The following is a 49,381-nucleotide window of genomic DNA, read 5'->3' as shown; positions in this document are numbered from 1 at the left end:
GGGAAGCCTCTATCGCCTCAGCAGAGGCATGGATGTTCATAGCATCCATCAGGCGAATGACACGCCGTATCGCAAAGCTTGAATTTTGAGTCGGGCACTAAGACACTCTCAGGCTTAGCACACAAGGCCGTAATGCACGCTCATTTACTCTTGGTTATAAGGGCTAAATGCCATGAATTGATCTTCCTACAAATACGACTTGTGACGCTGACAATCTTTATCTGAAGGCTAAGCGGGAGGCATTCGAAGATGCAACCCGCCTCTGATTGAGGTTTCACAGGCAGCGTTAGACAGAGTTTTTTTGATAAATAATCACGTCTCCGTCCTCTTTGGTGAAAGACGAAACCGGATGCTCCAATATGTCAAGAACACGCTCTGATGGACGGCAAAGTTTGGTGCCCAATGGCGTTTCCACGATTGGTCGATTGATAAGGATGGGATGCTCCATCATGAAATCGATCAGCGCATCATCCGTCCACTTCAGATCGGACAAACCCAACTCCGCATAAGGCGTGCCTTTTTCTCGAAGCAGTTGTCGTGGCGTCATCTGCATCGACCTTAACAGCTCGATCAGTCGTTCACGCGATGGCGGATTTAACAGATAGTCAATCACGACAGGCTCTTCACCACTGGCACGGATCATTGCCAGAGTATTGCGCGATGTGCCACACTTCGGATTGTGATAGATTAATACGGTCATTCGAATTTTCCTGTTTCGTTGGCGGGCTTTTGATTGGTGCCACGCTCGTACCAGCCTTTGGAACGATTAACGATCCAGACGACGGACAGCATGACGGGCACCTCAACGAGAACGCCCACAACCGTTGCAAGTGCTGCACCAGACGAGAAGCCAAACAGACTGATTGCCGCTGCTACAGCGAGTTCAAAGAAGTTAGAAGCGCCGATCAATGCGGATGGTCCGGCAACGCAGTGCTGCTCTCCCGAAAGCCGGTTCAGAACGTAAGCAAGGCCCGAATTGAAGTAGACCTGAATAAGGATCGGGACGGCCAGCATCGCGATGATCATAGGCTGCGCGATGATCTGCTCTCCCTGAAAACCAAACAGCAGAATGAGTGTGGCGAGAAGTGCAACCAGCGACAAAGGCTGTAATACTTTCAGCATTACATCGAAGGATTGCTGCCCACGCGCAAGAATAATGCGTCGCAGGATTTGCGCAATAATCACCGGAATAACGATATAGAGGAACACCGATAAAATGAGTGTGTCCCAAGGGACGGTAATTGCCGAGAGTCCAAGCAGAAGCCCAACGATGGGAGCGAAGGCCACCACCATAATCGCATCATTCAGAGCGACTTGCGAAAGCGTGAAATGCGGCTCGCCCTTTGTCAGATTGGACCAGACGAACACCATCGCAGTGCAAGGGGCAGCTGCAAGAATAATCAGGCCCGCAATATAAGAATCGATCTGACCCGCAGGCAAGTAAGGGCGAAACAGCCAGCCAATGAATAGCCAGGCGAGAAGCGCCATTGAAAAAGGTTTGACAGCCCAGTTAATGAACAGCGTGACACCGATTCCTCGCCAATGCTTGGTAACTTGCCTCAAGGCGCTGAAATCAATCTTCAGCAACATTGGGATAATCATGAGCCAGATGAGAACGGCAACCGGAATATTCACGTTTGCGACTTCAGCAGAGCCAAGGAGGTGGAAAATTTCAGGGAATATATGCCCCAGCGCAACACCAGCGACAATACAAAGCGCTACCCAGACGGTCAGATACCGTTCGAATGTAGACATTATTTCTCCCCTGCGTTCCAGATTGTCGCACCGAAAATTGAACATGCGAAGTTGTCCGTGCGCAAAAAGTGCACGCTATTAACCCTATCTGTCATTTCATCAGTCCATTTGTTCGAAGACCAGATTTGTGGGCTTCGTGTTACTGTTTAACCACCTTCGGTTCGCAACAATGCGTCAGGCTTTTTATGAGAGGTGCGCAGAGTTCGGCACTCCCGCCACAGCAATCCTTGATCATAAACAGCGTCAACTCCCGAAAACGCGCAAGATCAGCGCGATAGATAATTGAACGGCTCTGGCGCTCGCTGCTCACCAAACCAGCACGAGACAAGGTCGCTAAATGCGCAGACATCGTGTTCTGGGGAACTTCCAGCATGCGCGCAAGCTCTCCCACCGCAAGGCCGTCAGGTTCGTGCTTGACCAACAGTCGAAAAGTGTCGAGCCTTGTCGATTGAGCGAGAGCCGCCAAGGCGGTTATAGCATCCCCTGTTTCCATATATCCAGAATAATGGATATATTGCCTGCGTCAACTCCTATTCGCAAAAGGATACAATTTATTCCCCTCATTTGCTTGCGCTGACATCCGCCTTTATCTCTCTTAGAACGCGGTTCGATCCGATTCACATCGAAACCGTGAGTGTCGCAGCCCGGTCTTTGTTGGGAGTTTTGTTCAAACTTTTCAGTGCCTCGATTGGCCATGAAAAAACACATCAAAATACGCCAAGAGGCTTTCACAAGGGATCTCTGTTATCCTGCGCGGCAGGCAGAGATAATCGCCATTCAAAACCAATAAAATCGCGAAAGAAAATTCTATAATAGTTTATTTTCATATCGAAATATCAATACATTTAATAAACTAAACAATATAAATTTATAGCAATAATTATATTATAATTTAAAATTCGCAATTTTCTACATTTTACAGTGTAGCCATGCATTTTTGATTCCTATAAAAAATACTCTCTTTCACATTGACAAAATTGTGGCCAAACCTAGATTTGAAATTTGGAATTTATGCCCCAATTTTGTGAGAGAAAATGCCAGCAAAATTTATTATCAATCCGCCCGTATTCTTCGGTTCGATTATTATCATAGGATTGTTTCTCGCGATCGGTGTAATTGTTCCAGATCAGGCCGCTGAAATTTTTACTGCTTTGCAAAACAGTATTCTTGCAAACTTCGGTTGGTTTTATCTTCTTGTTGTTGGGATTTTTCTGGCCAGTGTTCTGTTGCTCAGTCTGGGGCGATATGGACGCCTCAAATTAGGGCCGGACGACTCCACACCGGATTTCAGTTTTATGTCGTGGATTGCGATGCTTTTTGCCGCCGGCATGGGCATCGGGTTGATGTATTATGCTGTGGGTGAGCCGATGTCTCACTTCATGGCCCCGCCAACAGCGGAACCCCGCTCGATCGAAGCAACGCGCCAGGCCATGGCTGTGACGTTCTTCCATTGGGGCATTCACGCCTGGGCTATTTACGCGGTCGTGGGGCTTTCGCTTGCTTATTTTGGTTATCGCTACAATCTTCCACTCACAATCCGCTCGGGATTATATCCACTTTTAAAAGAACGGATTAACGGCCCGATTGGGCACGCTGTTGATATTTTTGCGATTGTCGGAACAATGTTCGGGATCGCAACCTCGCTTGGGTTGGGTGTTTCGCAAATCAATGCAGGACTTAATTATCTGACGGGCGTCCCCATCGGATTGCAGGTTCAGCTTCCTTTAATATTGGTCATTACCGGCCTTGCGACCATATCCGTTGTCACCGGGCTTGATAAAGGTGTTCGCATTCTATCGGAAGTGAACCTTCTGATTGCAATTTTGCTGATGCTGTTTGTTCTCGTCGTGGGCCCAACTTCGCAGCTGTTCCGCGATTTTGTTCAAAATATCGGACTTTATCTGGATACGATTGTTCTTAGAACATTCAACATTTATGCCTATCAGCCAACACCATGGATCGATGCCTGGACTCTTTTCTATTGGGCATGGTGGATTTCCTGGTCGCCTTTCGTCGGTATGTTCATCGCGCGTATCTCCAGAGGGCGAACAGTGCGCGAATTTGTTACAGCCGTTTTGTTTATTCCAGCAGGCTTCACATTCTTTTGGATGACTGTCTTTGGCAATTCCGCAATCCTGATTGACACCACTGTTGCCAACGGAAAGCTGGGCGCTGAGATAGCGGCAGACGTTTCGGTCGGCCTGTTTCATTTCTTCGAATATTTGCCGTGGACCACATTGACCTCGACGCTTGCGGTCATTCTGGTGGCAATATTCTTCATCACTTCGTCAGACTCTGGCTCTTTGGTTGTGGATTCCATTGCCGCCGGTGGTGAAACCGAAACAACGACCGCTCAACGGGTCTTCTGGTGCGCGCTTGAAGGCATTGTTGCCGCGAGCCTGCTTGTTGCGGGTGGATTGGGTGCACTTCAATCTGTGACGATTGCAAGCGCACTTCCATTTTCTATCGTCATTCTCGTTCTTGTCTGGTCGCTCTTCAAAGGGATGCGGGCCGACCTCGCCCAACAGGTCGCACATGCGGGAATTCCAACCACTCCCACGGCACAACCGGCGTCTGGCCTGACCTGGCAACGCCGGTTATCGTTGATGCTGCATGCACCTTCCGAGCGTGAAGTGTCCGCTTTTATCGAAGGCCCGGCAATGAAGGCGCTTTCCGAAGTCGCAACGGAACTCAACAATCGAGGACGCGACACCGTTGTCGCCACAGAAGACAATGGTTCAATTGCACTGCGTTCATCGGCGGAAGGCGTTCGCGACTTCATTTATGGGATAATGCCAGCCTCGCACCAGATTCCCGCTTTCTCCGCTATGGCCGTGGGAAAACCTGAGTTTCGCTACGAAGCCAGAACGTATTTTTCGAGTGGAGGACGAGGTTACGATGTCATGGGCATGACGAAAGATCAATTGATCTCCGACGTTCTGGTTCAGTTCGAGCGCTATCTCGCATTGGTTCACACACCAGAAACGCAATTGGTCCACAGCGCACCGGAGCATTCAGCCGACATGTGATCGTCGATACGTGAGAATTTTAAATACCAACAATCGAGATAGGAATAATGGACCAAAAAGCGACCGAAGTCTTTGAACGCACCAATCAATTTCTGTTCCAGATATCCGATCTGCTTTTGCGCTATTCGCTATCAACCCTGGGCGCAATTGTAATCCTTTGTGCAGGGTGGATTTTAGCGGGAACCCTTCAACGCTGGACCGTCACCTCGCTATCGGGCATCCGCGGCCTCGACAAGACAATTTCAAAGTTTTTTGGCGGCGTCATCCGCTACAGTGTTCTTGCCATCGTTTTTGTGATGGTTCTGGGCCAATTTGGCGTTCAGACTGCCTCAATCCTTGCAGCATTGGGCGCAATAGGCCTCGCCATTGGGCTTGCCTTGCAGGGCACACTTCAAAACATTGCGGCAGGCATTATGCTTCTTGTTCTTCGCCCGTTTCGGGTTGGGGAGTTTATAAGTGCAGGCAGTGTTGTCGGCACAGTTGAAGAGATAGGCTTGTTTACAACAGAGCTTAAATCTTATGACGGCGTTTACATTATGGCTCCGAATTCAACTCTTTGGAACACGTCGGTCATCAACTATAGCCGCCTCAAGATGAGGATGCACGACTTCAAAGTGCGTATAGGATACGACGACAATATCGATAATGCGTTCTCAATAATTCAGAAGATTGTCTTGTCACAGGAGGGAGTGCTTCAAGAGCCAAAGCCCACCTTCTTTGTTGATGAGCTGGGCGATAGTGCTGTTATCTTGTGCTATCGCTATTGGATTGACAGCAATCATTATTGGGACGTCGTTCGCAACACCACCAAATCTGTTAAAACCTCTTTTGACGAGGCGGGAATAAAAATACCCTATCAGCAGGTTACCTACCATATGAAGGCTGCTGCTTAGAAGGCGTCAAAGCATAATCCCATGACTTTCGCTTCGGGCAGATTATGCTTTATTCAGCCCTTTGTGCCTCATGCTTGATGAAAGCGGCCATGCCTTCGGATTGGATGCCATCAACCATATCCCTGAGCATGGCGCCGAAAACGCCGTTGATTAACGTCTCTGGAAGAATTTCAGGGCAAACGAGCGCAACTGAGCGAATTATATCATCCGCAGTTGCCGCATGTTTTAAGGCGCTCTGAAGCTCCATTGCACGCGGGTCATTCAATGCTTGCGGATTTCCATACCTATCTTTGCGAACAAGATAAGCAAGCCAGGCCGCCAAGGAAAATGCAAAAGGGCGCGTGGATCCGCCGGCTGCAATCGTCTCCATTGCCGGTGCGGTTATGCGTTGAGGAAGCTTTTGCGTCCCATCCATCGCGATCTGTGCCGTAGAATGTGCTATCGCTGGATTGGAAAATCGTTCGGCCAATGCTGAAGCATACTCATCAAGATCAATCGTTAGTCCTTCGACAGTCGCGGCCGCTGCGGCAAGATGGCGCCGAACAAGGGCAGCATGATCAGGGTCAGCCATAACATCGCGTACAAGTGCTTTTCCGGCCAATTGCCCGCTATAGGCAAGCATGGAATGCGCACCATTGAGCATGCGAAGTTTCATGCGCTCATATGGCGTCACGTCATCGACAAACAGGACGCCAGCGCATTCCCATTCTGGCCGTCCAGCACAGAATTGATCCTCTATGACCCATTGCGTGAATGGCTCGGTTTCGACTGCTGCATGATCGTCCCGCCCGCTCAGTTCTCCGGCCAGTTTGGTCGTATCGGCATTTGATGAGGGTGTAATGCGATCGACCATGGATGAAGGAAAGCTGACATTGTTTGCTATCCAATGGAAAAGCGTCTCACCGTGGGTTTTGCGTGCAAAAGTCAGGACTGCGTTGCGCAGTTTCTCGCCATTATGAGACAGGTTATCACAGCTCAACACAGTGAATGGCTGCAATCCCAAATGCATTCTGCGGTTCAGAGAACCGACAATCAGTCCGATCACTCCCCTGGGCGCATCAGGATTTGCAAGGTCGAAAGCGACCGCAGGATGGCTATCATCAAGCTGACCATCGCTGGTGATACCATATCCTTTTTCCGTCACCGTCAAACTGACAATACGGCAGCCAGGAGATGCCATGGCTTCCAATGCATCGCCACTAACATCAGGTCCGGCCAATACCCGTTCAAGCGCGCCGATCACCCGTGCCTCTGTGGTCGCGCCGCGTGTGATCAGCGTGTAATGACCATTCTGTGGATTTAAACTCTCCGCAACAGACGTTCCACGCAGCGATACGCCGATAACACGCCAGTCGCCGCCATTTTGTGCGAGAGCAGCATCGGTGTAAGCAAGCAGATGAGCGCGTGCAAAATTGCCAAGCCCCAAATGGACAATTCCAGCCCCATGGTTCTGCGGTGTGTAAGCAGGCCAACTGGCCGATGCACCCAGATTTGCCTGCGCCGAAAGTCTTGTCATTCCACCACCCTGACATCTGGATGCGACAGGGCGGTCATGATCCCGCGCAATTCCGCCAGCCCCTTCAACCGACCAATGGACGGATAACCCGGCTGCGCTTTTCTGTTCAGATCATCCAGAATGTCCTGACCATGATCAGGCCGCATTGGAATTTGCCAGTCTGCGCGGCCCGCAAGCTTGCGCCGATTTTCTTCGGCAAGAATGGCTGCAATCATGGCAACCATATCGGTATGGCCTTCCAGATGAGCGGCCTCATGGAACGATCCACCAAGATGCGGTTCTTCAAGGGCGACATTGCGCAGATGCAGAAAATGCACCCGATCGCCCAGCCGCTTCATCATACCCGGCAGATCATTATCAGCGCGTGTGCCCAGTGATCCGGTGCAAAGCGTAATGCCATTTGCCGAAATATTCACCGCATCCATCACGGCCTTATAATCGGCTTCGGTCGACATGATGCGCGGCAGACCAAGCAGCGAAAACGGTGGATCATCCGGGTGGCAGCATAAACGCACACCAAGTTCTTCTGCCAGCGGGCTGACCTCTGCCAGAAAATCAATCAGATGCCCCCGGAGACGTTCAGGCGAAATATTGTCGTAATGCGCAAGATGACGCTTCACATCATCCATCGACATGCGTTCAGCGGCACCGGGCAAGCCAAACACGACATTCCCCGAGAGCTCCAGACGTCGTGCCTCAGGCATGTCTGCAAACCGCTTGTGTGCCGCCTCATAGACCTCTGGACTATAATCATCCGATGCGCCGTTGCGTTGTAAAAGAAACAAATCAAAGGCTGCAAAATCAATCGCGTCGTAGCGCATACAGGTGGCGCCATTTGGCAATCGATACGCCAGATCAGTGCGCGTCCAGTCGAGGATCGGCATAAAATTATAGCAGATGACCTCAACACCTGCATCACGCAGGTTTCGCATGGAGGTCTTCCAGTTTGCGATATGTGTTTTCCAATCACCCGTCTGGCGTTTGATATCCTCAGAAACCGGAAGGCTTTCAACGACCTCCCACCGAAGACCGGAGGCTTCCCCGTTCTTCATGTAGGCGATGTCTTGTTTTCGCTTTTCAATTTCTGCAGGCGACCAGACGACGCCCGTCGCAACATGGTGAAGGGCTGTTACAACGCCTTCCACTCCTGCCTGCAACATATCATCGATGGATACCAGGTCCTTGGGGCCGAACCAGCGCCAGGTCTGTCTCATAGTGTCGTCTCTCTGTTTTCAGTGCCGTGCAGATGCAGCGGCAAAAGTAATTTGAACCTTGACCGATTGGGAACGGTCGGTTGCCGCACGAAATGCGGCAAGCGCATCGGTCACAGGCAAAGTGGATGTAATGATTGGGCGTGGGTCAATTGCGCGCGATCCGATAAGCTGCACAGCATCAGCGAATTCGGTATCAAAACGCTGCGAACCGATAAACTGAATTTCCTTACCAACCATCACATTCAATGGCATGGTTGTTGGCCCTGCAACACCCACTTGCACCATCGTGCCGAGTGGACGCAAACACGAAATTGCATCATTGATTGCAGGAGCTGCGGCGGAACACTCAAACACGAGATCAACCTTGCCTTTATCATCTTTCCATCGGTCAAGGCCGGTTGGATTGGCCGCAATATTGACTGTGTGATCAGCGCCCATTTTTGCAGCAATCGCCAGTGTCGCGTCCTGAATATCTGTCACGATAATTTCGGAAGCGCCCCGCTTTTTTGCCACGGCAACACAAAGCGCGCCAATCGGGCCCGCTCCCGTCACCAGCACGACTTTGCCGGACAGGCTGCCGGCAATTGCCTCACCCCGATTGGCTGCATGCAAACACACAGCCAGCGGCTCTGAACAAGCGGCAGCACCCGGATCGATGTCATCAGGCACGGCAAAGCATTGATCCGCTTCAATGACGATCCTGTCGCGAAACATGCCTTGCTGATGCGGAAGATACATTGCAGAACCTTTAAACCGCATCGCAGTGCAGTGGCGCGCAAGGCCCTGCTGGCAAAAACGGCACGCACCGCAAGGCTGGGACGGGTTCAAGGCCACAAGCTGGCCAGGCCTCAGACCCGTCACCCCTTCACCGAGCGCTTCGATGCGCCCGGATGCCTCATGCCCCAAGATGATCGGCTCGCGAACACGAATGGTTCCGATACCGCCTTCCAGCCAGTAATGCAGATCAGATCCACAAATTCCGCCAGCCTGAATTGCGACCAGGACCTGACCTGGCCCCGGTGTTTCGAGCGGCCTGTTCTCAATGCGCAAATCATCCTGCGCATAAAGGCAAACGACACGTGTTACCGATTGCTCCGTCATCACAACCTCAAGGCATCAAAGTGTTGGGCAACCATGTCGCCAAAGGCGCGAAGTAGCTGACCATGAGAAGAACGATAATATTGGTGATGATGTAGGGAATAATCGCTCTGATCACCGGTGATAGAGGGAGTCGTGCGATATTTGACGCCACAAACAGGCAAACACCGACGGGAGGGGTCGTCAGACCGATCATCAGGTTCAACACTGCAAAACAGGCAAAGTGAATGGGGTCAATACCGACGGCGATAGCCAGTGCCTGCAAAGGCACAAACAGGATGATCAGCGCGGCAATCGTTTCCATGAACATGCCAACGAACAGAAGCAAAATGTTAATCAGCAAAATCACAACGAACTTGTTGTCCGTAAACGAAAGAACTGCATTGGCCAGTGTCTGGGGAATGCGCTCTGCAACCAAAATCCAGCCAAAAACATTTGCAGTGCCTACCAGCACCAGAATGCCGGCAGAACTGATTGCACTGTCGATAATGATTTTGGGAATACGGCTTACCGGCAGTTCGCGATAGATGAACAGGCCCACGAGTGCTGCATAAAGACATGCCACCACAGCAGTTTCGGTTGGTGTGGTTATCCCGATCAGCAAGCCGCCGACGATCAGCGCAGTCATTGCAATAGCCCAGATCGCGCCAGTGAACGACGTGAACAACTCCCGAACGCCCTTCCAGCTTTCACGCGGGAAATTCTTTTTCTTTGCGATGAAATAGGTTGTTACCATCATCGCAAAACCCATCAGCAAACCAGGAACTGCGCCAGCCAGAAACAGTTTTCCGACTGAAAGCCCGGAGAGCGAGCCGACAATAATCATCGGAACGCTCGGCGGGATCATTGGACCGACTGTGGATGATGCAGCGGTCACAGCTGCCGAGAAAGAGGCAGGATATCCGACTTTTTTCATGCCGGGGATCATCATGCCGCCAACGGATGCAACATCGGCAACCGCAGTGCCGGAAATGCCGCCAAAAAGCATGGAGGCTGCGATATTGGCTTGCGCAAGTCCACCGCGCATCCATCCAACCAAAGCGTTGGCAAAGCGAATGATACGCTCCGTAATGCCACCGGAATTCATCAAATTGCCTGCCAGAATAAAGCCCGGAATACAGAGCAGCACGAAACTGTCCATCCCGGCATACATTTTCTGAGGAATGACAACGAGCGGAATATCAGCAAACAGGAGATAGGCCATTGAAGACAGGCCCAATGTGACGGCCACGGGTAGACCGATGACCAGACCGAGCACAAATGTGCCAAGAAGAAGGGTCAGACCCATCAGTTTTCCTCCGAATTGGGGATGGGGCGCCCATCATGGCGGCCTGTCAGCATCTCAATGATACGCATCAGCGCCCAAATGATCAGGGCAACAAACAAAATAAGCTGCGAGGCGTGGATGATATCCATTCTCCAGCCCAGAGAAGGTGCCGTCTGACGGCTGCCAATGGTGGTGTAGTCCCATGCGGCGGGCAAAAGGATGACTGCAAACACCAATGTCAAGATTGCGCTGACCAGTCGCAACAGCCAGGGCAACCGTCCGGGCAAGCTCTCACATATCAGATCAACATTGACCATATCGCCGCTGCGCAGGGCAAGGCCAGCGCCGAGCGCACCTATATAGAGCAGGCAGAACCGGGTCAGCTCTTCCGTCCAGACGGGAGCCGTGCTCAGGAAGGTGCGTGCGTAAACCTGCAGCAGAACAGCGCCGATCAGCACAAGAAATGTTGCGAGTATCAGAAGGCGAAATACGCCCTCCAATCCTTTGAATGCTTTTGTCATGGTATCCTCGACAGGGTAGCTGCCGGATTTAATCCGGCAGAGCCTTTATCTCAGTCGTTGAAAACCTGTTCGGCCAATGGGCGGATTTCCTGCGGCACAGACGCGATGACGGCATCTTTCGCCTTGTTGGCGAAAGCGGCCTGATCGACGTCAACGAATTTCACACCATGTGCTTCGAGATCGGTAACGAGTGCTTTTTCGTCAGCGGTAAACAGTTCGCGTTCGTAGGCTTGTGTGATCTTGGCAGCTTCCAGCAAAGCGGCCTGATCAGCTTCCGACAATTTGTTCCAGCTACGCTCTGATATGGTGAGATAAATCCACGAGCGAACATGTTCAGTCTTGTTGACGACTTTTTGAACTTCATAAAAGCCACCCGACTTGAACAGAGCAAGCGGATTTTCCTGCCCTTCGATGGTGCCGTTCTGAAGCGAGGTAAAGACTTCCGAGAAAGCCATAGGGGTGGGGTTGGCACCCAGCGATTGCCATGCAGCCACGAAAATTGGCACATTTGGTACGCGAACCTTGAAGCCCTTCAAATCATCAGGCTTCGTGATCTCACGATTGGCTGAAAGGTTGCGCGGCCCACGCGCGAAATATGTCAGCGGTCGAATAGCCGCCTTCTCAATAATTTCGGCTTCAATCTGCTTGCCGATATCGCCGGATGCAACCTTGTCCATATGCTCAAGCGACTTGTATCCATATGGCAAAGCCAGCAAAGCGGCTTTCGGTGCCCAATTTTGAAGGCTCTCGCCGGTGATGGTCATATCGGCAGTGCCGAGCTGCATGCCGTTGATGACGTCGATTTCCTTGCCGAGCGATTCATTCGGATAAACTTCGACCGCCACCCGTCCTTCGGTGCGGGACTTGACTTCATCTGCAAATTTCAACGCAGCCTTGTGCCAGATGTTTTCTTCATTGGCGAGATGACCAAGTTTAAGCGTGACCTCCTGTGCAAACGAGGTCCCGCCCATCACGGCAAGCATGGCGCAGGTTGCTGCTATGTGTTTAAAAGATCGAAACTTCATTCTTTCCTCCTCTGGAATGATTTCAGCGCCGTTGTTTTCCGGCACTATAGAAAATACTCGGGCCGCTCCTGCTTGATGACAGGCAGATCAATCAAAATCCCCTGAAGGTGCTGCCGCATGAATTGTTCGGCTCTCGCCACGTCTCCTGCGGCAATGGCATCAACCACCTCACGGTGTTGAGCGATCAGGCGCGCAACAGGAAAATGCATACTTGAAAGAAAACGCACCCGATCCATCTGGGCCTTCATTTCAACCACCACCCGCCAGGCTTTGCCTTTGTCAGCGCCTTCAGCAAGTGTGCGGTGGAATATTTCATCTGCATCCATGAAATCGCGAGCCGATCCGCCGATGAGCTCTTCTTGACGAACAAGCAATGCACGCAGTTCTGTGACAAGCGCTTCGTCAGGCGATTGGGCCAGAAGCTTCACAATGTCCGCCTCGACAGCCTCGCGAACGAAACGGGCATCCATAACCGCTTGCAGTGAAATTTTTGCAACAAACGTGCCTCGCTGAGGGCGAACCTCGAGCAAGCCTTCATTGGCAAGCGTAATAAAAGCTTCGCGTACGGGCTGGCGGCTGACGCCATATTGTTGAGCCACATCAGCTTCCGAAATCCGCGTGCCCGGCGACAATAAATTGTCAATGATGGCAGCCCGCAATGTTGCGTAAAGCTGATCCACGACACTGACATGCGTTGGTCGCACCAATGGGCTCTGCATGATTTAATCTCCTCATTTTCTGCTTATACCATACTACCATACCAGTCAATATGGGTGAGATTTGCCCCAACTATGAGGCCAAACGGCTAATCTGATCGATACCCGCTTCATTGCGATGGGATTTATGCTCTAACAGCTGGAAAATATACCCGTTCTCGCCATGACAAACTTCACGCGAAAACACCGTCAAGCCACGTTATCGTCACCATGGCCCGGAAGAATGATCGACACCGATGCGCCGCCGCCAGATCTATTTTGCAGGTCCAGCTTTCCGCCATGAGCGATCACGATCGCCTGAACCACTGAAAGCCCCAGCCCTGTTCCGCCAGTGGCTCGCGATCGCGATATTTCCCCGCGCCAAAATGGTTTCACTTCAACGCCACACATATCCTTTGGAAAGCCGGGACCACGATCCAGGATTCGAATTGCGACAAAACCATCATCCAGCTTGTCTATTTCGCATCGCAGGCTCGCGCCCGTTTCTGCATATCTGCAAGCATTCTCAAGAAGCGCCAAGATTGCTTGTCGGATACGCTGAGAATCTCCCGATACAACAACCGGCTGCAGCGCCGTTTCAACCGCAATATGACTTGTATCAAACATTGGCTTTGCAGAATGCAGAACACCTTCAATCAGTCCGGAAAGTTCTATCCGCTCGGTGTGGATGACAAGTTTCTGGCCGATTGCAAGGGATAATGTTCGAAGGTCTTCGACAATTCGCGACAATCCTTCAGCTTGCAAAAGAAGATTTTCCAAAGCCTTCTTTTCCATCGGAAAAACGCCATCAACCATGCCCTGCATTGTGCCGCGCAAAATCGTGAGCGGCGTGCGCAACTCGTGTGCAACGGCCATGTTATTGAATTGCAGCCTGTTTTCCATATCCTGTAGGCTTGTTGCAAGTGCATTGAAGCTATCAATAAGGCTCGACACTTCTATGGTGCTCTTATGAGAACCCGTCATTCGGACCGAAAAATCGCCCGACTTCAAAGCTTCAGCAACCACTGTTAACTGTTCAAGTGGCTGCGCAATTCTTCTCGCCAAATAGATCCCTATCGCACTGCAGATCAGTGCTGAAAGCAGGCCGGATACCAGAACTGAAACGTAAAGATGCCAATCTAAAGGTTCGGAAAGCCCATTGAGTGATTCAAATAGCTCTTTGAGGCCCGCTGTGTCAGGCAATACACCCGCATTCAAGTCCCGGTAGGCATTCGCCGCACCGCTTGGCAGTATCTGTAACAGACTTTCCTCAAGATAGGACGAATACCAATTAACACCTACGTAAGCCAATCCGACACTGAGCAGCAGCATCGCAGCAATAATGACGGCTGTCTGTGTAGCGAGTGAAAGAGCAGGAAGCCTCATTTTGGATCACAAAAGCGGTAACCGATACCCCGCACCGCCGAAAAAAAGCCAGTCTGGCCCAGCTCTTCAAGCTTCCGCCTCAGATTTGAAATATGGGTGTCGACCGTCCGCTCAAGCGCTTCACTTTCCGGCAAGCAGGCGTCCAGAATATCGGCTCGTTCAAAAGCATGCGTCGGCCTGCGGATCATGTAAGCGAGAATACGAAACTCGCTCAGGGTGAGCTGTAAGGGGACACGCCTTTCATCTGTGTGTACAAAAGCCGAATATGCCTTGAAGTCGACTTCGAAATTGCCGAAACGGCGCACCGTCTCTGATAAGGCTGCGTTGGTTCTGCGAAGCACCGCTTTAACGCGTGCAACAACCTCCTGCGGATTGAACGGTTTCACAATATAATCATCCGCTCCCAAGCGCAGCCCACTGAGCCGATCCAGATCCTCTGCCAGTGCAGTTATCATAATAACGGGTGTGTTTTCAGCCTGACGTAAACGGCCAAGCACGGTAAAGCCATCCATTTTGGGGAGCCGCACATCGAGTAAAACGAGATCTGGCGAGAGAAGTGTATGATGTTGCAATGCTGTTTCACCATCAGCTGCGCGAACCGTCCGATATCCCTCCCGTTCCAGATAAGCACATAGAATTTGCGCGATTTCCGGCTCATCCTCGACGACCAGAATGAGGCTGTTTTCCACCTTGGGCTCCGAACTTCTATTATAGTCTATGTTTCAGGACGCGTTATGCCGGAGAAAAGGTCAACAAGCAATTTCCAAACAACAGATATGCAGATCTGCTGTTGTGCTTTGACAGGAGACAGATGTGTCCTCCATCATTTCTTGACAATCGGGGTACAAGTCGTGGCCATGTTAATTTTGCAAGGCTATCGAAATGCACAATCTTGTTTCCAGCGGCAGCGATATTTCTTATCGGGCGGATGTTGCCCAGCACAGATGGCTGTCCGCTTACACGACGCGTGCTATCGGCTTTCTTCTGGCATCCAGTCTCATTTTTATTATGTTTCCTGCGTTTGATTTGGCAGTTACACGCTTTTTTGCAACTGGCCACACCTTTCCGCTGTCGGAAAATTCAATCCTGCTGGCAATACGCAACGCCAACCGCCGCGCGATGATCTACCTGCTCGTTCTGATGTGTGTGCTCATATTTCTTTACGCTCTTAAGCCGCGAAAGTTTAAGCTCTTTCCCCCCCACAAGGCTTTTTTCGTCATTTTGACGTTTCTTATGGGGCCATTTCTTACAGTGCAGATTCTCAAAAATTTCATGGGACGTGCGCGGCCACGCAGCTTGGTTGAATTTGGCGGCTCGTTTGAGTTTACGCCTGTTTGACAATATGCGGCTCAATGCGGTCGTAATTGTTCATTCCCTTCAGGGGAAGCGGCGACTGCGGCTGCAACACTTGCAATAATCGTATTGATACCGGCAAAATGGCGCGCGACAAGCGTGGCTATTCTCACACCCATTCTATTATTTGCATCGTTTAATCGTGTCATGTTTGGAGCCCATTTTCTTTCAGACGTTATCATCGCGTGGGGGCTCATGTGCTGCCTGATGGTTTGGCTTTGGAAGCGAATTGCAAACAATGCCCACCACATCGATTATCTGATTGAGAATTTCGGACGAAGAGCGCTGAAATGACCACACAAGTCTGGTCATCAACCTGTGGACCCGCACCTCATGGGCGAAAGCGCGTGTTTTGAGCTATCAACATCTTCAAGGGGATGTTTCAAACAACTCCTACAGCACGATTCCCCGAACCGCGCTTATGGTTTTGCATATAGTGGCCGTGATCCTACCTGATCCAGGCTTCCTCTTTGGCCATAAGAAGGCCGTTTATAACGAACGTAGAAAGGTCGTTCCATGAACTTCATCCTTATCGAGAAATATGTTGACGGCATCTGCGTGGAACAATTCAAACTACCCGCTGCCCCCTTGAAATTCCTGTCCCGACTATTGCCAAACCGCGCACTGCGTGAACTCCAGCATCGCGGGCTCGACATCATAGCACTGCTCAATGACACAGACCAAAATGCCGCTGTGCAATGGATGGAGGTTGGAGAGGGTAAAACCGTCAAACGCATCCGCATCTCACGTGTGACGTCCAGTCATACCATGGGTGATGGGAGCATAATCCGACCTGAGCGGGGTGAGGATGTCGGTCAGGCTTTGGGACACATCGAAAAGCTTAAAGCGCCGTCTGATTGAATCAGATCGGCGCTCTAAATATCTGTTTTAACGCATTATGCCCCGCAAAACCGCTTCGCACTTTTGCTGGAAATGCTCTTAAGAACCAAATGGCGAACCATGTCGATTAATGGTTGTGCCGAGGAGGTGTCTTCGAGAGCTGGCGGAATTTTTCCGCATCGCGGATTGTTGCGCCATCGGCGAGTTGGGTGACGGTCTGCCGATAGATCATCTGCCATGGCGTGGCATCCGCCGGTGTTTTTGGAATGCCGTCTGCTTTTCGGCGTGCAATCTCGGCATCATCCACCAACATATCGCACCGGCCTTCATTGAAGTCGATGCGAATGATATCGCCATTGCGCACCCAAGCCAGACCGCCGCCCGCAGCACTTTCCGGTGAAGCGTTAAGAATGGACGGACTGTCCGCTGTTCCCGATTGGCGACCGTCCCCGATCGTTGGCAGGCTCGTAATGCCACGTTTTAACAAGTGATCCGGTGGCTGCATATTGACGACTTCGGCAGAACCCGGCCAGCCGAGTGGACCAGCGCCCCGGATGACCAGAATGCAGCGCTCATCAATATCGAGCGCAGGATCATTGATGCGCTGATGATAATCCTCTGATCCGTCAAAAACGATGGCACGACCGTCGAAAACACCCTCGCGGCCCGGTTCAGACAAATAACGTTCGCGAAATTCCGGTGAGACAACGCTCATTTTCATGATGGCAAAATCAAACAGATTGCCCTTCATGACAAGGAAGCCCGCACGCTCCTTGAGCGGCTGTGCATAAGGGTAAATCACATCGCGATCGGAAGCTTGTCGACCTTCGAGATTTTCGGCAATCGTCTTTCCGGTAACACTTGCGCAGGACCCGTCAAGCTTTCCCGCCGAGAGCAGTTCCCACATGATTGCCGGAACACCGCCCGCCCGGTGGAATTTCTCACCCAGATATTCACCCGCTGGCTGGATATTGGCAAGCAGCGGGATGTCAAACCCCTCATCCTGCCAGTCTTCTGGCCTCAGTTCCACACCGGCATGTTTTGCCATCGCCATCAGATGTGGCTGCGCATTGGTTGAACCGCCAATCGCCGAATTGACCTTGATCGCATTGATGAATGATGCGCGCGTCAGAATACTGGATGGACGGATGTCTTCCAGCACCAGTTCGACCGCGCGGCGGCCTGTGCGGTACGCCATCTGGCCGCGCTCACGATAGGCCGCCGGAATGGCAGCGCAACCTGTAAGCGACATGCCAAGCGCCTCTGCCATAGCATTCATCGTCGATGCCGTTCCCATCGTATTGCAGTGGCCGACGGACGGCGCAGAACTCAGCGCTGCTTCAAGAAATTCTTCTTTGGTAATTTCACCCGCTGCATATTTGCGCCGCGACTGCCATATCACCGTGCCGGAGCCTACGAGCTTGCCCTCATGCCAGCCATCAAGCATAGGTCCGCCCGAAAACACGATTGCCGGAATATCAACAGTCGAAGCGGCCATCAAAGCGGATGGGGTGGTCTTGTCGCAACCCGTTGTCAGCACAACGCCATCAAGCGGATATCCATAGAGGATTTCAACCAGCGTCATATAGGCCAGATTTCGATCCAGCGCTGCCGTCGGGCGCTTGCAGTTTTCAAACAGCGGATGACTTGGAAACTCAATGACAATGCCGCCCGCGTCCCGGATACCGTCCCGGATACGCTTTGCAAGATCAAGATGATGTCGATTGCAGGGATTGAGATCGCTGCCAGACTGGGCAATACCAATGATTGGCTTGCCCGAACGCAATTCTTCAGGCGTGGTGCCATAATTCATGAAGCGCTCAAGATAGAGCGCTGTCAGATCCAGATGATCGGGATTATCGAACCAATCCTGAGAGCGTAGTCGACGCGGCGTGTTTCGATCATCATTCATTGGTCTTCCTCCCGCTCACGATTGTTGAGCCTCTCCAAATACATCAACAAGCCTGAGTGGTCCTTTTCCCCATGGCCGGATTCTACAAATGCGCGGAATTCATCACGAACTCCCTCGGTCAGCGGCAACTCAAGGGACAGAGTTTCAGCCATTGCTGCGACTGCATCCAGATCTTTCAATTGTAACCGTGAAGGTCCACCCGGCTCAAAACTGCGCTCTACCATGCGTTTGCCATGCAGTTCCAGAATGCGGCTTTCCGCAAAGCCACCACGAATGGCATCGCGAAACTTGCCGCGATCCGCACCACCGGCTTCCACCAGCATCATGGCTTCAGCAACGGCACCGATGGTGATTGCAACAATCTGCTGGTTGGCAAGCTTGCATATCTGCCCCGCACCCGAAGGCCCGACATGCGTAACACGGCCAAGAGCTGCAAACACATCCGCCAGTTCTTCAACAAGTGCCCCATCACCACCAGCCATGAGTGCAAGGGTTCCTGCCTCTGCTCCGACAGTCCCGCCGGAAACAGGGCAATCAATATGCCGGATACCCATTGCATTCAAATGCTGCGCATGTTCCCGCGCAATCGGTGGAGCGATAGACGAAGTATCAATGACAACGGCACCCGCCTTAAGCGCGGCTGCAACGCCCCCATCAAACAGCACCGCGCCGACCGCTTTGCCATCGGAGAGCATTGTAAAAACCAGATCGGCGTCTTTGACTGCTTCAACAGCGCTTGTGGCGACAATCGCACCCTTTTGGGCCAAGGGCTCGGCCTTTGTGTTGTCGCGATTCCACACAGAAACGCTATAACCAGCACCAAGCAGGCGTCGAACCATTGGCGCGCCCATAAGGCCTGTGCCAAGGAAAGCAATCTTGCGCGTCAAAGCGAACCTCCAAGCTCATCCTCAATATGAGCATGAATAATCTGGTCAAATGAGGTTTCTGCCTCAAAGCCCAACGCACGCGCGCGCTTGGCTTCAAAACCCGGCGCCCATCCCGCACACATCTTTATGATCATCTCATCCGGCTCGCGACGAATAAGCGCGACCGCTTTTTCACCGGCGATACGGCGTAATGCTTCGATCTGTTCTCCGACGGTGACGGAAAGACCCGGCATAAACAAATTGCGGCGCGCTCCAACGCGCTGAAGATCCATCGTCGCCCCATGAATGAGAAAGCCAACGGCAGAGCGCGGCGAAGCATGCCAATGACGAACGTCTTCGGATACGGGCAACACGGCTTCCTGCCCGATCAAGGGCTCACGCAAGATATTCGAGAAGAAGCCTGATGCGGCGGCATTGGGCTTGCCCGGACGAATGCAAATCGTCGGCAAGCGGATACCAATGCCATCGAAAAAGCCGCGCCGCGTATAATCCGACAACAGCAACTCGCAGATTGCCTTCTGCGTGCCATAACTGGTTAGTGGCATCAGGTGAAACTCATCGGGAATAGGAAACGGCAGCGGCGCGCCGACAACTGCAATCGAAGACGTGAAAACAATGCGCGGAAAATAACCGTCTTCCATGTGCGCGTGGCGAACGGCATCAAACAGAAGGCGCGTGCCATCGAGATTGATCCGGTATCCCTTATCAAAATCAAGCTCTGCTTCACCCGAAACAATGGCCGCCAGATGAAAAATGATATCTGGGCGTGTTTCGATCAGCTTCTCAGCGGTGCCGGGTACAGAAAAATCGCCACTTTCAAGCCTGACCTTGCCTGTAAAACCTGCAGGCGATTCCGGCTTTACGGCATCGACCAGCGTCAGTGTTTCGATTGACTTGCCATCAAGGCCGCCATCTTTAACCAATCGCTGCGACAGCTTGCGGCCGACCATACCTGCCGCGCCTATAATCATAATATGCATTGTCTTCTCCTCCACGACAGGTCTTATTCGATTCTGTGTGCTCCAACACCACAAGCCCGAAAAAGTATTTGTAAGGTTGTCTGATAACCTTATATCATGCGCTTGAAAACCAAAATAATGAATTTGCCCTCTGCATCATCGAACAAGGCAGGCAGGCGGCTGGAGGAATCATGCAACTGGAAATCAGACCAACGAGCGCCGCTGACATCGCATCAGATCATGTGCAGGCGCTGGTCGCTCAATTGGGAGCAGACCTTGTTCTGTGCGGCGACGATATGGATCGCTATTGCCGGGACTGGCACGATGATGTGATTAGCAGTGCTCTTGCGGTGCTGCGTCCGCGCTCCACACAAGATGTGTCCGCATGCGTAAAAGCGGTGAGCGCGCGTGGACTTTCCATTGTCCCGCAAGGCGGCAATACCGGTCTTGTGCTTGGCGCAATACCCGATTCCCCAGCAACGCAGGTTGTTCTAAACCTTGAGCGCATGACAACGGTGCGCAGCATTGATGCCGATGATTTTTCGGCAGTCGTCGAGGCTGGCTGCATTCTGTCGGAATTCAAGGACAGGGTTGAAGCGGCTGGAATGTTCTTTCCACTTGCGCTGGGCGCACAGGGGTCTTGTCGCATTGGCGGCAATGTGTCCACCAATGCAGGCGGCATTAATGTGCTGCGCTATGGCATGACGCGTGAACTCGTCCTCGGTCTGGAAGTTGTGCTACCGGATGGCTCCATTTTCGATGGCCTTTCAACGCTGCGCAAAGATAACCGCGGTATAGACCTGAAGCAGCTGTTCATTGGCGCTGAGGGCACTTTGGGCATCATTACAGCCGTTGCCGTCAAGCTTATGCCGCATCCTGAACAGGTCACGACCGCGCTGCTCGGACTGAATTCTCTTGATGATGCGATCGCGCTCTATCGCCGCGCACGATATGATTGTTGCGACTTGATGTCGGCATTCGAGTTCATGCCACCTCTTGCCTTCACTCTGGCACGCGAAGCAATGCCGGATTTGGCCCTACCGATGGATGGAAATTACCCGGCCTATGTGCTGATGGAAATTTCCGGCTCCGGCCTGATCGATATTGAAGACCTCATGCAGCGCTTTCTTGAAAACGTCATGCAGGATGGTCTTGTTGTGGACGGGGTTATTGCAACTTCGCATGACCAATCCCGTAAACTGTGGCTGTTCCGCGAAGGAATGAATGAAGGTCAGGCCAAGCGTGGGCCACATCTGCGGACAGACGTTTCTGTGCCATTGTCGCGCCTCGCCGATTTTGTCCGTGACGCAGAAGCTGCCGTTTATGCTTCTCTTCCAGAGTGCATTTGCGTGTCTTACGGTCATGTTGGCGACGGCAATGTTCACCTCAATGTTCTGCCGCCCATGATGCTTGATCGCAAAGAGATTGATGCCTGCATTTATGCAGCCAAAAACATCATCAATGATGTGCTCGAACGTTACCAAGGCTCAATCAGCGCAGAACATGGGATTGGCCGTCTGAAGCGTCCAGATTTTGAAAAACGCCTGCCTGATATTCGCAGGCAGTTGCTGAGCAAGATCAAGACTGCAATTGATCCGGCTCACGTGATGAATCCGGGCTGCCAATTGAGCTTTCCTGTGAACTCTCAAGCAAGCGCCTGAAGAATATACACAGGCGCGCTGCATGCGGGCGGACTTTGCGCACATAATATGTGGGGAACCTTTGCCTGCATGCGTTGCTGCGAAGCGCGGAGCGACGGTCAATCTCTATCGATGTTTTTTGCGGGCCCGCTGATAACGCAGACAACCGTTTAAAGTTAAGCTTTAACAGACGATCACTGAACACGTAATTTCAGTTCTGGACAGGGAAACAAACTCCAACTAAAACAGTTGGCACGGTTGTCAGACATCCTGACAATAAGGCAGCGTCGGTTTTGGAGGCCGCTGTCTTATAAGATGAGCATAGCCTTGTTCCATGTGGAGGAGAAGGCCAGCAAGCGACCTGTTTGTCGCTAAATGTTGAGTCGTATGTTTCCCTGTGCCGGAGACAGGAAACAAATAATTGTAGCTTCCATTGGAGGGAGGCTATCGGGAGGAGGGTCGCTTGAATTCAAAGCATTCGCTGAGTGCACTCAGAATTTTGCCTGCCAATGTGCAAAATGCTATTCTGTTCGACCGCGTCTCTGCGCCGAATACAAAAGGCATGATGTCATGATCAAGAAGCTAACTGATCTGTTTTTCCGATTTCTGGCGCTGCTTATGATTTTGGCGCTGGCAAGCATGGCACTGATGGTTTTCATCAATGTTGTCCTTCGCTATGGCATGAATTCAGGCATTGCCATTTCCGATGAAATGTCCCGATACTTTTTTGTCTGGCTGACCTTTATTGGTGCCGTCGTTGCACACCGTGAAAACCTGCATATGGGTGTGGAAACGGTCGTTTCACGCTTTGGGCGAACCGGCAGAATTGTTCTCATGGGCTTTTCCAACCTGATCATTCTGGGCGTTTCGGCGGTCCTGTTTTGGGGAACCTGGCAGCAACTACCAATCAACGCCTCCATGGTCGCGCCTGTGAGCGGTCTTTCCATGGGCTGGGTTTACGGCATCGGATTGTTCACGGGCGCCGGCATTTTCCTGATTTCGCTTGAAAGACTGTTCCGCATTGTAACGGGCCGCATCACCGAAGACGAAATTTCTGCCTTCGCGGGTGAACATACTAGCATTGAAAAACTCTCGGAGCGTGCCTGATGACTCTTCTCGTATTCATTGGATCGCTCGTCGGCGCCATGGCCATCGGCGTACCGGTCGCTTTTGCACTTATGCTCTGTGGTGTCGCGCTGATGTGGCACATGGACATGTTCAATACGCAGATCATTGCGCAGAACATGATTGCAGGCGCTGATACATTCACACTGCTGGCGATCCCTTTCTTCATTCTCGCTGGTGAGTTGATGAACTCAGGCGGCCTGTCCCGCCGGATCATTGATTTTGCAATTGCCTGCGTTGGTCATATTCGCGGTGGATTGGGCATCGTCGCCATTTTCGCGGCCATCATCATGGCGTCGATTTCCGGCTCTGCGGCTGCCGACACTGCAGCACTTGCTGCCATTCTCATTCCGATGATGGCCAAGGCGGGTTATAATGTTCCTCGCTCTGCCGGCCTTATTGCTGCAGGCGGCATTATTGCGCCGGTCATTCCACCTTCAATGGCCTTCATTGTCTTCGGTGTCGCCGCCAATGTCTCCATCACCAAACTTTTCATGGCAGGCATCTTCCCCGGCATCTTGATGGGAATCTGTCTCATCATCACCTGGCTGTTGGTTGTCCGGAAGGACAAAGTCGAAACTCTTCCTCGCGTTTCAGGCAAAGAGCGCCTGAAAGCCAGTGGTCGCGCTGCATGGGCACTTGGCATGCCTGTCATCATTCTGGGTGGCATCCGGGCCGGAATTGTAACGCCCACTGAGGCGGCGGTCGTTGCGGCCATGTACGCCCTCTTTGTGGGCATGTTCATTTACCGCGAACTCAAGATTACCGATCTTGGTCACGTGTTTCTTCGAGCCGCGAAAACAACGTCTGTTGTTATGTTCCTTGTCTGCGCGGCTCTCGTGTCTGCCTGGCTTATTACAGCAGCGAATATTCCGGCTGAGATCAGCAATTATATCGAACCACTGATCGACCGTCCGACCTTGTTGCTCTTCGTGATCATGCTTCTGGTTCTGGTTGTGGGTACAGCACTTGATCTGACACCCACGATTCTGATCTTAACGCCGGTTCTGATGCCGATTATCCAAAAAGCAGGTATTGACCCTGTTTATTTCGGCGTTCTCTTTATCATGAACACATCTATCGGCCTTCTCACACCACCGGTTGGTGTTGTGCTGAACGTCGTCTCCGGCGTTGGCCGCGTGCCGCTCGGTCGTGTCATAACAGGCGTTTTTCCGTTCTTGATTGCCGAGATTTGCGTATTGCTCCTTCTGGTTCTGTTCCCAAGTCTCGTTCTTGTTCCTGCCAGCTGGCTCTATTGAGCCACTGGTTTCTTCTACTTTCTATAACTCTGGGAGGATACTTATGAGAAAATTCCTAATCGCAACAACCGCACTGGTTTCTGCCGTTGCAACGTTTGCCATTGCACCAGCGCAGGCTGAATTCAAGAGCCGCAATATCCGCGTCTCCAATGGCATCAATGCTGATCACCCGGTTGGCGATGGCATCAAGGCAATGCAGGCATGTCTTGATGAAAAATCGGATGGAAAGCTGAAGCTGACCGCATTCTGGGGTGGCGCTTTAGGCGGTGATCTTCAGGCAACGCAGGCTCTGCGTTCTGGCGTTCAGGAAGCCGTTGTCACGTCCTCTTCGCCTCTGGTTGGCATTGTTCCAGCACTCGGCGTCTTCGATCTTCCGTTCCTGTTCGCCAACGCTGAAGAAGCCTATACCGTCATGGATGGTGAATTCGGCGATCTTCTGAATGAAAAGCTCGATGCAGCAGGTCTGGTTAATCTGGGTTATTGGGAGAACGGCTTCCGCAACCTGTCCAACTCCAAGCGCCCAGTCAACAAATGGGAAGATCTTGAAGGTATGAAAGTTCGCGTTATGCAGAACAATATCTTCCTCGATACATTCAAAAATTTTGGCGCCAATGCCACTCCAATGGCCTTTGGTGAAGTTTTCTCCGCGCTGGAAACAAAGGCGATTGATGCACAGGAAAATCCCTATGTGACAATCGACACCTCTAAATTTTATGAAGTGCAGGAATATGTTTCCGAAACAAAACACGCTTACACACCATTTCTTTTCTTGTTCTCCAAGCCCATCTTCAACACCTATTCTCCTGAAGAACAGGCTGCTCTGAAGGAATGTGCCAGCGTTGGTCGCGATGTCGAACGCAGCGTGATTGCCGAACTGAACAAGAAGTCGCTGGCAAAAATCGAAGCGGCTGGCGTTAAATTCAACACGATCACGCCCGAAGAACATGCCCGCATCCTCGAAAAGTCTCAGGTGATCTACGAAAAGCATAAGGCTGACATCGGCCCGGATATCGTTGACCGCGTTCAGAGCATCCTCGCTGATCTGCGCAAGTAAATCTAAGCACCAATGCAAAAAGGAAAGCCCGCAGTGTTCATTCACCGCGGGCTTTTTTCATTGAGAAGTTTTTGAAAGATAAAGAATACGCTTTCAGGCTTCCCGCTTTACCCGTTGTTCACGGAAGAAGATGAACAACCCTGATCCCACGATGAGCACTGCGCCGATCATCATGCTTGTTCTCGGAACATCTCCAAAGAACATCCAGCCAAACAGCACAGCCCACAACAAAAGCGTATATTGCAACGGAGCGACTGTTGCCGCATCGGATATTTTCAATGCGCGATTAACGAGCATATGCGCAGCCATCGCAACGATTCCCAAAAGCAGCATGAGTGCAAGATCGGTAGACGTTTCCATCGGCCGCCAGTCAAACGGCGCAAAAATGAAGCCCGCGATCAGCGCACCCATTAATTGAAAGAAAACCAGCGTCTTGTCCGGTGTGGCGCGTAGGCTGCGGCCTGAGACCATCATGAAAGCAAAGGCAATCGTACCGAGAATTGAAATAATTGCGGGCGCGGTAAACATGGCACTGGAAGGATTAAGCGCGATAATCACCCCCACGAAACCGATACCAATGGCTGTCCAGCGACGCCAGCCAACTTTTTCGCCAAGCAGAAAAGGCGAAGCCGCCGCCACATAGATCGGAGCGGCCAACCAATATGTCATAACATCAGCCAGCGGCAGATACATGACCGCATAGTAGAACGCAAAGACCTCCAAGGTCGAAAAGAAAACACGTGCTGCTTGCAGCAAAGGTTTTTCTGCTCTCACAATGGGTTGAAGCCCAGCCCGCCAAAGAAAGGGCGCCAAAATTATAAGCGCCGCAACGCTGCGAATGAGAATAACCTGACCAACGCTGTAACTGGCGACAAGCCATTTACCCATTGCATCGTTTAATGAAAACATCAGCATGCCGATAAGCATAATAGCCGGTCCGGCGATTGCTGGCATGGCGCTACCGCCGTGGTGTGGTTGCGTGGTGGCAGACATGGAGCCTCCGATCATGACTGTAAGTTAAATTGCTCGACCTTATATCGAGGCTGTATCTGAAACCCGGCGGCTTACCGTGAATGCTTTGTCCAGCTCCGGGTTTAATGCCATACCAAGACCCGGGCCGGGCGGCACCGTAATCATGCCGTTCTTCACCTCTGGCAAAGCCGTGACAAGATCGCGATACCAGGTCCGATAAAAGGCACGGACACTCTCCTGCACCAGTGCGTTCGGCGCATTGAGCGAAAGATGGGTCGAAGCACACAACACCACCGGACCAGTACAGTCATGGGGGGCAACAGGCAGATGCCACGCTTCAGCCATGGACGCAATTTTCCGCGCTTCCGACAATCCGCCGCACCAGGAAATATCCAGCATGACAATGCCCGCAACGCCGGTTTCAAGATAATCGCGAAAGCCCCATCGCGAGGCCAGCGTTTCAGATGCGGAAATGGGCGCAGGAGAAACGTCTGCATAGCGTTTGAGACTGGAGAGACTGTCCATCTTGATGGGGTCTTCATGCCAGAAAGTGCCATAAGGCGTCAGCGCTTTTGCGATCTGCATCGCGGGCAAAAGCTGCCACATGGAGTGGAATTCCACCATAATATCGATGCGATCGCCAACGGCCTTGCGGATTTTTTCAAAAGGCTCAAGCGCTGCTTTCATATCCGACGATGCGATATATTGACCGCGCGTTTTTTCCGCAGCAGCATCAAAAGGCCAGATTTTCATGGCCGTGATGCCCTCTTCAAGAAGAGAGTGGGCCAATTCATCTGCCCTGTGCAGAAAGCCATTCAGATCATCATAATCACGACCGGTTGAAAGGCCATAATTGCCCGTGGTCTGACCCGTCGCTTTCTTGATATATTCCGTGCCTGCACAGGTGTTGTATGTTCGGATTTCGCGGCGGGTGAACCCACCCAAAAGCTGCGCGATTGGCTGGTTTGTCGCTTTGCCGAAGATATCCCATAAGGCGATATCAAAGGCCGAGTTGCCGCGCACTTCCGCTCCAGATGAGCGAAAGCCGACATAGCCCACAAGGTCAGATGCCAGACGGTCTATTTCGAGTGGATCGCGGCCAATAACCCGTGGTGCAACATATTCATGGATGTAAGCTTCAACAGTTTCCGCACCGAAAAATGTTTCGCCAAGTCCGGTGATCCCCTCATCCGTATGAACAAGAACCCACAGCAGATTGGCGCGCTCTGCCACACGCACAGTTTCCAGTGCGGTAATCTTCATCAGTTCCTCCTCTTGCTCCCAAGGTCCTCCTTACATGGCCTTGCTATCCGGCTCAAGCCGACTGATCAAACTATTCATTTAATTGGCATTTTGAGTATCAGACTTTGAAAGCGCAACTGAACTTTCATGGGCCGGGTGCGATGCTCCTGCAATCTCGAAAGCCTTAAGCATATTTTCATGCGGAAAAACGGAAAAAACCGCATATCGATTTTTTAAAACGCCGTTTTGGGGTTCTCCCGCTGTTCAACTTTGTGTCTGTTATCGATAGCATTTAAGCAAGAATATGCGTACCAAATACCATTCATGCGTCTGAATATCTGGGAGAAACTTATGACATTTCCGCTGTTCAACCTGTCGGGAAAACTGGCGCTGATAACGGGGTCAAGTCAGGGCATTGGCTTCGCGCTCGCACAAGGTCTGGCGGAACATGGCGCGGAGGTCGTCATCAACGGCCGCAATCAGGCCAAAGTCGAAACTGCGGTGAAGATCCTGCAAGATGCAGGTCATAAAGCGCATATCTCCACCTTCGATGTGACTAATCGTGAAGCCGTCAAAGCAGGCGTCGATGCTATCGAGCGCGACATCGGCGCAATTGAGATTCTGATCAACAATGCGGGAATGCAGCATCGTGCTCCGCTTGAGGATTTCCCGGAAGACAAATGGCTGCAACTGCTGGAAACCAATGTTTCAAGTGTCTTCTATGTCGGCAAGGCTGTTGGGCGTCATATGATCGGTCGCAAACGCGGCAAGATCATCAATATCGCGTCCGTGCAAAGCGAACTCGCCCGCCCGTCAATCGCGCCCTATACCGCAACCAAAGGTGCCGTGCGCAACCTGACACGCGGCATGGCAACCGACTGGGCCAAACACGGGCTCCAGATCAATGCAATTGCACCGGGCTACTTCAAAACACCACTCAATCAGGCGTTGGTCGATAATCCTGACTTCACCGGCTGGCTGGAAAAGCGGACACCGGCGGGCCGCTGGGGGAATGTCGAAGAACTGGTCGGCGCTGCGGTCTATCTTAGCGGCAGCGCCTCTTCCTTCGTCAATGGCCAGGTGCTTCATGTTGATGGCGGCATGACCGCAAGCGTTTGACGCCTAGAACATTTCCTGTTTTGATTGAATCATTGGAAATGCTCTATCGGTTTGTTTCCACGCATTATCCCACGCAAAACCGCTTCGGGCTTTTCGGAATGTGCTCTAGTAAAGCAGACGAGTGCGTATTGTGCCCGGAATCTCGCGCATAGCCTGAAGAACCTCGTCAGCATGATCTTCCATTGCATCCCCCTCAATCACGACATAACCAACCTCGCCATCGGTCTGCAAAAACTGGCTGATAATGTTGATATTATGCGATGAGAAGATATTGACCAAACTGTTGAGAATGCCCGGACGGTTTTCATGCACATGCATGAAACGCGTGCCGTTTGGACGTGCAGGCAATTGCACCTGTGGGAAATTGACCGCACCGAGCGTCGAACCCACATCGGAATATTCCACCAGCTTGCGGCTGACTTCCATGCCGATGCGCTCCTGCGCCTCTTCGGTGGAGCCACCGATATGCGGTGTGAGAATGACATTCTCCAGCCCCTGCAACGGCGAAACGAACGGATCCTTGTTGGATGCTGGCTCAACCGGGAAAACGTCAATCGCAGCCCCTGCGAGGTGACCTTCCTTGAGAACCTTGGCGAGTGCTTCCAGATCGACCACAGAACCACGCGCATTGTTGATGAGGAAAGCCCCCTTCTTCATCTTGCGCAGCTTGGCTTCGGTGATCATCTTGGCCGTCGACTTGTTCGATGGCACATGCAGGCTGATCACGTCCGAAATTTCAAGCAGCTCATCAAGTGTTTCGGTCGGGATCACGTTGCCATATTGCAGTTTGTCGGTCATGTCGAAGTAGCGGACCGTCATACCGAGGCTTTCAGCCAGATTGCCAACCTGGGAACCGATATTGCCATAGCCAACAATGCCCAGCGTCTTGCCACGCACTTCGCGGCTGCCCGTGGCACTCTTGTCCCAGCCGCCGCTATGCGCAGAAGTGGAGCGCGGGAAAATGCGCCGCATAAGCATGATGATTTCGCCAATCACCAACTCGGCAACGGAGCGTGTATTCGAGAAAGGCGCATTGAAAACCGGGACACCGCGCTTACGCGCTGCTTTCAGATCAACCTGATTGGTGCCTACCGAAAAACATCCGACGGCAATCAGACGCTGCGCTGCTGCAAACACTTCATCGGTGAGCTGCGTGCGCGAGCGAATACCCACGATATGTGCGGACGAAATTGCTTCAATCAGATCAGCCTTGTCCAGTGCTTTTGGCAAATGAACGACATTGGTGTAGCCGGACGATTTGAAATAATCGACAGCAGACTGGTTGATACCTTCGAGAAGAAGAACATTGATACGCTCACGCGCGAATGAAAGACGTGCAGTCATGTTGGGGGCTTCCAGGCTTCGGCTATGCTGATGAATTCGCCATATAAGGTTGTCGACATTGATCGCGAGAGCGACTTAGCATCCAAAGCGCAAGAAAAAAACCAAATTCGACGACAATTGACCAATTGACGTCGTATTTGGATAATCATTCCTCATTCGCAGGCTATGCACCGATAAATATGCTTAAAACAGCGTTTAAGCGTCGCTTGGAAGCGCGTTAAAAAATGAACAAAGAAAAAATCTGGTCCCTATTCCTTAAAGCATAATCCTCATCGGCAACGTTCGTACAAAAGTGTTGGGCAAGTGCCCGTCACGTTCTGCGCTTGGTTGCAACCATGAAAGCATCGAGTTCTGCGCGTGTTCCCGCCCCCTCCATCGGCCCCCGTCGCGTAACATTACGCGCACCGGCGGCACAGGCGTAGTTAAGCGCAACATCGGGCGACAGACCCAGCCTGCGGCAAGCAACATAAGCGCCGCCAAAGCAATCACCTGCGCCGGTGGGATCGATTTCATCAACGATAAACGCGCTCTGATGAAGCTGCGTCCCATCGGCTGCAAAATAACTTGCACCCTCGCCACCGCGCTTGAGTACGATCTCTTTCACGCCCAGCTTGAACAGATGCCCGATTGCGTTGGCCTCGCCTTCAACCCCTGCCGCAAGCTCAAGCTCTTCGCCAGATGGCAGCAACAGATCCGTCATGGAAATCAACCGTGCAAAAAACTGCGCCGTATCTGCATCCTGTTTAATTTCCTTACGCAGATTGGGATCAACAGAGAGCGTCCCGCCCCGCGCCTTGATGATAGTAACCGCTTGTTCGATTACTCCGCGCGCCGCAGGCATCGACAGTGCCGATCCCATGACGTGCAGATGCCCGGCACGGTGCGCAAGCTTTTCAACATTGGCGGTCCAGCCAAAGCGAGACGCAGCAGACTGTACAATATTGAAAACAAAATCGCGCGACCCATCAGATCGATAGCGCACAAAAGCACTACCGGTCGGAAAATCCTTATCAATGGATATGCCCGCAACATCGACTCCATCATTCTCAAGACGCGTGATATTCACACGTCCAAAATCGTCGTCTCCCACACATCCAACCATAGCGGACTGATTGCCCATACGCGCGCATTGCGAAATGAAAATTGCCGGAGCGCCACTTGGATAAGGACCAATCAGTGGCTGTGCTTCGAAAAAGCCGTCGCCCACGGTTGTTGCAACGATCTCGACCAGTATTTCGCCAGCGCAAATGGTGGGGCCAAGATCATCCGGGGAGAGCACAGAAAACGTCATTCTTATTCACTCGCTATGTCGTTGACGAAGTTAAAGGTCGGTAACCGTTGGCAGAATAAATAAACTTCAGACATTTTGAAGCGTGAAAGCCAAAAAGACCGTAAAGAAAAAGCGGCTGTCATCGTCACAGCCGCCCCGTTCTCATCTATTTTCAGATCGTTTAATTCGCAGGCAGATCGGAAAAATCACCCTGGCGCATAAAGGCAATACCGTTCTGGTCAAACAGATGGCAGAATTGCGCGTCGATACCAATTTTGCTTGCTGCATCGCTGCTGACAGGTGCCGTGCCCGGCGTAATGATGCAGAAGGCTTCGCTCATGCCTTCCGGCACGCTGTAAACAATCGTCTGCTGTCCGAGGCGTTCAACGACAGATGGCTGCACGCTGATCATTACCGGGCGCGGCGGCGGCTCCGTTGAAGATGTCGGCATGGTCATGGGCTTCGTTGCCGGCCTTGAAGCGGTGCTTATGTTGCTCTGGGCGCGTATCGGACGCAGCAAAAGCCAGATCAGCATCTTCTTTGTCGCGTCGGTTCTTTATGCAATCTATCTGGTCTGGCTTGCATTCCTCACCACACGATGGAAGATTTACGCAGCATCAGCAATCGGGGGGATCGGCACAGCGCTTTTTGCAATTGGCACAAGCGTTGCTGGCTATGGAACCGTCTCCATTATGGGGGCTATGGCGGGATTGGCGAGTGTCGCAATACTGGCGAAGGTAGAGTACAATAAGAACTGAGGGGGATGCCTTGAACCGGATAATACTGGAAGTATGCGTTGATGATGCCGAAGGTCTTGATGCCGCAATCAAAGGCGGTGCAGACCGGATTGAACTTTGTTCAGCACTCGCAATCGGCGGACTGACGCCTTCCATTGGCCTGATGCAGCTTGCAGCCAAAGCGCCAATTCCGATCATGGTAATGATACGGCCCCGCGCCGGCAGTTTCGTGTGGTCGGAAGATGAATTGCAGATCATGGAAGCCGAAATTGCAGCAACCCGCTCACTTGGTCTCGCAGGCGTGGTGATTGGCGCCAATCTGCCCGATGGCAAGCTTGATAGGCCAGCCCTGAAAAGGCTGGTGAATGCAGCCGATGGTCTTGAAATTGCTCTGCATCGCTCAATTGACCTTACCCCTGACACAGCGGAAGCGGTGCAAATGGCGGCTGAGCTTGGAATCAACCGGATTTTGAGTTCAGGCGGTGCTTTGAAAGCCACATCCGGTCTTGAACGCCTTGCTAAAATGCAGCGTGCTGCCAAAGACAAAATAACCATCATGCCGGGTTCTGGCGTGAATATGGGCACAGTTGCAGCCATCGCCGCTGCCCTGCCTGATCTCGCCGAAATTCATGCATCTTGCAGCGCCGCAATCGACACGGACGAAACCTTACTGAATTTTGGCTTTGCTGTGCCCGGCGCAACAAGAACCACATCCGCAAAAGTAGCCGAATTGCGTGCAGCGCTTGATGCCGTTGCCGACGGCAGACAGCCGCCTTCCTGATTGTGAAGGAAAAGCAAAAGTAACTTGTGTTGACATAAACAGAAGACATTAGAAATTTGTGTTGAAGTAAAGTTTTCTTTTAACTAGACAACTACGACACAAGGAAAGGGCCGGAGTTGCAGCCGACAGAAGACCTCTATCAGACTGTGCAAGCGGCAGTGCCGGAGCTTACTCCGAAGCTGCGCGGCATATGCCTGTTGATCGAAAATGATCCGGTAGGTTTCATTCGCTCCACGGCACGCGAATTGTGCAATCAACTTGGCACGTCAGAGCCGACGCTCATCCGCTTCTGCCAGCGCTTTGGCTATGCAGGGCTTGCCGATTTCCGCATTGATCTTGCCTTGTCACTTGCCCAGCGTCCTGGTCTCGTTCCCACAGGCGTGGAAGCCAATCCGGTTGACCGCCGTGCCGTCAATTTCGACGCCAAGGATGCCATTGGACGCAGGGCGGTTCATTTGCTCGAAGGCGATACTTCGGTGCTGTTTGATAACGGCTCAAGCGCCGAGCGTCTGGCCGCTCACCTTGGCAATCTCGCACCGCTCATCGTCATGACCCGCAGTCTCGACGTCGCACAAAGTGTGCTGCGTCACAAACAGCATCAGGTGATGCTGACCGGCGGCAGCATACGCCGTGAGACCATGTCCTTCTCCGGACGACTGGTTGAAACTGCCCTTTCTGAAATGCGCTTCGACACCTTTGTGATGGGGGCGGACAGTATCGATCCGGAAACCGGTGTGAGCACTTTCCTGGAAGACGAAGCCCACGAAAACCGTGCGATGATCGAAGCCTCGGGCCGCATCATCGTGCTGGCCGATAAAAACAAATTCAGCAAACCACGGCTGCATCGTATCTGCGCAATGGATCGGATTACGGCCATCGTAACCGATCTTGAGCCCAATCACGACATGGCCAACCGCATCCGCGAGCGCGGCGTGCGTGTCATCAGTACTCAAGAGGACGGTATTCATGACTAAACTGGAAACGAGCCATACCTGGCAGGAAATTCACGCACAGCCGGGTATCTGGCAGGCATGGGCTGCTCCGCTTGCCAAACAGTCGGCTGAAATCCGCGCATGGATCGCCGCCAAGGGTATCAAGCATATCGTTTTCAGCGGCGCCGGCACCTCGGCCTTTATCGGTCAGGCACTGGCATCAGCCAAGACTGGCGCGATTTCGCTCGAAGCAATTCCAACCACCGACATTGTTTCCAATCCGTCTGAAACACTGTCCAACGATGCGGAACTGCTCGTTGTGCAATTTGGCCGCAGCGGCAACAGCTCGGAAACCATTGCAACGCTCGACCTGCTGGACGCGCATTTCCCAAAGGCGCACCGCCTCAACATTACTTGCAATGGCAAAAGCGCACTGGCCGTTCGCAAAGCGAAAGGTCCGGGCGACCAGCGCGTGATCGTTCTGCCGGAAGCAACGCATGATCAGGCATTTGCCATGACGTCGAGCTATACGACCATGCTTTTATCGGCGCTCGCCTGCATTGATGACACGGTGGATGTCGCGGACAAGCTTAACAAGCTCTCGGCTGCAGGCGCAAAAGCGATAGCAAAGCTCGACGCAATGTCTGCCCCACATCCAGAACGCGCGATTTTCCTGGGCTCCGGTGCACTGACCGGCGTTTCACGCGAAAGCGCACTCAAGGTTCTGGAACTGACTGCTGGTCAGGTTATGACCAACTGGGACAGCACGCTTGGCTTCCGTCACGGACCAAAGGCTTCTGTTGTCGGCAATACCCGCGTTGTGGTTTTCATTCACCCGGATCAGCACACCGCGCGTTATGATCGCGACATTGCCGTTGAGATTGCGCAGCAGTTCCCTTCCGCAACCGTGACCACTGTTGGCGGCGAAGGTTGTGATCTTGCGCTTGATCTGACTGGCGACAGCCGCTGGGATGCCGTGCTTTATGTGCTTCTGGCGCAGATCTGGTCTGCCCGCTGGTCGGCTGAACTTAATCTTAACATCGACAACCCGTTTATTGATCAGGGCAACCTGACACGCGTTGTTTCCGGCGTTAAGATCTACCCGTTTACAGCATGAAACACGAGGTCAGCATGATCTGCGGCGCCATTGATCTGGGCGGCACCAAAATTGAGGGTCGCCTGTTCGACGCAAATATGGAAACGGTTCTGACACGGCGCATTCCAACGCCTGTCAGCGACTTCGATGCTTTCATCGATGGCTTGTCCGCGCAGATTGAATGGCTGACCGAAACGGCGGGCAACCCAAACCTGCCCGTCGGCATCAGCCTGCCCGGCTGGATTGATCCGGCCACCGGCCACGGCTTTGCATCCAATATTCCGATCACCGGTCGCGATGTGGGCGCAGCGCTTCAGAAACGTTTCGGGCGCAGCTTTCCGCTGATGAACGACTGTATGGCTTTCGCCTATTCGGAAGCGCATGGCGGTGCAGCCGAAGGAAGCGAAGCAATGATTGGCCTGATTGTCGGCACCGGCATGGGCGCTGGTGTTGTCATCAACGGCGAGATTCCGCCGCGCTATAATGGTCTTGCACTGGAAATTGGTCATACGGGTATGCCTGCGCGAATCTTAAGCGAGCAGAGCCTTCCGCTGATCCCTTGCGGCTGCGGCAAGACAGGTTGTATGGAACGCTATGTTTCCGGCACGGGCCTTGCTGCTATTTCCCAAATTAAGCTCAATGAGACCATCTCCAATCAGGAACTGACATTGCGCGCGTCCAATGGCGATGCGAACGCAGAAAAGGTGCTCGATGACTGGGCTGACCTGATGGCGGAATCGCTTCTGACCATGCAGCTTGTTGTCGACCCGGATTGTTTTGTGTTGGGCGGCGGCCTGTCCAATATGGATGGCGTCACTGAGCGCGTTTCAAAAGCATTTGAAAAGCGCAAACTTGGCCCCACACGTATCCCTGCCATCAGAACTGCACGTTTCGGTGATAGTTCGGGCGCACGCGGCGTTGCCCTATACGCCTTAAATAAATCAGGAGAAAGCCAATGACTCGTCTCGTCGCCCCCGATTATGTATTTCTGAACGGGCGGCTTCAGACTGGTCTCGTGGCCGAGATCGGCACTTCTGGTATCACGCGCCTTCGTCCGCGCAAATCGGACGAGACGTCCGATCTCACGCCGCATGTGCTGATGCCAGCCTGTATCGACCTTCAGGTCAATGGTGCGGGCGGCGTCATGCTCAATTCCGACACCAGCGCCAAAGGCATCGCGCATATCGTTTCAACATTGCGCAAACTTGGCACGGGCTGGGTTCTGCCAACCCTGATTACCTGTGAGCCGGAACGCATGATCGAGGCCGCCCATGCAGCAGTCGAGTGCAAGGGCATGGATGGCTTCTTCGGCCTCCACATCGAAGGTCCGCATCTTAATCCTGCCCGCAAAGGCACCCATCGCATTGAATTCATTCGCCCGATGGATGCATCCACGCTGGAAGCGCTCAAAATTCTGCGCAAAGCGGATGTGCCTGTCATGCTCACGCTTGCACCGGAAATGGTACCGGGCGACACGATCCGCGAGATTGCTGATATGGGTGTCGTGGTTTCCGCCGGCCACACCAATGGCACAACGGAACAGGCGCGCGCCGGGCTTGCCGCAGGTGTGAGTTGCTTCACCCATCTTTACAATGCCATGCCGCCAATGACATCGCGTGAGCCGGGCGTGGTTGGCACAGCAATCGGCAGCGATGCTTTTGTCGGCATCATTGTTGATGGGCATCATGTGGCATGGGAAATGGTCGGCATCGCATGGCGTGCACGCCCGAAGCGTGACCGCATGTTCCTTGTATCAGACGCCATGTCCACCATTGGCGGCCCGGATCATTTCGAACTTTATGGCGAGCGGATTGAAGTGCGCGATGGCGCATTGGTTAATGCAGCCGGATCACTTGCAGGTGCGCATATCGATATGGTCGGCTGTCTTGCTAATCTCGTTCAGCATGTCGGCGTGCCGCTTGAAGAAGCCATTCGCGCGGCCTGTGTTGTGCCTGCCGATGTGATGGGCAAAGCTGCCCCCAACCTTGGTGCAGGCACGCCACTACCAGAGCTTCTCGCTTTGGACGGCAATTTGAAACGCATTTCTCTCTGAAATTTTTGTTATACCCACGGAGTTCCGTTATGAGCAGCACGCAACGATTGAGCCAACTTCCCGCCCGTTATGCGAGCGGCGCGCGCGGAGGCATCACCTCAATCTGCTCGGCCCATCCGCTGGTCATTGAAGCAGCTCTTCTCGAAGGTATTGCCACCAACACCGATGTTCTGATCGAAGCGACCTGCAATCAGGTCAATCAGGATGGCGGCTATACCGGCATGACACCGGCTGACTTCCGGCGTTTCGTTGAAGAAATTGCAGCGCGTCTTGGCTTTGATACCAAGCACCTTATTTTAGGTGGTGATCACCTCGGCCCAAATCCGTGGAAGCATCTCACTGCTGAAGAAGCCATGGCAAAATCCGAAGTGATGATGGATGGTTTTGTGCGAGCAGGCTTCACCAAAATCCACCTCGATACCTCTATGGGCTGTGCCGGTGAACCCGTTGCCTTGCCTGATGCCGTGACCGCAGAACGCGCGGCCCGTCTTGCCAAGGTTGCAGAAAAAGCAGCTGCTGAATCCGGCTTTGATCTGCCTGTCTATATTGTTGGCACAGAAGTTCCGATTCCAGGCGGCGCGATGGAAGAAATCGAAGATCTGGAACTGACCAAGCCAGATGCAGCTCTTGAAACCATCGCCATTCATCGCAAGGCTTTTGCAGCGCTTGGTTTAGAAGATGCATTCTCGCGTGCGATCGGCGTTGTCGTGCAGCCGGGCGTGGAATTCGGCAATGAAAACGTTGTCTATTACGACAGTGAAAAAGCGACAGCTTTAAGCGGTGTTCTCAACGAAACGCCACAATTTGTCTTTGAAGCTCATTCGACCGACTATCAGCCGGTTGAGGCGCTCTCCGATCTGGTTCATGATGGCTTTGCTATTCTCAAAGTCGGACCGGGCCTGACTTTTGCGCTGCGTGAAGCACTCTATGGCCTTGATCAGATTGCAGCTTTCCTCGACAAGCTGCCCGAAGAAGAGACCGTTCGCGGCAAGCTTGAGAAGCTTCTTCTCAACGAGCCGAAGAACTGGGAGAAATATTATCATGGCGATGCGGAAGAGCTGCGTCTTCAGCGCCATTTCTCCTATAGCGACCGCATTCGCTATTACTGGCCACACCCGGAAGCCGTGGCAGCTGTCAATGCGCTTCTAACGCGTCTTGAAGGCCGCAAAATCCCGGAAACGCTGATCAGCCAGTATCTTGGCACGCTTTATCCAGCTGTTGCATCCGGCAAGGTCGAAGCCACGCCACACGCGCTCATGGTCGAAGCGGTGCGCAATGTCATCCGCGTCTATGGTCAGGCCGTTGGGACGCATTGATAATGCAGAGTAATTCAGTGAAGCGTTGAGTAAAAGCGGCTCCCATTGAAACGGAACCGCTCTATCTATTTGTTTTCACGCATTATTCCACGCAAAGCCGCTTCGCACTTTTGCTGAAAATGCTCTAGCTTCGCTTTTTACGTTGAAGTGCGGCGAGAACGGAGCGCTCTGAGCTGAGAAGATAGCGATCAAGCTGTTGCGCGGCGATCTCGTTATTGCCGGCCTGAAGCGAACCCAAAAGCTCTGCATTCAACGCAATATACGATTCATGAAGATGCGCGTTATCTTCAAGCTGGGCAAAAACCAGCCGTAATTCCGCAAGAACGAGATCAAAACAGGCGCTCAGCCGGGTGCTGTCGCAAAGCTCCACCATGGCACGGTGAAACTCCATATTGATGGTACCAACCTGCCGCCAGTCGCCTTTTCCCTGGGCCAGAACCGCCTGCTCCAGCAGCGCGTTCATACGCTCTAAAGCCGGGTGAGCGGGAACAGCGATTTGAACGGCGCCTTTCTGAATAACACGCCGAACACGATAAATATCAACGACCGTCGCCTCGTCAGGCGTTGCAACAAAAACACCGCGATTGGGAATATAGGTCAGCAAACTCTGGCTGGTCAGAAGGCGAAAAACCTCACGCAACGTGTTGCGGGATATGCCAAACTGCGCTGAAATCTGTTGTTCGGAAAGCTTGGTTCCGGGCAATAATTCGCCTGTAATCAACATTTCGCGGATTTTAGCGGCGGTTTGGGTCGCCAATGGCTGGTCATCATCAAGCGAAGGCATTGCGTTCGTCATGAATATCCTTCAGACTTTCTCACTCCAGAGCGTGTCGCGCTTAATCGTACCCAATACGCTCGCTCTATGTTCTTGTTGTTACGCATGTCGTTGTTGAAAAACCGGTTCCCATTTTTCCGCGACATGCTTTAAACCGCTCTGCGGCCTGCGCCGCGTTATTCCCCGTGAATTTCCAGCGAATATACGAATTACATATTGTTGAACAATACATAATAGGTTATTCAACAATAATCCGTAAAGAATGATTATTCAACCGGGAAGAGACATGGCATTTATCGATCTCAACAGCGACCTCGGAGAAGGCTTCGGGCCATGGCCGATGGGTGACGACACGTCGATGCTGGCAATTGTGACGAGTGCCAATATTGCCTGCGGCTTTCATGCTGGCGATCCTGCCGGAATTCTCAGCGTATTGCGTGAAGCGGCGCGGCGGGGTGTGCGTGTTGGCGCGCATATCGGCTATCGCGATCTGGTCGGCTTTGGCCGCCGCAATATGGACCCGTCAAGCAGCGAACTCATTGCCGATACGATCTACCAGATCGGTGCCTTGCAAGGGCTGGCGCAAGCTGCCGGAACAAAAGTCACCTATGTAAAGCCCCATGGCGCGCTTTATAACACCATTGCGTATGACAAACGACAGGCAGCAGACGTTATCGCAGGCATTAAGGCAATCGACCCTGATCTGGTGCTCATGGCGCTTGCAGCGGCACCGATTGTGGATCAGGCGCGCGACGCGGGACTGCGCGTCGTTTGCGAGGCTTTTGCAGACCGCGCTTATAATATTGACGGCAGTCTCGTTAATCGCCGCCTTGAAGGTTCGGTTATTCATGATCCTGACGTCATTGCAGAGCGAATGCTGCGCATGATCAATGAACAGCGCATGACCGCTATTGATGGAACCGACATCGCGCTTGATGCGCAGTCGATCTGCATTCATGGCGACAATCCGACAGCCGTTCAAATCGCCCGCACATTGCGCAGCACACTTGAGGCACGCGGCGTAGAACTCAAGCCTTTCGTTCATACTGCATCATGAGTGAACGCCTGCGCTTTCTGCCTTCCGGCAGCGACAGTTTTCTGGTCGAGCTTGACGATCTTGGCATAAGCCTGACATTGCTTGATGCGCTGCTCGCAGCTGAGCTTAAAGGCATTTGCGAAGTCATTCCCGGCGCGCGCACCATTATGGTGCACTTTGACCCCTTTATGACGGATCGCGCAAAACTGACCAAGCAGATTGCGAAGCTTGATCTGTCGGTTCGCAGGTCGCGCAGTGGTGCATTTTTCGAAATCCCTGTTTGCTACAATGGTGAAGATCTTGATGATGTCGCGGCTTTCCTTGGCTGCTCCGTCGAAGAGCTCATTTGCCGTCATACGCAAGCAACCTATACGGTTGCCTTTACCGGCTTCGCACCCGGCTTTGCCTATATGACCTGCGACGACCCCAGCTTTGATGTCCCACGGCGTCAAAGCCCGCGTGTGAAAATTCCGGCAGGATCAGTGGCGCTTGCTGGCAAATTCGGCGGCATTTATCCATCCGACAGTCCTGGCGGCTGGCAATTGCTTGGCACAACACCGCTTGCCATGTGGGACACGACCCGCAAACGTGCAGCCCTGCTTGCACCCGGCGATCGCGTGCGCTTTCGCGATATGGCCAAGAGTGAAACCACTCCTGTTTCAAAGCCTGCAACCAAGTTGGAAAATTCTCACAAACCCGCAGACGGCCTGCTTGTTACGCAGGCTGACCGCCCGGCACTGTTTCAGGATTTGGGCCGTTTGGGGCTTGCAAGTCAGGGCGTCTCTCAATCGGGTGCGCTTGATCGCAGAGCGATGCTTGAAGTCAATCGCTGTCTTGGCAATCTGCGTGATGCTGCGGTTCTTGAAATTAGCTTCGGCGGCTTTGCCTTCAAGGCTGACCGTGCGGTCACTGTGGCTGTAACCGGCGCGCCCTGCCCGCTAACCATCCGTACAGCCAAGCAAACAAAACTCACCGCGACGTTTTCAAGCCCTATCGCACTCAATGCTGGCGACGAGCTGATCCTTGGCATCCCGCCCGAGGGCATGCTGAGCTATCTCGGACTGCGCGGGGGATTTGCTGTTGACGACGTTCTCGGGTCAAAAGCCCGCGATACACTTGCCAAAATTGGCCCGGAGCCCATTGCGGTTGGCGACATATTGGTGCCCGCCAATGGCCCCGCACTTGCAGTCAGTGATATTGGCCACGACCAGCGCCGTCTGCCCCGCGCAGGTGAAGTTGTTACACTGGATATTGTGCTTGGACCCCGCACCGATTGGTTTACGGCGCAAGGGCTTGCAACCCTCACAGCCCAGGAATGGGATGTCACACCGCAATCAAGCCGCGTCGGTATGCGCCTGTTCGGATCGGCAACAATCGAACGCGCCAACCACGATGAATTACCATCCGAAGGCACAGCCCTTGGGGCAATTCAGGTGCCACCAAACGGGCAACCCGTGCTTTTTCTGGCCGATCATCCTTTGACAGGCGGCTACCCGGTGATTGGTGTTGTGGCCAGCCATCATCTCGATCTGGCGAGCCAGATACCCATCGGCGCCCGTATCCGTTTTAACCCGATCTCTGCTTTCGAGCCGCAGGAAATCATAGTCTGATGAAAAAGCTGCTTATCGCCAATCGTGGCGAAATTGCCATCCGCATCATCCGCGCAGCCCGCGATTATGGTGTGGCATCTGTTGCAATCTATTCCGATGCCGATGCAAATTCACTGCATGCAGAGCTTGCAGATGAGGCCTATGGCCTTGGTGCAGGCCGCCCGGCGGATACTTATCTCAATATTGCAAAAATACTCGACATTGCAAAACGCGCCGGTGCCGATGCAGTGCATCCCGGCTATGGTTTCTTGTCGGAGCGTGCCGAATTTGCCAAAGCCGTCCTTGATGCTGGCCTCATCTGGGTAGGTCCATCGCCAGAAGTCATCACTTCGCTGGGCGACAAGGTTGAAGCACGGCGCATTGCCGAAAAAGTTGGTGCCCCCCTCGTCAAGGGTTCAGCCGGTCCCTTGGCATCTGCTGCAGAAGCGGTGGCTTTTGCACGCGAGGCGGGCTTACCGCTTGCGATCAAGGCGGCCTTTGGTGGTGGCGGTCGCGGCATGAAGGTTGCCTATCATCTAGACGAAGTCGGGGAGCTTTTCGATTCCGCGGTGCGGGAAGCCATTGAGGCCTTTGGTCGTGGCGAATGCTATGCAGAACAGTTTCTTGAAAAACCTCGCCATATCGAAGCGCAGGTGATCGCCGACACGCATGGCAACACCGTGGTTCTGGGTACGCGGGACTGTTCACTACAACGCCGCAATCAGAAGCTCGTTGAAGAAGCACCTGCACCCTTTATCACGCAGGACCAGCGCAACCGTATTCATGAATCCGCGCGCGCAATCTGTGCAGCCGCGGGCTATGCCGGGGCTGGCACTGTCGAGTTTCTGCTTTCGCAGAATGGCACGATCTCGTTTCTGGAGGTCAACACCCGCCTTCAGGTCGAACATCCAATCACCGAAGAAACCACCGGCGTCGATATCGTGATTGAGCAGTTGCGGATTGCGGATGGCGAGAAGCTGTCGGTGACCGAAACGCCGACACCACGCGGCCACGCCTTTGAATTCCGCATCAATGCAGAAGATCCCGGCCGCGGCTTCCTGCCAACGCCGGGCATGATCACCCGTTTCCGCGCGCCTTCGGGTCCGGGTGTGCGCCTTGACACCGGCGTCGAGAGCGGATCGGAAATACCGGGCCTGTACGACTCCATGATGGCCAAGCTGATCGTCACAGGGGCAACACGCAAGCAAGCACTAATCCGTGCGCAACGTGCGCTGGCCGAGTTTAAAATTGAGGGTGTGGCTTCCGTGCTTCCATTCCATCGTGCGGTTGTTGAAGAAAAAGACTTTACCGGCGAAGATGGATTCAACGTCTTCACCAACTGGATCGAGACTGAGTTCCGGGGTGTTGAACCGTCGGCAAGGATTGATCCCGTCGATGGTGGCCTGTTGCGCAGCTTCATCGAAATTGACGGCAAGCGCCATGACATCGGTTTGCCGGCGGCGTTATTTTCCGGGCTAAACACACCCCAAAAACCGGCATCAACTGTGCCACAGGCCGCAGAGGGAACCGTTACAGCCCCCATTCCCGGCACATTTCAGCAATGGCTGGTCGAAGACGGTGCAACGGTGGCTGAGGGCGAAATCATTGCGATTATCGAAGCCATGAAGATGGAAACACGCATTGCAGCACCGCGCTCAGGCAAGATCAGCCTTTGTGCCGAAACAGGCAAGAGCGTAAGCCTTGGTGCTGCGCTTGCCATCATCGAATAAGCCGCCGCTAATTTAGCGCGTGTCTTGCCCGACAACCGTTTCACACTTTTCGGGATGCGCTCTAATCCAGCCCCAATGGATCGGCGATGCGTGGCCAAAGCTCCATACTCGCCTTTCTATATTGGGTAACGGCTGCATCGGTCGGGTAAGATGTTGGCGCCGCTATATAAACGATTTCTGACGCTATCGGCTGAAAGCCAGCCTGAAAATGGTTGGTCGATTTAACCAGCAGATAATCCTTGGCTGCAAAATCAATATCGAGATTGGAAAAGATATTCGGCTCATAGGTCTGTGAGCGGCTGGTAATCAGGATAATATCGATCGTCGTTCCAACCGGTCTGATCACCGCCACCCGACCGAGATTGACCCGGCTCTTGCGGAAGCTTTGCCATCCGGCATCCATCACTTTTTGAATTGTGACGCGCAGATCAAGCGGCTCTCCGCCATGCCATGACGATTTTCCGCCAATACGAAGCTCAAGTTCAGCGCCCTCGCCTGCCGCATGACAAAACGACACTGCGACCGGGTCCCAGATCGTTGCCACGGCAAAATTATCCATTCCGCGTTGCAGCATATGACGCAGGATGAAAGTGGCATCACCGGCAACACCACCACCGGGATTGTCCCATATATCAGAGATGACAACAGGCAAAGACGCATTGGATTTGCGCACTGCTGCCACATGATCAAGCCCGGCATCGGTGTCAAACATCGGCATCGCCGTCAATTTACGCATGCGATAAAGCTCATGGCCAAGCCTTTGCGCCAGCGCATCGCCTTTCGCTTTTTCATTATCGCTTACGACAACAATGCGGGTTCCCATATCCGGCACATCGCCCGCCATGAAGCCGTGAATAACGGAGATCGACAAAATATCGTCTTTGCCCTGCATGCGGTTTATCCGGTCCACAAAAGAGCGCATCGGCTCGCGGTTTGTCGGATAAAGCGTAATCATGCGGCAATCAAAGGTCGAAATAATGGGCTTTATCTCGCCACGCAAAGCGCGAAGCGTCAAATCAACCACATGCTCACCGCGCTCCTCAAAATCGGTATGGGGGAACTCAAGAAAGGCCGCCATCAGATCAAGATTGGCAACTCGCTTGGCAGACAAATGGCTGTGTGGATCAAACTCGGCTGCAACAAGAACATCTGGCCCCACAATCGCGCGGATATGCGCAAGAAAATCGCCTTCCGGGTCATCGTAACCCTGCGCAACCATTGCTCCATGCAACCCCAGAACCACGGCATTCACCGGTAATACCGCTCTCAGCTCTTTTAGAATTGTATCCCGTAACGTCTCATAGGTTTTGCGCTGGATAAGACCGGCAGGCTCAGCCCAGCAGGATGTTCCTTCAATCACGCTCAGCCCATGCGCCGCAGCGCGTCGGCGCAAAACCGGCACAACCGAAGAACACAGCGTGGGCGTATCCGGGTGCTCACCAGGCCCTGCATAAAATGCCGCTTTGAAGGCATCCATATCCGTCGGAACGGGAGAAAATGTGTTGGTTTCAGTTGCAAGGGAGGCGGTGAAGATGCGCATGATATGAACCCGCAAGAGCGCCAAGGGCGAAGGATGTTGGAAGTCGTCAAGGAACGCGCAGATGCAAAGCGTTAAAGCGGCGATCTGACAATATGAACGCGATTGCGCTCGCTTTTCCACACCGCACAGCAATGCTTTGCACAGAAATTCAACTTAGAGCATTACTGAATTAAGTTGAATTATTAAATGTTCTATCTTTTTGTTTTTACGCATGATCCCACGAACGCGGATTTTGCCAATGGTCGGCGGGTTTGTCGCCAGTTTTTCACTTTTACTGAGCGCTGTTAGCATCAGTGCGCATAATTGAGTAAGGTGGAACTGGTTGTCAGTCGATTCCAAAGGAATTCGTTTTTCCAAGTGTCATCCTGCACGCCGTTTTCTTTTATGGGCGTTATTCAGTTCTCTATCGTAATCTTCAAGAAATAATGGCTGAGCATAGCACATAATACCAAGCTATATGTTAGGTATTTCTAATTTCTATAAAGGTATTAAATTCCTCATAATGAATAGATTCTTTGGGTGCCAATAATGAATTTTCGATTTCATGTCACGTCTATAAGAATATCGTGACTGTCATGCTCGTCTTTCTGTTGGGTTTATGTGCATTCAAAATGGCACAAGCTGGCTCGTCATGCCTTGCAAATGAACAGCTTGATGGTCCAATCAGAGCCCTCCTGTCTTTGCAGGTATCTTTGGGAAATGGACAAAGGGCAACAGTCTATAGCTCGTCGCGCAATTGCTTTAAAAGACTGGGCTCTTTTTACCTGCTGAAAAATTTGCGCCAGAGCCGAAATAAGAGTCGTTGTGGCAAGACACATCATCAGTTTGCGGGCAAAGGCGAGCCATGAGCGCAAACCCAAGCCGTATTCATCCGAAGGAAACGTGCAAACCAGCAATCGCACTCAAGGATGTGCAGATTTCGTTCACGTTGGCCGATGGCTGTCGCTTCGATGCTGTTGCCGAAAGCAATCTTGACGTTACTGAAAACGAATTTGTGGCAATTGTCGGTTCAACCGGCTGCGGAAAATCGACATTGCTCAATGTCGTTGCCGGACTTCTCGTGCCTGCCAGCGGTAGCGTCGAAATCAGCGGCCAGCGGCTGCAAGGGCTTAATCGCAAGGCGGGCTATCTCTTCCAGCAGGATGCTCTCATGCCCTGGAAGACCGTGCTGGACAACGTCTCCATCGGGCTGGAAATTGGTGGCACATCAAAGGCTCATGCGCGCGAGCAGGCGCGTGACTGGCTTGATCGCGTCGGTCTTACAAGTTTCGGTGATCGCTATCCGCATATGCTATCGGGTGGACAGCGCAAGCGCGTCAGCCTTGCGCAGGTGCTGATCCGCAATCCGAAATATCTGCTGATGGATGAACCCTTCGGCCCACTTGATGCGCAGACGCGTATCATCATGGGGGACCTTCTCCTCGACCTTTGGTCACGGGACAAGAAAGCAGTGATATTCGTAACACACGATTTGGAAGAAGCAATCGCGCTGGCTGATCGCGTTGTCATCATGTCTGCCGGGCCGCGTGCCCGCATCATGGCGGAATATAAAATTCCCCTCGCCCGTCCGCGCGCGATTTCCGAAATTCGTCTCGACGACCAGTTTCACAAAATTCATCGCAAAATATGGGGCGTGCTCAAAGAAGAGGTTCTCAAGGGCTATCAGCAGACGGGTAAGCGAAAAAAATGAAAAAGCCTATGCTGTTTCTGGCACAGCTCAGCGTGGCTGTCTTCTTTATTCTGATCTGGCACCTCTTCACCGCGACCCATCTGCTGGGCAACCCGGTCAAGGCAAGGTTCTTCTTTGCAACGCCGGGCGATGTGGCACAGCGTATCTATAAATGGTTTGCCGGCGCAACGATCTGGTATCATCTCGGCATTACCCTGCTTGAAGCCATGCTGGCCTTTGCTATCGGCGCAATCGGTGGTGTTTTGATCGGGTTTTGGTTTGCCCGCAAGCTTTTGCTCGCGGCAATCTTTGACCCCTATGTGAAGGCGGCTAACTCCCTGCCGCGCGTCGTGCTGGCGCCGATTTTTACGCTGTGGCTCGGCCTCGGCATTTGGTCGAAGGTGGCGCTTGGTGTGTCGCTGGTCTTTTTCATCGTTTTCTTCAACGTCTATCAGGGCGTGAAGGAAGTGAACCAGACAATACTCGCCAATGCACGCATGCTGGGCATGAATGAGCGTCAACTCCTGCGCAACGTCTATCTGCCGTCCGCGCTGTCGTGGATGTTCTCAAGCCTGCATACGGCTGTCGGCTTTGCGGTCGTCGGCGCAGTCGTCGGGGAATATCTTGGTTCGTCAGCGGGGCTCGGCTATCTGATCCAGCAGGCTGAAGGCGTGTTCGACGTCACCGGCGTCTTTTCCGGCATGTTGGTGCTCATGGCATTCGTGCTTGTCATCGACTGGGGCGTATCCATCGTGGAAGCGCGCCTGCTTGTCTGGCGTCCGAAAACCGCCGGTCATAATGGCGTTTAAAGCGCTTATGCGCTTCAAAGCCGCAAGGAAATTCAAGGAGAATACAATGAGGACAACGCGTAGAGAGATATTGCTGGGCGCCGCCGCCTTCGGGCTTGCGGATATCGCCTCACGCCTGCCCGCGCATGCGCAGGATGCCTCCGCCACGCCGGAAAAGCCGGCGCTGATGTTTGGTGTCGGCGGCAAGCCGCTCTTCTATACCCTTCCGCTCACCATTGCCGAGCGAAAAGGATTTTTCGAAGAAGAAGGCATCAAGGCGACCATCAATGATTTTAGTGGTGGTGCAAAATCTTTGCAGGCGCTGATTGGCGGTTCGGTCGATGTAGTCACTGGCGCATATGAACATACCATTCGTATGCAGAACAGGGGGCTGGACATCAAAGCCATCTGCGAGCTTGGTCGTTTTCCGGGCATCTGCATCGGCGTGCGTAAGGACCTCGCCGACGAGATCAAGACGATTGCCGATCTCAAGGGCCAGAATGTCGGGGTCTCGGCGCCCGGCTCTTCGACCTCGCTGCTGTTGCAATATGCACTCATCAAAAATGGCCTCTCCGCAGACGCCGCTTCGATTATCGGTGTCGGCGGCGCCGCAAGTGCCATTGCGGCCATTAAAAATGGCGAAATCGCCGCCCTCGTCCATGTCGATCCGGCCATCATGCAACTGGAAGCGGATGGTGACATCACGCTGCTTCTGGATACGCGTACAGAAGAAGGCACACGCCAGCTTTTCGGTGGCACGAATCCGGGCGCGACTGTTTATGTGCAGCAAAGCTTCATCAATGCAAACCCGGTGACCACACAGCGCGTCGTCAATGCTTTCATTAAGGCGCTGAACTGGATTCACAAGGCTTCCGCCGATGATGTCGCTAATGCTGTGCCGGAAAAATATCTGCTGGGTGACCGCGCGCTGTACAAGACAGGCTTCGAGAAATCCCGTGCCATGTATTCCGAAAACGGCATGATTACAGAAGACGGCTTCAAGAGCCTGTTCGAAATGCTCAAGCTTCTTGATCCGGAACTGGCAAATGCGGATATTTCATTTGCGCAGACATTCGATCCACGCTTCGTGAAAGCGGCAAAGGTATAAATTTGTTTTGGGCGGGGGCAACCGGGAAATTGGCCTCACAGCTTGCGTTCACAGCAATTATAAAAGATTGAACAACAGAGCCAATTCACTATTAACTTCAAATTATTATTATTAGTTTCCACACTTTCTGTAGACTATAGCAATATACATATTATAAATAATTATAATGAATATCCGGATTGCAGTAATCGCAACAGATTTACTAGCGTCCTGTTATACTCATACTGATGAGGTTGGCAAAGCCGGCTTCGACGAGATCTTATCCCGTGGCATATTGAAAGTTGGAACCACTGGCGATTACAGTCCTTTCACATTCAAAGACCCCAAAACCGGTGAATATCAAGGTTTCGATATCGACCTTGCAAAAAATCTCGCAAACCCGCTAGGTGTTCGTATTGAATTTGTACCAACCAGTTGGCCGACTTTGACACAGGATTTTAACAGCCATAAATTCGATATCGCCATGGGAGGCATATCAATCACGTTGGAACGTCAGAAAATGGGACTTTTCTCGTTTCCTTATTTGCAAGACGGTAAAGCGCCAATTGCACGCTGTGCGGATCACAATCAATACATTTCGCTTGCAGATATCGACAAGCCGAATGTCAAGGTAATCGTAAACCCAGGGGGACAAATGAAAAATTTGTACGTACCCACATTAAACATGCTCAAATTGCCCTATGGAATGACAACACCACAATTTTTGACCAGATCGCACAGGGGAAAGCAGATGTTCTGATTACTGATGCATCTGAAAGGCGTTGGTGCATGAAGGCGTTCAGATTTACTGAACTTAGAGAATTAGGCTTTAGCCGTTGACGTTTTCGTTTCGTCTTCGGGGTCTCGTTCATGCCTT

Annotated in this window: 47 protein-coding genes and 1 pseudogene; 25 read left to right on the top strand and 23 right to left on the bottom strand. The window is 52.6% G+C overall.

Annotated features, from left to right (window positions below; all coding sequences use genetic code 11):
- Positions 1-286 precede the first annotated feature (286 nt).
- The 3 genes from arsC to VBH83_RS14495 all read right to left on the bottom strand — a co-directional run bounded on the left by arsC (position 287) and on the right by VBH83_RS14495 (position 2,248).
- Positions 287-700 (bottom strand): arsenate reductase (glutaredoxin), encoded by a 414-nt coding sequence (gene arsC / locus VBH83_RS14505; RefSeq protein WP_265985902.1) that lies wholly within the window; start codon positions 698-700, stop codon positions 287-289.
- Positions 697-1,755: an ACR3 family arsenite efflux transporter gene (gene arsB, locus VBH83_RS14500; protein ID WP_265985903.1), complete on the bottom strand. Its 1,059-nt coding sequence runs from the start codon at positions 1,753-1,755 to the stop codon at positions 697-699. The genes arsC and arsB overlap by 4 nt, the downstream gene beginning before the upstream one ends.
- Before the next feature lie 139 nt (positions 1,756-1,894).
- On the bottom strand, positions 1,895-2,248 hold the full coding sequence (locus VBH83_RS14495; RefSeq protein ID WP_265985904.1) for a helix-turn-helix transcriptional regulator: 354 nt from the start codon (positions 2,246-2,248) through the stop codon (positions 1,895-1,897).
- A gap of 541 nt (positions 2,249-2,789) precedes the next feature.
- On the opposite strand from VBH83_RS14495, the gene VBH83_RS14490 reads away from it, so the two are divergent.
- Both VBH83_RS14490 and VBH83_RS14485 read left to right on the top strand, forming a co-directional pair.
- Positions 2,790-4,784 (top strand): BCCT family transporter, encoded by a 1,995-nt coding sequence (locus tag VBH83_RS14490; RefSeq protein ID WP_265985905.1) that lies wholly within the window; start codon positions 2,790-2,792, stop codon positions 4,782-4,784.
- A gap of 47 nt (positions 4,785-4,831) precedes the next feature.
- Positions 4,832-5,677 carry a mechanosensitive ion channel family protein gene (locus tag VBH83_RS14485; RefSeq protein WP_265985906.1) on the top strand — a complete coding sequence of 282 codons (846 nt, stop codon included), beginning with the start codon at positions 4,832-4,834 and terminating at the stop codon, positions 5,675-5,677.
- Positions 5,678-5,726: 49 nt separating this feature from the next.
- On the opposite strand, the gene VBH83_RS14480 is transcribed toward VBH83_RS14485, so the two are convergent.
- The 9 genes from VBH83_RS14480 to VBH83_RS14440 form a co-directional block, all read right to left on the bottom strand.
- Entirely contained in the window at positions 5,727-7,193 is a 1,467-nt protein-coding gene (locus tag VBH83_RS14480; RefSeq protein WP_265985907.1) for a mannitol dehydrogenase family protein, read from the bottom strand.
- The gene (uxuA, locus tag VBH83_RS14475; RefSeq protein WP_265985908.1) at positions 7,190-8,407 is read right to left on the bottom strand and encodes a mannonate dehydratase; all 1,218 of its coding nucleotides are present in this window, start codon (positions 8,405-8,407) and stop codon (positions 7,190-7,192) included. Before uxuA ends, VBH83_RS14480 begins: the two co-directional genes overlap by 4 nt.
- An 18-nt stretch (positions 8,408-8,425) precedes the next feature.
- Complete coding sequence (locus VBH83_RS14470; protein ID WP_396998357.1) at positions 8,426-9,508, bottom strand: L-idonate 5-dehydrogenase; 1,083 nt, start codon at positions 9,506-9,508, stop codon at positions 8,426-8,428.
- 7 nt (positions 9,509-9,515) lie between these two features.
- Positions 9,516-10,793 (bottom strand): TRAP transporter large permease, encoded by a 1,278-nt coding sequence (locus VBH83_RS14465; protein ID WP_396998355.1) that lies wholly within the window; start codon positions 10,791-10,793, stop codon positions 9,516-9,518.
- Positions 10,793-11,293 carry a TRAP transporter small permease gene (locus VBH83_RS14460; protein ID WP_265985911.1) on the bottom strand — a complete coding sequence of 167 codons (501 nt, stop codon included), beginning with the start codon at positions 11,291-11,293 and terminating at the stop codon, positions 10,793-10,795. Before VBH83_RS14460 ends, VBH83_RS14465 begins: the two co-directional genes overlap by 1 nt.
- Positions 11,294-11,343: 50 nt before the next feature.
- Positions 11,344-12,318, bottom strand: a complete 975-nt coding sequence (locus VBH83_RS14455; protein WP_265985912.1) for a TRAP transporter substrate-binding protein — start codon at positions 12,316-12,318, stop codon at positions 11,344-11,346.
- 44 nt (positions 12,319-12,362) lie between these two features.
- Positions 12,363-13,037, bottom strand: coding sequence for a GntR family transcriptional regulator (locus VBH83_RS14450; RefSeq protein ID WP_265985913.1), 675 nt, complete (start codon positions 13,035-13,037; stop codon positions 12,363-12,365).
- Positions 13,038-13,223: 186 nt separating this feature from the next.
- Positions 13,224-14,399, bottom strand: a complete 1,176-nt coding sequence (locus tag VBH83_RS14445; protein WP_396998352.1) for an ATP-binding protein — start codon at positions 14,397-14,399, stop codon at positions 13,224-13,226.
- On the bottom strand, positions 14,396-15,088 hold the full coding sequence (locus VBH83_RS14440; protein WP_265985915.1) for a response regulator: 693 nt from the start codon (positions 15,086-15,088) through the stop codon (positions 14,396-14,398). The genes VBH83_RS14445 and VBH83_RS14440 overlap by 4 nt, the downstream gene beginning before the upstream one ends.
- Positions 15,089-15,281: 193 nt before the next feature.
- On the opposite strand from VBH83_RS14440, the gene VBH83_RS14435 reads away from it, so the two are divergent.
- The 3 genes from VBH83_RS14435 (at position 15,282) to VBH83_RS14425 (ending at position 16,613) form a co-directional block, all read left to right on the top strand.
- Positions 15,282-15,737, top strand: a complete 456-nt coding sequence (locus VBH83_RS14435) for a hypothetical protein (protein ID WP_396998350.1) — start codon at positions 15,282-15,284, stop codon at positions 15,735-15,737.
- A gap of 84 nt (positions 15,738-15,821) precedes the next feature.
- Positions 15,822-16,046, top strand: a complete 225-nt coding sequence (locus VBH83_RS14430) for a phosphatase PAP2 family protein (protein ID WP_396998348.1) — start codon at positions 15,822-15,824, stop codon at positions 16,044-16,046.
- A gap of 222 nt (positions 16,047-16,268) precedes the next feature.
- Positions 16,269-16,613 carry a hypothetical protein gene (locus tag VBH83_RS14425; RefSeq protein ID WP_265985917.1) on the top strand — a complete coding sequence of 115 codons (345 nt, stop codon included), beginning with the start codon at positions 16,269-16,271 and terminating at the stop codon, positions 16,611-16,613.
- Positions 16,614-16,719: 106 nt separating this feature from the next.
- Here the strand turns inward: VBH83_RS14425 and VBH83_RS14420 are convergent, their stop codons facing one another.
- The 3 genes from VBH83_RS14420 to denD are packed head-to-tail and all read right to left on the bottom strand — an operon-like array spanning position 16,720 to position 20,371.
- Positions 16,720-18,504: an IlvD/Edd family dehydratase gene (locus VBH83_RS14420; protein WP_265985918.1), complete on the bottom strand. Its 1,785-nt coding sequence runs from the start codon at positions 18,502-18,504 to the stop codon at positions 16,720-16,722.
- Positions 18,501-19,391, bottom strand: coding sequence for an NAD(P)-dependent oxidoreductase (locus VBH83_RS14415; RefSeq protein WP_265985919.1), 891 nt, complete (start codon positions 19,389-19,391; stop codon positions 18,501-18,503). The genes VBH83_RS14420 and VBH83_RS14415 overlap by 4 nt, the downstream gene beginning before the upstream one ends.
- On the bottom strand, positions 19,388-20,371 hold the full coding sequence (gene denD, locus VBH83_RS14410; protein WP_396998345.1) for a D-erythronate dehydrogenase: 984 nt from the start codon (positions 20,369-20,371) through the stop codon (positions 19,388-19,390). The genes VBH83_RS14415 and denD overlap by 4 nt, the downstream gene beginning before the upstream one ends.
- Positions 20,372-20,541: 170 nt before the next feature.
- On the opposite strand from denD, the gene VBH83_RS14405 reads away from it, so the two are divergent.
- From VBH83_RS14405 to VBH83_RS14390, 4 genes are all read left to right on the top strand, one after another.
- Positions 20,542-22,011: an FAD-binding oxidoreductase gene (locus VBH83_RS14405; protein WP_265985921.1), complete on the top strand. Its 1,470-nt coding sequence runs from the start codon at positions 20,542-20,544 to the stop codon at positions 22,009-22,011.
- 549 nt (positions 22,012-22,560) lie between these two features.
- Positions 22,561-23,097 (top strand): TRAP transporter small permease, encoded by a 537-nt coding sequence (locus VBH83_RS14400; protein WP_396998342.1) that lies wholly within the window; start codon positions 22,561-22,563, stop codon positions 23,095-23,097.
- On the top strand, positions 23,097-24,374 hold the full coding sequence (locus VBH83_RS14395) for a TRAP transporter large permease (protein ID WP_265985922.1): 1,278 nt from the start codon (positions 23,097-23,099) through the stop codon (positions 24,372-24,374). Before VBH83_RS14400 ends, VBH83_RS14395 begins: the two co-directional genes overlap by 1 nt.
- A gap of 43 nt (positions 24,375-24,417) precedes the next feature.
- Positions 24,418-25,428, top strand: coding sequence for a TRAP transporter substrate-binding protein (locus VBH83_RS14390; RefSeq protein WP_265985923.1), 1,011 nt, complete (start codon positions 24,418-24,420; stop codon positions 25,426-25,428).
- 93 nt (positions 25,429-25,521) lie between these two features.
- On the opposite strand, the gene VBH83_RS14385 is transcribed toward VBH83_RS14390, so the two are convergent.
- Together VBH83_RS14385 and VBH83_RS14380 are read right to left on the bottom strand one after the other, a co-directional pair.
- Entirely contained in the window at positions 25,522-26,421 is a 900-nt protein-coding gene (locus tag VBH83_RS14385) for a DMT family transporter (RefSeq protein ID WP_396998340.1), read from the bottom strand.
- Between the two features lie 39 nt (positions 26,422-26,460).
- On the bottom strand, positions 26,461-27,663 hold the full coding sequence (locus VBH83_RS14380) for a mandelate racemase/muconate lactonizing enzyme family protein (RefSeq protein WP_265985924.1): 1,203 nt from the start codon (positions 27,661-27,663) through the stop codon (positions 26,461-26,463).
- A gap of 330 nt (positions 27,664-27,993) precedes the next feature.
- Between VBH83_RS14380 and VBH83_RS14375 the strand changes: the two genes are divergently transcribed.
- Positions 27,994-28,761, top strand: coding sequence for an SDR family oxidoreductase (locus VBH83_RS14375; protein WP_396998337.1), 768 nt, complete (start codon positions 27,994-27,996; stop codon positions 28,759-28,761).
- Between the two features lie 105 nt (positions 28,762-28,866).
- Here the strand turns inward: VBH83_RS14375 and serA are convergent, their stop codons facing one another.
- The 3 genes from serA to VBH83_RS14360 form a co-directional block, all read right to left on the bottom strand.
- Positions 28,867-30,105 carry a phosphoglycerate dehydrogenase gene (serA, locus tag VBH83_RS14370; protein WP_265985926.1) on the bottom strand — a complete coding sequence of 413 codons (1,239 nt, stop codon included), beginning with the start codon at positions 30,103-30,105 and terminating at the stop codon, positions 28,867-28,869.
- Between the two features lie 310 nt (positions 30,106-30,415).
- Positions 30,416-31,396: a sugar kinase gene (locus tag VBH83_RS14365; RefSeq protein ID WP_265985927.1), complete on the bottom strand. Its 981-nt coding sequence runs from the start codon at positions 31,394-31,396 to the stop codon at positions 30,416-30,418.
- Positions 31,397-31,556: 160 nt separating this feature from the next.
- The gene (locus VBH83_RS14360; RefSeq protein ID WP_265985928.1) at positions 31,557-31,832 is read right to left on the bottom strand and encodes a hypothetical protein; all 276 of its coding nucleotides are present in this window, start codon (positions 31,830-31,832) and stop codon (positions 31,557-31,559) included.
- Here VBH83_RS14360 and VBH83_RS14355 point away from each other — a divergent pair.
- The 7 genes from VBH83_RS14355 (at position 31,825) to VBH83_RS14325 (ending at position 38,290) form a co-directional block, all read left to right on the top strand.
- Positions 31,825-32,133, top strand: coding sequence for a hypothetical protein (locus tag VBH83_RS14355; protein WP_265985929.1), 309 nt, complete (start codon positions 31,825-31,827; stop codon positions 32,131-32,133). The genes VBH83_RS14360 and VBH83_RS14355 overlap by 8 nt on opposite strands.
- A gap of 10 nt (positions 32,134-32,143) precedes the next feature.
- The gene (locus VBH83_RS14350; protein WP_265985930.1) at positions 32,144-32,893 is read left to right on the top strand and encodes a copper homeostasis protein CutC; all 750 of its coding nucleotides are present in this window, start codon (positions 32,144-32,146) and stop codon (positions 32,891-32,893) included.
- Between the two features lie 116 nt (positions 32,894-33,009).
- Positions 33,010-33,867, top strand: coding sequence for a DeoR/GlpR family DNA-binding transcription regulator (locus VBH83_RS14345; protein WP_265985931.1), 858 nt, complete (start codon positions 33,010-33,012; stop codon positions 33,865-33,867).
- The gene (locus tag VBH83_RS14340; RefSeq protein ID WP_265985932.1) at positions 33,860-34,942 is read left to right on the top strand and encodes an SIS domain-containing protein; all 1,083 of its coding nucleotides are present in this window, start codon (positions 33,860-33,862) and stop codon (positions 34,940-34,942) included. The genes VBH83_RS14345 and VBH83_RS14340 overlap by 8 nt, the downstream gene beginning before the upstream one ends.
- Before the next feature lie 14 nt (positions 34,943-34,956).
- On the top strand, positions 34,957-35,880 hold the full coding sequence (locus VBH83_RS14335; protein ID WP_265985933.1) for an ROK family protein: 924 nt from the start codon (positions 34,957-34,959) through the stop codon (positions 35,878-35,880).
- Positions 35,877-36,974: an N-acetylglucosamine-6-phosphate deacetylase gene (gene nagA / locus VBH83_RS14330; RefSeq protein ID WP_396998333.1), complete on the top strand. Its 1,098-nt coding sequence runs from the start codon at positions 35,877-35,879 to the stop codon at positions 36,972-36,974. Before VBH83_RS14335 ends, nagA begins: the two co-directional genes overlap by 4 nt.
- A 29-nt stretch (positions 36,975-37,003) precedes the next feature.
- Positions 37,004-38,290 carry a D-tagatose-bisphosphate aldolase, class II, non-catalytic subunit gene (locus VBH83_RS14325; protein ID WP_265985935.1) on the top strand — a complete coding sequence of 429 codons (1,287 nt, stop codon included), beginning with the start codon at positions 37,004-37,006 and terminating at the stop codon, positions 38,288-38,290.
- A gap of 124 nt (positions 38,291-38,414) precedes the next feature.
- Here the strand turns inward: VBH83_RS14325 and VBH83_RS14320 are convergent, their stop codons facing one another.
- Positions 38,415-39,086, bottom strand: coding sequence for a GntR family transcriptional regulator (locus tag VBH83_RS14320; protein ID WP_265985936.1), 672 nt, complete (start codon positions 39,084-39,086; stop codon positions 38,415-38,417).
- Positions 39,087-39,351: 265 nt separating this feature from the next.
- On the opposite strand from VBH83_RS14320, the gene VBH83_RS14315 reads away from it, so the two are divergent.
- Genes VBH83_RS14315 through VBH83_RS14305 form a run of 3 tightly spaced genes read left to right on the top strand, consistent with a single transcriptional unit; the run spans position 39,352 to position 43,420 of the window.
- Positions 39,352-40,122: a LamB/YcsF family protein gene (locus VBH83_RS14315; RefSeq protein WP_396998331.1), complete on the top strand. Its 771-nt coding sequence runs from the start codon at positions 39,352-39,354 to the stop codon at positions 40,120-40,122.
- Positions 40,119-41,711 carry a carboxyltransferase domain-containing protein gene (locus tag VBH83_RS14310; protein WP_396998329.1) on the top strand — a complete coding sequence of 531 codons (1,593 nt, stop codon included), beginning with the start codon at positions 40,119-40,121 and terminating at the stop codon, positions 41,709-41,711. Before VBH83_RS14315 ends, VBH83_RS14310 begins: the two co-directional genes overlap by 4 nt.
- On the top strand, positions 41,711-43,420 hold the full coding sequence (locus tag VBH83_RS14305) for an acetyl/propionyl/methylcrotonyl-CoA carboxylase subunit alpha (RefSeq protein ID WP_396998327.1): 1,710 nt from the start codon (positions 41,711-41,713) through the stop codon (positions 43,418-43,420). Before VBH83_RS14310 ends, VBH83_RS14305 begins: the two co-directional genes overlap by 1 nt.
- Positions 43,421-43,481: 61 nt before the next feature.
- Here the strand turns inward: VBH83_RS14305 and VBH83_RS14300 are convergent, their stop codons facing one another.
- Both VBH83_RS14300 and VBH83_RS14295 read right to left on the bottom strand, forming a co-directional pair.
- Positions 43,482-44,960, bottom strand: a complete 1,479-nt coding sequence (locus tag VBH83_RS14300) for a M81 family metallopeptidase (protein WP_396998325.1) — start codon at positions 44,958-44,960, stop codon at positions 43,482-43,484.
- Positions 44,961-45,113: 153 nt separating this feature from the next.
- Positions 45,114-45,317, bottom strand: a complete 204-nt coding sequence (locus tag VBH83_RS14295; RefSeq protein WP_265986013.1) for a hypothetical protein — start codon at positions 45,315-45,317, stop codon at positions 45,114-45,116.
- On the opposite strand from VBH83_RS14295, the pseudogene VBH83_RS14290 reads away from it, so the two are divergent.
- The 5 genes and pseudogenes from VBH83_RS14290 to VBH83_RS14270 form a co-directional block, all read left to right on the top strand.
- Positions 45,283-45,394: pseudogene (locus tag VBH83_RS14290) on the top strand (IS6 family transposase); the annotation flags it as partial. The gene VBH83_RS14295 and the pseudogene VBH83_RS14290 overlap by 35 nt on opposite strands.
- Before the next feature lie 410 nt (positions 45,395-45,804).
- Positions 45,805-46,650, top strand: a complete 846-nt coding sequence (locus VBH83_RS14285) for an ABC transporter ATP-binding protein (protein ID WP_396998323.1) — start codon at positions 45,805-45,807, stop codon at positions 46,648-46,650.
- On the top strand, positions 46,647-47,438 hold the full coding sequence (locus tag VBH83_RS14280) for an ABC transporter permease (RefSeq protein WP_265985942.1): 792 nt from the start codon (positions 46,647-46,649) through the stop codon (positions 47,436-47,438). The genes VBH83_RS14285 and VBH83_RS14280 overlap by 4 nt, the downstream gene beginning before the upstream one ends.
- 46 nt (positions 47,439-47,484) lie before the next feature.
- A complete protein-coding gene (locus VBH83_RS14275; RefSeq protein ID WP_265985943.1) occupies positions 47,485-48,525 on the top strand; it encodes an ABC transporter substrate-binding protein in 1,041 nt (346 codons plus the stop codon).
- A 166-nt stretch (positions 48,526-48,691) separates the two neighbouring features.
- The gene (locus VBH83_RS14270; RefSeq protein WP_323054560.1) at positions 48,692-49,264 is read left to right on the top strand and encodes a transporter substrate-binding domain-containing protein; all 573 of its coding nucleotides are present in this window, start codon (positions 48,692-48,694) and stop codon (positions 49,262-49,264) included.
- Positions 49,265-49,381 lie beyond the last annotated feature (117 nt).

This window comes from Ochrobactrum sp. S1502_03, assembly GCF_044435015.1.
Classification (GTDB): Bacteria; Pseudomonadota; Alphaproteobacteria; order Rhizobiales; family Rhizobiaceae; genus Brucella; species Brucella chromiisoli.
The sequence above is the reverse complement of the archived record's forward strand: the minus strand, read 5'-3'. Positions and strand labels throughout refer to the sequence as shown.

Bases quoted from the DNA above. Each gene is read 5' to 3' on its own strand.
- arsC (WP_265985902.1), bottom strand. From the start codon at position 700: ATGACCGTATTAATCTATCACAATCCGAAGTGTGGCACATCGCGCAAT.
- arsB (WP_265985903.1), bottom strand. From the start codon at position 1,755: ATGTCTACATTCGAACGGTATCTGACCGTCTGGGTAGCGCTTTGTATT.
- VBH83_RS14495 (WP_265985904.1), bottom strand. From the start codon at position 2,248: ATGGAAACAGGGGATGCTATAACCGCCTTGGCGGCTCTCGCTCAATCG.
- VBH83_RS14490 (WP_265985905.1), top strand. From the start codon at position 2,790: ATGCCAGCAAAATTTATTATCAATCCGCCCGTATTCTTCGGTTCGATT.
- VBH83_RS14485 (WP_265985906.1), top strand. From the start codon at position 4,832: ATGGACCAAAAAGCGACCGAAGTCTTTGAACGCACCAATCAATTTCTG.
- VBH83_RS14480 (WP_265985907.1), bottom strand. From the start codon at position 7,193: ATGACAAGACTTTCGGCGCAGGCAAATCTGGGTGCATCGGCCAGTTGG.
- uxuA (WP_265985908.1), bottom strand. From the start codon at position 8,407: ATGAGACAGACCTGGCGCTGGTTCGGCCCCAAGGACCTGGTATCCATC.
- VBH83_RS14470 (WP_396998357.1), bottom strand. From the start codon at position 9,508: ATGACGGAGCAATCGGTAACACGTGTCGTTTGCCTTTATGCGCAGGAT.
- VBH83_RS14465 (WP_396998355.1), bottom strand. From the start codon at position 10,793: ATGGGTCTGACCCTTCTTCTTGGCACATTTGTGCTCGGTCTGGTCATC.
- VBH83_RS14460 (WP_265985911.1), bottom strand. From the start codon at position 11,293: ATGACAAAAGCATTCAAAGGATTGGAGGGCGTATTTCGCCTTCTGATA.
- VBH83_RS14455 (WP_265985912.1), bottom strand. From the start codon at position 12,318: ATGAAGTTTCGATCTTTTAAACACATAGCAGCAACCTGCGCCATGCTT.
- VBH83_RS14450 (WP_265985913.1), bottom strand. From the start codon at position 13,037: ATGCAGAGCCCATTGGTGCGACCAACGCATGTCAGTGTCGTGGATCAG.
- VBH83_RS14445 (WP_396998352.1), bottom strand. From the start codon at position 14,399: ATGAGGCTTCCTGCTCTTTCACTCGCTACACAGACAGCCGTCATTATT.
- VBH83_RS14435 (WP_396998350.1), top strand. From the start codon at position 15,282: ATGCACAATCTTGTTTCCAGCGGCAGCGATATTTCTTATCGGGCGGAT.
- VBH83_RS14425 (WP_265985917.1), top strand. From the start codon at position 16,269: ATGAACTTCATCCTTATCGAGAAATATGTTGACGGCATCTGCGTGGAA.
- VBH83_RS14420 (WP_265985918.1), bottom strand. From the start codon at position 18,504: ATGAATGATGATCGAAACACGCCGCGTCGACTACGCTCTCAGGATTGG.
- denD (WP_396998345.1), bottom strand. From the start codon at position 20,371: ATGCATATTATGATTATAGGCGCGGCAGGTATGGTCGGCCGCAAGCTG.
- VBH83_RS14405 (WP_265985921.1), top strand. From the start codon at position 20,542: ATGCAACTGGAAATCAGACCAACGAGCGCCGCTGACATCGCATCAGAT.
- VBH83_RS14400 (WP_396998342.1), top strand. From the start codon at position 22,561: ATGATCAAGAAGCTAACTGATCTGTTTTTCCGATTTCTGGCGCTGCTT.
- VBH83_RS14395 (WP_265985922.1), top strand. From the start codon at position 23,097: ATGACTCTTCTCGTATTCATTGGATCGCTCGTCGGCGCCATGGCCATC.
- VBH83_RS14390 (WP_265985923.1), top strand. From the start codon at position 24,418: ATGAGAAAATTCCTAATCGCAACAACCGCACTGGTTTCTGCCGTTGCA.
- VBH83_RS14385 (WP_396998340.1), bottom strand. From the start codon at position 26,421: ATGTCTGCCACCACGCAACCACACCACGGCGGTAGCGCCATGCCAGCA.
- VBH83_RS14380 (WP_265985924.1), bottom strand. From the start codon at position 27,663: ATGAAGATTACCGCACTGGAAACTGTGCGTGTGGCAGAGCGCGCCAAT.
- VBH83_RS14375 (WP_396998337.1), top strand. From the start codon at position 27,994: ATGACATTTCCGCTGTTCAACCTGTCGGGAAAACTGGCGCTGATAACG.
- serA (WP_265985926.1), bottom strand. From the start codon at position 30,105: ATGACTGCACGTCTTTCATTCGCGCGTGAGCGTATCAATGTTCTTCTT.
- VBH83_RS14365 (WP_265985927.1), bottom strand. From the start codon at position 31,396: ATGACGTTTTCTGTGCTCTCCCCGGATGATCTTGGCCCCACCATTTGC.
- VBH83_RS14355 (WP_265985929.1), top strand. From the start codon at position 31,825: ATGGTCATGGGCTTCGTTGCCGGCCTTGAAGCGGTGCTTATGTTGCTC.
- VBH83_RS14360 (WP_265985928.1), bottom strand. From the start codon at position 31,832: ATGACCATGCCGACATCTTCAACGGAGCCGCCGCCGCGCCCGGTAATG.
- VBH83_RS14340 (WP_265985932.1), top strand. From the start codon at position 33,860: ATGACTAAACTGGAAACGAGCCATACCTGGCAGGAAATTCACGCACAG.
- VBH83_RS14335 (WP_265985933.1), top strand. From the start codon at position 34,957: ATGATCTGCGGCGCCATTGATCTGGGCGGCACCAAAATTGAGGGTCGC.
- nagA (WP_396998333.1), top strand. From the start codon at position 35,877: ATGACTCGTCTCGTCGCCCCCGATTATGTATTTCTGAACGGGCGGCTT.
- VBH83_RS14325 (WP_265985935.1), top strand. From the start codon at position 37,004: ATGAGCAGCACGCAACGATTGAGCCAACTTCCCGCCCGTTATGCGAGC.
- VBH83_RS14320 (WP_265985936.1), bottom strand. From the start codon at position 39,086: ATGACGAACGCAATGCCTTCGCTTGATGATGACCAGCCATTGGCGACC.
- VBH83_RS14315 (WP_396998331.1), top strand. From the start codon at position 39,352: ATGGCATTTATCGATCTCAACAGCGACCTCGGAGAAGGCTTCGGGCCA.
- VBH83_RS14310 (WP_396998329.1), top strand. From the start codon at position 40,119: ATGAGTGAACGCCTGCGCTTTCTGCCTTCCGGCAGCGACAGTTTTCTG.
- VBH83_RS14305 (WP_396998327.1), top strand. From the start codon at position 41,711: ATGAAAAAGCTGCTTATCGCCAATCGTGGCGAAATTGCCATCCGCATC.
- VBH83_RS14300 (WP_396998325.1), bottom strand. From the start codon at position 44,960: ATGCGCATCTTCACCGCCTCCCTTGCAACTGAAACCAACACATTTTCT.
- VBH83_RS14285 (WP_396998323.1), top strand. From the start codon at position 45,805: ATGAGCGCAAACCCAAGCCGTATTCATCCGAAGGAAACGTGCAAACCA.
- VBH83_RS14280 (WP_265985942.1), top strand. From the start codon at position 46,647: ATGAAAAAGCCTATGCTGTTTCTGGCACAGCTCAGCGTGGCTGTCTTC.
- VBH83_RS14275 (WP_265985943.1), top strand. From the start codon at position 47,485: ATGAGGACAACGCGTAGAGAGATATTGCTGGGCGCCGCCGCCTTCGGG.
- VBH83_RS14270 (WP_323054560.1), top strand. From the start codon at position 48,692: ATGAATATCCGGATTGCAGTAATCGCAACAGATTTACTAGCGTCCTGT.